The sequence below is a fragment of the Streptomyces albicerus genome, from assembly GCF_008905045.1.
In the GTDB taxonomy this organism is placed as follows: Bacteria; Actinomycetota; Actinomycetes; order Streptomycetales; family Streptomycetaceae; genus Streptomyces; species Streptomyces albicerus.
Genome location: NZ_VWMY01000052.1, coordinates 1 through 57,671 on the forward strand (window position 1 = coordinate 1; position 57,671 = coordinate 57,671).

Genomic DNA, 57,671 nt, shown 5'->3' on the forward strand with positions numbered 1-57,671 from the left:
AAGCTTCGGGCCCCGACGAGGAACTGACGCACCAGCAGCAGAAGTCACGCAACTACTAACGATCAACTACTGGCGCAGGACACTAGGCACTGTTGCGGCCTTCGACGTGGGAACGGCGCGACCGGCCCGGCAGACCCGCGAAACCGTCGAGACCGTGGCCGGCTACGCGCTGTGCCGCTGCGGAGGCTCAGGCTCGAAGGCGGTCTGCGGGGCGACTGAGCATGGCCATAGCCTGGCGCCGGCCTCGTCCGACGGCGACCTACGCGGCCTCCTGGCGGCGGGCGCCGATGTGCGCGCTCTGCTCGCGCACTATCGCGGGCAGCCGTGGCCCTCGTGGACGTCTCCACGCGCCGCGGTACGGCCGAACCGCTGCTCCGCATTCACGGCGCGCCGACGACGGCCTTGCTGCGCATCAGGAAGTCCGACAGGTAGCTGTCGTGAGGCACACCCGGCGCCATCCAGTAGGTGGGGTGATCGCCCATGTACAGATTGGCGATGGTGGGCTCCGCGAGCAGCGCGTCCAGCAGGGCGCCGTCGTGTGTCAGTGCCGACAGGACGAGGGTGTCGCGCAACGGAACGATGCCGTCCGCCCGGCTCCAGGGCGCCACCCACACACAGGGGAAGGGGAGTTCCGTCCGCAGTGACTCCGCGCCGGGACTGTCGACCTGGTGGACGGCGGGGCGCAGCACGGCACTGCCGTCGCCGAGATCGTCGACGACCCCGTCGCCGCCGAGCCAGGCCCGCGCCCCCGCTGCCACCTTTCGCAGATGGGCGCTGATGGTGACGGCCCGGTCCAGTGGACACACGGGCAGGACCGCCCGCTCATCCTGCGGTGGCAGGCTGGGCAGGACGGACAGGCATTCCGCGATCGCCTCGGCGACGGGCGCGGGATCACCCTCGACGAGGACGGCGGTGGCGTTGACGCACGCGGTGCCCGCCTCGTCACTTATGGAGCCGACGATCGTGTCCAGGTGAGCACGCCAGTCCGTGTCCGCGGTGATGAGGATCTTCGTGCGGCCCGGCCCCTGCGGCAGCACCCGGGAGTCATGCGCGTACCGAGCGACCACGTCGTCGCCGCCGTACACCACGGCTCGGTCGGCGTCGCGCACCACCGTGTCGGCGGCCCGGTGGTCGGTGGGCAGCAGCATCAACTGGTCCTCGCGCACACCGGCCTGGCGCAGTGCGCCGACCAGCCGGTAGGGGGTGAACGGTTCACGCCTCGATGGGCGGACCGCGACGCGGTAACCCAAAGCCAGCGCCTCCAACCACAGTCGGTGAACGCCGGGATGGTTGCCGGAGGCGTTGACGGCGAACACCTCGCCGCGCCGCGCCCAGACGGCATGACCTCGGCGTACGGCCTCGTCCCGCAGGCCTGAGGCCGCACCCTGCGGCCTGCCTCGCTCGGCGGAGACGCGGGCCAGGGCGACGAACCGTGCTGTGCCCTGTGTGGCGGCCCGCACGACCGTGAGGGGGGTGCCCGAGACCCGGCTCACCAGGTGCTCGTACTCCCGCACGCCCAGTCCGCCGATCGTGCCGGAGGCGAACGCCTCCCCGGCCGCCGTCAACAGCGCGTCGAGCCCGGCCGTATCGAGCGGCTCGGCCTTCCGCAAGGCGGCCATCGCCCTCGTGACGTACACCGGCGGAACAAGGCTCAGTCGCGCCACTTCGGCGCCGGCCACGTCCGTCACCGGTGTCGGGGCCAGCGTCCGGTAAGGCCCTCGCGGACCCAGCGCGTCCAGGTACACCGGGCCCTCCGTCCGGGTGGCGGTCATCAGTAGACGCCCTCGATCACGGTTTCGCCCTGGACGGTGGGCACCGGCGCGACGTCCCCGACGGCGTCGCCGGCGTGACCGGCGGCCGGTGGGACGCGCAGGGCGGTATCGCGTTCGGCGTTGTTGGGGATCAGCATGGACTTGCTGACGTGGCTGACCACCACCTGGCCTCGCTCGCCGACCTTCACGCTCTCCGCGGTACCGGGGTGCACGACGGACAGGAAGACGTGGGGGGAGACAGGGTCGAACACACACGGCTCGGACGCGGTGAGACCGACGCGCTCCAGGAGCGCGGTGAGCATCATGGTGTTGCCGTACATACCGATGAGTGGCACGTCGGGGAAGACGTCGGTGCTCAACAGGTGCCGCGTGTCGGGATCCATGTGGGTACCGCCCCAGATGATGGCCTTGACCTTGCCGTTGATCGTCTCCAGGAGGTCTTCCTCCCGTGTGAAGCGCTCCAGGAGCGGGGTGGTGGCGGCGAGGACGCCGATGTCCTGGGTGAGCAGAATGCGCCGGCACTGCTCGACGAGATGATCGGTGTAGGCCGCGACCTCGTCGGTCTTCCCCGCGGCGATCAACTTCTTCACCCACCGGGGGTCCATGTCGATGCTCAGGCCGGCGCCGCCGAGAGAGGCAGCCGCCCGTTGCAGCACGTCGCCCACGAGATGCGGACCGGTGGGAGCGACGGTCAGCCACTGGGCTCCGACGGGCACTCGATGTGCCCTGAGACTCCGGTCCACCTGTTCAGTGCTGCGCCACATCCAGTCGTCGAGCTGGACGACGTGCTTGGGCGCGCCGGTCGTGCCGCCGCTGTCGAAGACGTTCAACAGCCTGACCCGGGATCCGTATCCCCGGGGGATGAGGTCGGCCACCCGCACCTCCCTCAACTCGTCCGTCACGTCGGGGAAGAGCGCGAGGTCTGCCACCCCCTTGACCTCCTGCCGGGGGTCGAAGCCGAGCCGCGCGGCCCGGTCGAGCCAGAACCGGGAACCGGTCGTGGGGGCGAAGTGCCACTGCATGGCCGCTCTGACGAACTCGTCCGGATCCACACCGTCCGACGGGCCGGCATCCAGAACGGTCAAAGACTCGTGCGGCAAGGCATGTCCCTTCTCGAAGCTGCGCGGCCGGAACGGGCCCGAGGGGCGTCGACTGACGCTGCGCATCACCTAAGACCGGATCGGCACCTGGTCTGTGACAGCGGCGCGCATGAGCCCCCGTCGAACGAGGCCGACGAGGACAACCGAGGGTCACCGTGCGCCCGGCGTCGCAGGCAGCCCCTCCCGGTTCGGTCATCGGCTGAACAGCCCGAAAACGGCGGACGGCTCCCCACCGAACCGTTCGGAGGGGGCCGTTCAGGACCGCGGCATCGGGAGGGCGTACACCTTGTCGAAGTGCTGGGCGATCAGCGGTCCGTCGCTGTCGCAGGAGAGCTGCCAGTCGTTGATGCCCGTGTTCCGGCCATCGGTGAAGTTCCAGAGCAGCTCGCCCTTTTGGCCATCGATCGCGTAGAACCCGTCCTTGTTGTGCGCGGCCGTGACGAACACCGCGCCGCCGCCCGCGACGAGGGCGTTCTCCAGGTCCAGCCGAGGGGTCTCGCGGAACCAGCGCCGGGAGCCGTCGGCGGCGTCGAACGCCTCGACGCCGTGCGGGTTTCTGGTGGTGCAGTACACCGTGCCGGCCGCGGCGGTGACGGACGCGAATCCGCCCTTCTCCTCCTTCACCCGCCAGCGCAGCGAACCGGACTGCAGGTCCACGGCGATGAGCTCGCTGTCGACGGCGAAGACGGTTCCGTCGAGCACCACGGGGGCCGACCGGGTGTCCGAGTCGGAGTTCATGGGCTGGCGCCACAGGGCGTCGCCGCGGGCGTTGGTGCCACGGGCCGTGAGGCGGTGCAGCCCGTCCATGTAGATGAAGCGGCGGGATTCGAGGGCCGGCTTGAGATCGAGACCGATGTCCTCCGCGCTGATGGGGATGACATTGGCCACGCGGGTCTGGAGATCCGTATTGAGGACGACGTTCGTGGAGGTGGCCGACCCCTTCGACCCGTCCGGGCGGTCCTGCCGGTTGAACCGCAGACCGGCGATGGTGACCCTGTGGTCGTCGAACCTGCCGAGCAGCGTGTCGAACCGGAAGTCCGTTCCGAAGTCCAGCGAGAACCGCTCGGTGCCCGTGGCCGGGTCGACGCCGAGCACGGTCGCCCCGGTGCCGAGCGCGACGATGTCGCCCGAGACGAGGATGGGAGGGGTCGGGGACTGGCTGATGCCCTGGTAGGTCCACCGGGGACGGGTGCCGTCGGCGAGGCCGAGGCAGAGCAACGCGCCCGACTGCGTCTTCAGTAGCGCCGTTCCGTTGTAGACGGCCGCCGGTGCCTGGACGAGCGGGCCGCTCTGGTACGTCCAGAGCGGCTTCGGTGCCGGACCGGTCGGCTGTGCTGCCGACCGTGCCCCGCCCTTGGACCCGCCGAGCAGTGCGGCGACGCCGGAGCCCAGGGTGGCGGTGCCGAGCGCGGCGGCGATGAGGACCGTACGGCGGGAAGGGCGCGGCCGGGGCCGCCGCCGTGAGCGGTGAGTGACCGGCTCGGGCGGCTTCTCGCGCGTCGGCCCGGGCGCCGGGCCGGGCGTCCGCCCTTCGGGGAAGACGACGCGGTTTGGGCTCGGGCGCTCCGTGACGAGCTGCTGAACGGCCACGCGCGGGTCGGTGCGGACGCCGCCGGCGACAGCGAGGCCGGTGGCTGCGGCGCCGGCGGGCTCCCGTTCGACGGTGTCCGCCTTCGACTCGAGCCCGAGGTCCAGGTCCATGAGGGCGGCAGCCTGCCGGCTGACCGAGGAGGCCACGGCTTCCGGCAGCCAGCCGTCCCAGTCCAGCATGTCGGCACCACCGGGCGCGCACGCCGCCGACACCCGGTCCGGACTGGGCCTGGCCGTCGGGGACTTGTCGAGACAGAGCTCGATGATCGTGTCCAGTGGATCCGGGACCCCCGTCAGATCCGGCGTGCCGTGCACCACCTGGTACAGCAGGGTGGCCGCGGACGAGCCGTCGAAGGGCGCGTTCCCGGTGGCGGCGAAGGCCAGGACCGAACCGAGACAGAACACGTCTCCCTCCGGGCCCATCGGGTCACCCGTGGCGTGCTCGGGGCACATGTACCGCGGGGAGCCGAGCAGCACACCGGACAGGGTGAGTTCGTAGCCGTCGGTGGCGCGGACGATGCCGAAGTCGATGACCCGCGGGCCCTCGGGGGACAACAGCACATTGGACGGTTTGAGATCGCGGTGCACCAGTCCCGCGGAGTGCACGGCGATCAGCGCCTCGGCGAGTCCGGCCCCGAGCGCGAGCACCGACTTCGGCGGCAGCGGCCCGTACTCCTCGACGGCGTCGGCCAGCGTCGGGCCGAGGATGTGCGCGGTGGCCAGCCAGGGGACGGGGCCGTCCGGGTCGGCGTCCACGACGGTCGCCGTGTATCTGCCGCTCACCGCCCGCGCCGCGTCCACCTCGCGCCGGAAACGGATCCGGAAGTCCTTGCTCGCGGCCAGTTCCGGCCGTATGACCTTGACGGCCACGGTCCGCTGCTGGTCGTCCCTGGCGAGAAATACCTCTCCCATCCCGCCGGCGCCGAGCCGCGCGACAGGACGGTACGGCCCCAAGTGCTCCGGATCCGTGGGACGAAGTGGCTCCATTGCCCTCAGCTCGCCTGTTCCTCGTCGAATGGACTTGGAGGGAGAGTAGGTGCTGCAGGGACAGTTGGGGTACGCAAACGAGCAACCTATGGCCATTACTTGACGTTTCAGATAGATACCGGCCGGACGGTCTCGGAGGCCTTCGGGGGGCGAATCCGGCATGTCGTATTCCGTATCGCCTGTCTCGCCCGCGGCGCGGATCACAGCGAGTCGTCGGGCCTGGGGATGCCGGACAGTGCCTGCTCGGCCCAGATCGTCTTGCCCGGAGGCGTGTAGCGGGTGCCCCAGGCCTGTGCCAGCTGCGCGGTGATGAACAGGCCGCGCCCGCCTTCGTCGACCGTGGCGGCGTGGCGCAGGTGCGGTGCGGCCGAACCGGCGTCCCGCACCTCGCAGGTCAGGGAGCGGTCATGGATCAGGCGGAGTTCGAGCGGTGGGCTGCCGTACCTGACGGCGTTGGTGACGAGTTCGCTGACGATGAGCTGGGTGTTGAAGGCGGTCTCGTCGTCCACGTCCCACGCGGCGAGTTGCCCGCGGGTACGGCGCCGGGCGACGGCCACGGCCGCGGGGTCGGGGTCGAGCGGCCAAGCGGTGAACCGGTCGCGGGGGAAGGACCGGGTGCGGGCGACGATCATCGCGGCGTCCCCGGCTCCCAGACCCGCCGGGAATGCGTAGACGAGGGCGTCGCAGAGGTCCTGGAGCGGGCGGTCACGGTAGTCCGGCGCCGACAGCGACGGCAACGGCAACGACCCTGATGATTCGGCGAGATAGGAGGTGAGGAGCGGATCACTGGCGAACACAAGGACGCTGCCGTCCGGCACCTCGACGTCGACGGCCGCGAAGGGCGCGCCCTCCGTGGTGCCCAGCTGTGGCCCGGCCGGTGCGCCGGGAACGGTGACGGTGCCGTCGGGGCGCACGACGAGCGGGGTCAGGTGGCCGGCTGCCGTCATCGCGCAGGTGCCCGTCAGGGGGTCGTGCACCGCGAACACGCAGTCGGCGGTGAGCGTTTCGCGGCGCAGCGGATCGCCGAGCGGGAGATGTGCCCGTTCGGCGGCGAGCTGGCCCGCCGTGTCGTGCAGGCGGGCGAGGATCTCGTCGGGGGCGAGGTCGAACGCCGACAGCGAGCGTACGGCCGTGCGCAACTGACCCATGGTCGCGGCCGCGTTGAGACCGCGTCCCGACACCTTGCCGACGACCAGGGCGGTGCGGGCGCTGGACAGGGGGATGGTGTCGTACCAGGCGCCGGGATCGGCACCGCTGACGGAGAGATAGGCGGTCTCCAGCGACGCGTGGGTCTCCGGCCGCCGGGGCAGCAGTTGGCGCTGGACGGTGGCGGCGACGGTGTGCTCCCGGGTGTAGCGCCGGGCGTTGTCGATGCACAGCGCCGTGTGCGCGGCCAGTTCGACCGCGAGCTCCTGGTCGCCTTCGTCGAAGGGAGGCGAGTGTCCCGTGCGGTACAGACTCACGATGCCGAGGGCGGCGTCGCGCAACGCCAGGGGAACCACGAGGAGAGAATGCGCCCCCGACGCGCGGAGCGCCTCCGCGCCAAGGGGATCGACGGAGAGCCACGGGGCGGCCTGACGCAGCGAGACCACGCGTGGACGCAGGTCGGCCAGGACTTGGGTGAAGGGGGTGGGAGCAGGCAGGCGGCGGACCTCGCCCACCATGTGGGCCTGCGACTGCCGCCAAGGTTCGCCCCGGACAGCGGTGCGCATCACGGGCGTGCCCGTGGGCAGCGGGGCCGGCGGCGGGTCGTCGCCGCGTATCACCGCCTCCACCACTTCGACGATCGCGACATCGGCGAACGCGGGGACCACGGTCGCGACGAGTTCCTCGCCGGTCACGGCAGGATCCAGGGTGTGTCCCACCTGCCCGCGTACGGCGTCGAGCACCCTGGTGCGGGCGCGGGCCCGCTCCCGCTCGGTGACGTCGATCGCGGTGACAGCCACTCCGAGCACCGACCCGTGCGGGCTCTCCAGGCGCAGCGCGCTGATCTCGAATTGCCGATCCTGCGGCGGGTTCCCGCTGACCCGCGCCCGGACGATGCGCTGCAGCAGGGGGACTCCGGTATCCAGCACCTCGCGCAGGAGCGCCTCCACGTCGCTGTCTTCGACGATGTCGTAGACATCGCGTACCGGGCGCCCTTTCAGTTCGTCCAGGGGTACGCCCCGCATGGCGGGGGTGGCGGTGTTGACGCGCACCACCCGCAGACCGGTGTCCAGCAGGTGGAGCCCGATCGGTGACTGTGTGAACAGCGCCTCCAGCATCGAGGCCGTCATCTCGTCCACTCGCCCACCGGGATCGGTGTGCGCCACGGGGACCACCTCCGAGCTCCGTCCCGCGCGTGCTCCGGCGCACGGTTGCCCCGTATCCGGGCGTGCTTCCAGCGTGCTCCGCGGTCGGCACCACCGCATCCGCAGACGACCGGCCACGTTCACGAGGAGTGCGGGACGCGCTCTGCGGCGCCGCGCCGTCCGGCAACTCACCCATGGCGGAGAGGCCCGGCGCGGCGAGGGTGGCAGAGGCGGGGCGTGACACGCGCCCGGGACGCTCGGGTGCCCGGGGCCGCTCCGGCCGGAAGGAGCACCGACCATGCGACGCTATCCCGCGATCGCGGACCATGGGCTGGTCGGAGATCTGCAGACCGCCGCACTGGTCTCCTCCGACGGCACGGTCGACTGGCTGTGCGCGCCCAGGTTCGACTTGCCCAGCGTGTTCGCCTCGCTCCTCGACCACGACCGCGGTGGCCACTTCACCGTCTCCGCCGACACCCAACGCCCCCCGGTGCAGCTGTACTTGCAGGACACGGCGGTCTTGGTGACCCGTTTTCTGACGGAGGCGGGAGTGGGCGAGGTGGTCGACTTCATGCCGGTGGAACACCCCGAGAGCCCCGCGGCGCGGCACCGGCTGGTCAGGATCCTGCGGGTGACCCGCGGCCGGGTCCGCTTCTCGCTGGAGTGCCGGCCCCGCTTCGACTACGGCCGTGCCGGGCACCGCATCGACGTGGGCGAGGACTCCATCCATCTCGACGCTCCCGGCGCCCGGGCCGTGCTGCAGACGGTCGGCCCGGTGGCGTGGAGCAGGGACGGCGACGATGTCCGCGGCGAACTGACCCTGGACCAGGACGAGTTCGCAACCGTCGTACTGACGATGGGCGACACGGACGACGCGCCCGTGCCTCCGCTCACGCAGGCGGCCGTCACGACGCTGTACGAGGAGACCCGGGACTTCTGGCACGCGTGGGTGGGCCGCAGCCGGTACCGCGGACGCTGGCAGGACATGGTGAACAGGGCGGCCATCACCCTGAAACTGCTCACGTACGCGCCGACCGGAGCGCCCGTCGCGGCGCCCACCATGGGGCTGCCCGAGCAGATCGGCGGCGGACGCAACTGGGACTACCGCTACACATGGGTGCGTGACGGCTCGATGTCGGTCGGCGCCCTGTTGGGACTTGGCTATACCGAGGAGGCCGACGCGTTCCGCAGGTGGCTCGGCGACCGGCTCAGGGCGGGCCGCACCACGACCGGCGAGCCCCTGCAGATCATGTACCGCATCGACGGCGACCCCGAACTGCCGGAAGAAGTCCTCGACCACTTCGAGGGCTACTGCGGATCGACGCCGGTACTGGTGGGCAACGGCGCCGCGGGCCAACTCCAGCTCGACATCTACGGAGAGGCGGTGCTCGCCCTGTCCCAGGCGGTGGAGGACGTCGGCGAGGTGCCGCCCTACGACGGCTGGCAGGCCCTTTCCGGAGTGCTCGACTGGCTGGTGAAGGCATGGGACCGGCCCGACGAGGGGATCTGGGAGACCCGCGGCGGACAGAAGGACTTCACCTACAGCCGCCTCATGTGCTGGGCCGCTTTCGACCGAGGCATCCGGATGGCCCGTGACTTCGCCCGCCCCGCGGACATCGTGGAATGGAGCACTGCACGGGACGACATCCTGCGCCAGGTCATGGAGCGCGGCTGGAGTACGCGGCGCCGGGCGTTCGTTCAGCGGTACGAGGACACCACCCTCGACGCCTCCCTTCTGCTCATGCCCTCCGTCGGGTTCGTCTCGCCAACGGATCCGCGCTGGCTGTCCACCCTCGAGGCGATGGAGGACGAACTCGTCTCCGACAGCCTCGTCCACCGCTACGACCCGGCGGCGTCACCGGACGGACTGCGCGGCAGCGAGGGCACGTTCTCCCTGTGCAGCTTCTTCTACGTCGACGCACTCGTGCAGGCGGGACAGCTCGGTCCGGCGAGGTACGCCTTCGTCAAGATGCTCACCTATGCCAACTATGCGGGTCTGTTCGCGGAGGAAGTCGGCCCGACGGGGGAGCAGCTCGGAAACTTCCCGCAGGCCTTCACGCACCTGGCCCTGATCACGGCCGCCCTCTCGCTGGATCACCAGATGGACGCGGTCGGCTGAGCGCGGCCCTTTCGGGGCCCGCGGAAGTCGCGCGGCCGGTGCCATTCGCCCCTCCACCGGGACCGCCGGCCCCTATGTGGCGCGCGCATGCGCGGGAACACTGGGATGCTGAACGGAGAGCGCTGCCCATGACCTGACGAACAGTGGTGGTGAGCGCCATGGCTGGGTTGGAGGAGAGCGGCCCGGAAGCGAGCAGTCCGCGCGCCGATCCTCAGGGAGACCCGTTCTTGCGCACGCGGTTCGCCGTACCGACGCGCCCCGCGACGTTCCTGCGGCGGGAGCGATTGGTCAACCATCTCGACCAGGCACTTCTGACGCCGTTGACCATGGTCAACGGCGCCGCGGGTGCGGGCAAGACCCTGCTGGTCGCCGACTGGGCCGCGGGGCGGGACCGGCCGGTCGCCTGGCTCACCACCGACGCGGCGGACCAGGGATGCGGCATGTTCTGGGCGTACCTGCTCCAGGCCCTGCGCTCCTCCGGTGTGCCGCTGCCCGCCGAGATCGGCTTCCCCGCGGACGCGAGCCGCGTGGACCACACTCTGCTGGCGCGACTCGCCGCCGACCTGAGCGCTCGGGACCGGCCCGTGATCGTGGTGCTCGACGAATACGACCGTGTGACCGACCCGGAGATCGCGGAGCAGCTGGAGTTCGTCCTGCACCACGCGGGACGGGGCATGCGCCTGATCCTCGTCACCCGCACCGAACCGCTGCTGCCGCTGCACCGTTACCGCGCTGCCGGCGACATGACGGAGATCAGAGCAGCGGAGCTGGCCTTCACCTCCGAGGAAGCGGCCGCGCTGCTGGAGCTGCACGGGCTGCGCGTTCCGGTGCCGGCCGCGCGTGCACTCGTGGAGCGCACCCGGGGATGGGCCGCCGGCCTACGGCTGTGCGCCCTGGCCGCGCAGGAGAGCCCGGATCCGGAGACGTATCTCAAGGAGTTCGAGGCCGACCGCACCACCGTCGCGGACTTCCTGCTGGCGGAGGTGCTCAAGCGGCAGACTCCCGAGACGCAGGACCTCCTCCTGCGGGTCAGCGTCCTCGAGCGCTTCTGTCCCGAGCTGGCGAACGCGCTGACGGAGCGCACCGATGCCGAGCCGATCCTGGCCGGGCTGCACCGCGGGAACGCGTTCGTCGAGCACCTCGGGCACGCCTGGTACCGGCTGCACCCGCTGTTCGGGGAGATCCTCCACGCCCATCTGCGGGTGCGGTCCCCTCTCCTGGAGCCCGAGCTCCACCGGCGGGCAGCGGAATGGCTGCGGCGCTGCGGATCACTCGTGGAGACGCTGGGCCACGGTGTCGCCGCGGGCGACTGGGAGTTCACCGCCGGTGCCCTCGTCGACGACCTCGCCATCGGTCAGCTGTTCACCGGCCTTCGCTCCGACGACCTGGCCGAACTGTTCTCACGGATGGGGCCCGAGGCCAAGAGCCCCGCCACGGACCTCGTCCGCGCGGCGCGTGAGCTGTCCCGGTGCAGACTCGACCGTGGCCTGACCCACCTGCGGCGCGCCGAGCAGAGCCTGGCGGAGGAGAGGCCGACGGCGGACGGCGCACCCGGCCTGGCGGCGGCCCAGTTGAGCTGTGCCCTGTTGGAAGCCCTGGCGGCCCGGCTGGCCGGTTCGCCGGGAAGGGCGAAGACGGCCGCGCAGACGGCCGAGAAACTCCAGGAGGAGGTGCCCACCCACCTCCTGGACGAGCATCCCGAACTCACCGCCCTCCTGATGACCCATCTGGGCTCGACGTGGCTGTGGGCCGGGCGCTTCGAGGACGCACGCGCCGCCCTGACCACGGCGGCCGGCTGCTCCGGGGGAGCTTCGACAGCACTGCCGCGCGAGGAGTCCCTGGGCCACCTGGCCCTGATCGACTACCTGAACGGCTGGCTCGGCAGGGCGGAGCGCAAGGCACTGGCGGCGATGACCGAGACGGCGCGGTTCGGCCTGCCACGGGCGTCCGGCTCCGGAATCTGGCTGCTGGTCCTGGCCGCCGTGGCCGTCGACCGCAACGAACTGGGTCAGGCCCAGACCCTCCTCGACGCGGCGGCCGACTCGCACGGCGCGATGCGGGACCCGGTGGCGGCAGCGGGGCGGGCCATTGCCACCGGACGTCTGCTGCTCGCCCGTGGCAAGACGCGTGCTGCGCTCGAAGCGGCGGAACCGGCCGTCGCCGCCGACGTGGTCTCACCGTGGGCGGAGGGACACACCGCCTTGGTCGCCTCCGCCGCACACCTGGCCGAAGGGCGGCCGGAGACGGCCGCCAAGCTGCTGCAAGCGGTACCCGACGACCAGGTGGCGTGTGCCGTGGAGGCCGCGCGGGCCCAGCTCGCCGCGGGCAGGCCCGTCGCGGCGATCGACCTGCTCGACAGCGCGCGCCCCGTGGGCCGCACCGGCCCCGCCGTGACCGTCCGGGCCTCGCTGGTCAGGGCAGAGGCCGCGGACCGCTCGGGAGACTCCGCCACCTCGCGCAGGCTCGTGGCCCAGGCTCTTCACGAGGCACGGCGCGAGCGGCTGCGGCGCCCCTTCCTCGAAGCCGGACCGTGGATCCGGCCTCTGCTGAGTACGGGGCCACTGCGCGGGCTGGCCGCGGGCTGGCTCACCCCCGTTCCGTCGCCGCACGGGGGGCCGCCACGGCTCGAGGACCAGCTTCCGGCGCCGGTCGTGGAGGAGCTGAGCGGACGCGAGCGCGATGTGCTGCAACGGCTGGCCCAGATGATGTCGACGGAAGAGATCGCCGCCGATCTGTATGTCTCGGTGAACACCGTCAAGACCCACCTCAAGAGCGTGTACCGGAAGCTTGCGGTGAACCGGCGCCACGACGCGGTGCGCCGGGCGCGCGAGCTGCGGCTGCTGTGACCACGTGGTCGTGAGGGGGGCCGCGCGGCTCGCCCGTGGTGGGTGAGGCGCGGGGGAAACGCTTCGGATGCCATAGGGGTGGCGGCAGGGCACGCGCCGGCCGCTGCCCGGTGGACTCCGCCGGGCCCCGGCCGACTCGGCGAGGTGGGCACCGTGACGCACTGGCGGGCTCTGATGGTGCTGGGCACGGCCCAGTTCCTGATGGTCCTGGACACCTCCGTCATGAATGTGTCCATCAGCCAACTGGTCGAGGACTTCGACACCGAGGTCACCGCGATTCAGGCCGTCATCACGCTGTACGCGCTGGTCATGGCCGCGTTCATGATCATCGGCGGCAGGTTGGGGGATCTCTTCGGACGCCGTCGCCTGTTCCTGTCCGGCCTCGTCGTCTACGCGACGGGCTCGGCCCTGACCGCCGCGGCTCCCACCCTCTGGGTCCTCGCGCTGGGCTGGTCGGTCATCGAAGGACTCGGTGCCGCGATGGTGCTGCCGGCCATGGCGGCCCTCGTTGCCGAGTCCTACCGCGGGCGGGACCGGGCCGTCGCCTACGGCGTCATCGGCGGACTCGCCGGGGCCGGCATCGCGGTCGGCCCGCTGCTGGGCGGCTGGGTGACGACCTACCTCACCTGGCGGCTGGTGTTCGCCGGTGAGGTCGTGGTCGTTCTGGCCGTCCTGTGCTTCCGCCGGGTGATCACGGAATCCCCCAGGACCGGCCCGCGCCCCCGGCTGGACGGGGTGGGCGCCGCACTCTCGGCAGCCGGTCTGGGTATTGGCGTGCTCGGGGTGCTGCAGAGCGGCTCCTGGGGATGGGTGCAGCCGCGCAACCCGCCCTTCACCGTCCTGGGCTTCGCGCCGACGCTGTTCGTGATCGGCGCCGGGGTGGCCGTGCTGGCCGTCTTCCTGCACTGGGAGAGGCGGCGGGACAGCCGCGGTGCCGAGCCCTTGGTGCATCTGGCCCTGCTGCACAAGCCCGCGCTGCGCTCCGGCCTGATGTCACTGCTGAGCCAGAACCTCATCCTGCTGGGACTGTTCTTCACCATCCCGCTGTACCTGCAGGTGGTTCAGGGGTTCGACGCCTTCGAGACGGGTCTGCGGCTGCTCCCGGTGTCCGTCACCATGCTCGCGGCCTCCATGGTCGCCGCCCGGCTGGGGCGGGTGGCCGGACCGCGCCGGGTGGTCCGGCTCGCCCTGGCGACCCTGGCCGCCGCCATCGTGTGGCTGCTGGCCACCATCGACCCGGTCATCGACGACGCGCAGTTCGCCGGAGCCATGGCCCTGCTCGGCGTGGGCATGGGCCTGCTCGCCTCGCAGCTGGGCAACGTCGTCCAGTCCAGTGTCGGCGAGGAGGAACGCAGCGAGGTCGGCGGGCTGCAGTTCACCGCCCAGAACCTGGGCTCCGCGCTGGGCACCGCGCTCATCGGATCGCTGCTCATCGGCGCCCTGGCCCACGCCATGACCACGCAGGTGGACGACAACCCGAGCCTGTCGGAGGAGGCCCGCCGGCAGACCGGTGTCGCCCTCCAGGCCGGGATCAGCTTCGTACCCACCGAGCAGGTGCGCTCGGCGGCCGAACGCGCCGGCCTGCCGCCGTCCGAGGTCGACGCCCTCGTGGACTCGTACGCCTCGGCGCAGCTCGACGGCCTGAAGGCGGCGATCCTCGCCACTGGGGGAATCACGCTCGTCAGTTTCCTGGTCACGCAGCATCTGCCGACCCGGCGGGCCGCCGCCCGACCGCAGCAACCCGACACGGGCGCTCCGGCCGGCACGACCGGCTCGGCTCGCTGACCTCGAGGGAGGCCGCGATGTCCAAGGCCGAGCACGTCACGGCCCGAGGTCGCACAGACGAGCGCCGGGCTCACGCCGACTACACCGGTGGCGTCTACGGATCCATGCTTGCCGCCTCTGTGGTCGTCGGCGCCGGCACCCTGGGCTCGTTCCCTCGCCTGGAACTGGTGCTGCTGTTGTTGCTCACCGGCGTGGCGTTCTGGATCGCGCATGTGCACGCCCAGCTGTTCGGGGCGCGTCTGGTGGAGCGGAGCCTGGACCGCCGGACCGTGCTGCACGTGTGCCGCGACGAGTGGCCGATAGTCAAGGCCGCCCTCCCACCGTCCCTCGCCGTGGCCGTCAGTCCCCTCCTGGGCCTCGACGTGGACGGGGCCCTGTGGCTGGCGCTCGCGGTGGCCGTGGCGGGGCAGATGGGCTGGTCGGCGGCCGCGGCACGACGTGCCGGCGCCTCGTGGCGGATGGTGACCGCCACCGCCTCGGTGAATCTGCTGCTCGGTCTGCTGATCATCTCGTTCAAGCTCTTCCTGCATCATTGACGCAGGTGGAGCGTGCCGGGCGACGTGTCACCTCTACGGGGTGAGGCCGAGCGGTGTGCCGAGGCGGACGATCGCAGGGAAGGGGCGCAGCCCGCCTGTCCCAGGCCACCCGGGGGAGAGCAGTTCATGCGCTACGAGATCCGCGTCGAAGGACACATGTCGGAGACGCTGACCAGAGCCTTCCCGGAACTGGACCACGTGGTGATGTCCGGTCAGACGGTCCTGTACGGCTCCGTCGTCGACGAGGCGCACCTGTACGGGCTGCTGGCCCGCTGCCAGTCGCTGGGACTACGGGTCATGGAGATGCGCCAGCTGCCGGAGTGAGGCGTCCGCACGACGATCCGTACGGCGAAGGGTCAAACGACGATCCGTAGTCCATAGGGCGAATGGTCGGACGAGCGGTCGGACGAGTGGTCACAGGCTCTCGGCGTGGATCCTGCCGGAGCGGGCGGCGGCGCCCAGCGCCTCGAAGTCCCGCTCGTTCTGATCGGCGTAGGCCTGGGCGAATCCGGTGAGCGCCCGGTCGAAGCGATCGCTCCCGCCCAGGTAGGCGGCGATGGCGATGGGGTCGCCGGAGCGGGCGTGGGCCCGGGCCAGACTGGCCCCGCACAGCTGGGCGAACAGGCGGAGCAGGCCAGGGCCCATGGTGTCCGGCCGCGCGATGCCCTTCCAGTCCCGTAGTTGTCGTACGTAGAAGTCCCGTTCCTGCCCGTCGAGGCCCACGACGTGGGTCCAGCCCAGGAAGATGTCACTGGTCGTCTGGATCAGCCGCTGTCCCGCCACCACACGGCGGCCCTGGTTGTCGTAGCCGTGGCCGCCCGTGTGGGCGGCGAGGACCGACTCCTGCGCCTCCTTGGCCTGCAGCAACAGGGGGTCGGTGTCGTCCCTGCCGAGCAGGAGCAGGATCCAGCAGCGCGTTCCGACGCTGCCGACGCCCACCACCTTCCGGGCCATGTCGACCAGTCGGTAGTGGCGCAGCAGATGCCGGCGCTCGGACGACAGGGTCCGCGCGTACCCGTCCAGGAGGGTCTGGAGCTCCTTCTCCTGCCCGTCCTCGGAGGGGTCCGTCAGCAGATCCCGGAGTGGAGTGATCAGCGGCGGGTCCGGTGCGATCCGCCGGCCCTCGGCCGTGACCCGGGTGAGTTTCGCGAAGGCCTGCAGATGGGTGCGCGTTCGGGCCCGCGCCGTCGCCTCGGCGGTACGGCGCCTGGCCTCCTTGTCCATCGAGGAGGCCAGCAGTTCCCGCATCCGGTCGGCGTCGTCCTGCGCGTACCAGATGTCCAGGGTCGGCATGCCGGCGAACTCCCGCATCCGCTCGCGGTAGGCCTGCACGCAGGCCCGCACCGCGCCGCTCTGCTCCTTGAGCGAGAAGCCGTTGGCCCGGCCCGCTATCGCAAAGCTGGCCGCCAGCCGCTTGACGTCCCATTCGAACGGCCCGGCCAGGGTCTCGTCGAAGTCGTTGATGTCGAAGACCAGATGACGCTCGGGCGAGGCCAGCAGCCGGAAGTTGAGCAGGTGGGCGTCCCCGCAGAGCTGCACCGTCAGGCCGGTGTTCGGGAGAGGCCCGAGGTCCGTCGCCATGATCGCCGCCGCGCCTCGGTAGAAGCGGAACGGGGACTCCAGCATGCGGCCGTAGCGGATCGGCACCAACTCGGGTAGTCGCGTGGCTGATTGACGCTCTATCACCTCAATGGGGCCGGGCCGTTCCGGCGCCGCCTCGAACCAGCCGTGGCACGAACGTGAGGCGCGGGTGCGCGCGTTCCGTCCGTACGCCGCTCTCTCGGCCGGTGACAGGAACGCCGTGAATTCGCTCGATACGGCCATGACTCAAAACCTCCTGGACCACTGTCCTTGTGCCGAGGAGCCCTATTCGGGCGGCGGCTCCCGGCCCTGCCGCCGCAGCCCCGCCCGGACCGCGCCCGCGAGCACCCGTGCGGCGACCCCCACGAGCAGCAGCCCGCCGGTCATCTGAAGCATCGTCACCACCCGCCCCGTCTGGGAACGGGCGGTGATGTCGCCGAACCCGACGGTGGTGAACGTGGTCAGCGTGAAGTACAGGGCGTCCGTCCTGGTCAGCGGCTCGCTGAAGGAACCGGGGGTGGAACGGTCCAGCAGGTAGTAGGCCCCGGCGAAGAGCACCAGATACAACACCAGCGTGGCGGCCAGGGCTTCGACCGCCTTCAGACGGGGATGGGGCGAGCGCACGATGGCCCGCACCTCCCACACGAAGACCACGACGACCGCCAGCAGACCGCATGCGAGCAGGGCCGAAGTGCCGGCCGTGCCGCGCCCGTCCAAGGGCAGCAGGTAGTACGCGATGACGAGACCCGCCGCGACCGACGCCGCTCGCGCGACGGCCACGGCCGCCGCCCGCCGCCGCGGACCCGGGCGGATCCGATACGGAGCCCGCCCGGACCGGGCGGGCTCCGTCCGGGCAGCCCCTGGATCGTTCATCTCGTGTCTCTTCAGTCCGTTCCGCCGCACATCGGCGCATGTCTCTCGGCTCCACCCTCATCGCTCCTGCGGTGCGCACGGATCACCCGCCGGGGGTGACCCGGCCGCCGACGACGGGCGGGAAGCTGGCCCGGTGAGGTCCCCGCACGCCGCCCGCCGGCGGTCCGGGAGCGAACCGCTCGATCACGCGAGGAGGAGCCATGACCGTTTCGCGTGGTCCGGCACCGCGCACCGGACCAGGACACATGGCCGACGGTGCGGCCACCGGGCCGGCGGGCGCCCCCGCCGAGGTGATGGCGGGACTCGGTCGTTCTTGGACATGGATCCTGGGTTCCGCGGTCGCCACGCTCGTGCCGGGCGTCCTGGTGCTGGTCTGGCCGGACGAGACCCTGCATGTCCTGGCCGTCCTCGTCGGCCTGTACCTGCTCATGAGCGCGGCGTTCCGGTTCGTTGAAGTCTTCGCCCGGGACGAGCTCGGCGAACGGCTGCCCGGGCTCCTCCTCGCGGTGCTGTACGTCCTGGGCGGCGTGCTGTGCCTGAGGAATCCGCTGCAGACCGTCGCCGCACTCTCGCTGATCGTCGGGGTCGTCTGGCTGGTGTCCGGCATCCTCACTCTTTACACGGCCATCGCCGCCGAGGACCTGCCCCACCGCGGCTTCGTCCTCGGTGCCGCGGTGATCGGCATCGTCGCCGGAATCGTGGTGCTGGCCCTGCCGGCCGAGTCGGCCCGGGCGCTGACCCGGCTGCTCGGCCTGTGGCTCGTCCTGCTCGGCCTGGCCGAGGCGGCGGTCGCCCTCGCATGGAGAGCCGCACTCCACAGGTCCTCCACGACAGGCCCGCCCGGCCCCGACGGGACAGCCTGATCCGCTCCGAGGCCACGGCCGACCCTTCAGGGCGAGCCGGACAGCGGTGCCGCAGCCTTCGTCACCCGAAGGCGGTGTGCCGACCGTTTCCGACGGCGGCACACCCGACCGAGGAGGAGCCATGGTCTCGGGCAAGGCCTCCGTACCGCCCCATTCCGACGGAACCGCGAGATCCGGTCACGACCTGACCGCGGCGGAACACGCGGAGTACGAGCGGCTGCGCCGGGCCGCGCGCGTACGCCACCGGCGAGCGCGTCGGGCGGGTGCCTCGGTCCTGCTCGTGCTGACCGTCCTGCTCGCACCCCTGGCCGTCGTCGCGGCCTGGGTTGACGACCAAGTCTCGGACACCGACCGATACGTGCAGACGGTCGCGCCGCTGGCGTCGGATCCGGCCGTCCAGAAGGTCGTGACCGACCGGTTGACCGACCGCGTGGTGGACAACGTGGACGTCGAGGCGGTGACGGCCTCGCTCACCAAGGCGCTCGCGGACACCGGGGCACCACCGCGCGTGGTGGAAAGGGCCGAGGCCCTCGCCGGTCCCCTGCGCTCCGCGGTGCGGACCGTCGTGCACCGCAACGTCAGCCGCGTGGTCACAAGCGACGCTTTCCAGCAGGCTTGGGAGGGCTCCAACCGACGGGCTCACGCCGCGGTGCTGAACATGGTCACCGGAGAGCGGGAGGGCGCGCTTCGTGCCACGGGCGACACCGTCGAACTGGACATCGGAGCCGTGGTCGACCAGGTACGGCAGCGCCTCGTCGACGAGGGCTTCGGCAAGGCCGCCGCCATCCCGGACACCGACCGCTCGGTCACGTTGTTCCGGACCGACCAACTGGGCAGGGCGCAGGACGCGATGCGGCTGCTGGACATCGTCGGCGTCTGGCTGCCCGTGCTGACCGTCGCCCTCGCCGCCCTCGCCGTGTGGACCGCTCCCGGACACCGCGTCATGCTGCTGGTCACCGCCCTTGGCATCGGCGTGATGATGGTGCTGCTGCTCGTCGCGCTGGCCCTCGTACGACGGGCCTACCTGGACTCGGTCCCACCGGCGGCACTGCCGTCCGACGCCGCCGCGGCGGTCTTCGACACCTTTCTCCGCTTCCTGCGCGACAGCACGCGCACGCTCCTCGTCGTTTCCCTGATCACGGCGCTGACGGCCTGTCTGTACGGTCCCGGGCGGGCTGCCCGCGCCGTCCGGACCGTGGCGCAGCGGGGCGCCACGGCCGCCGGGCAGGCGCTGACCCGCGCCGGAGTGCGCACCGGGCCCGTAGGGCGCCGGCTGGCCGCCCACCACTCGTGGTTCACCGGCATCGCCATCGGAGCGGGCGTGCTGGCACTAGTTCTCTGGAACCACCCCACGGTCGGTGCGGTGGTGCTCGTCCTCGCCCTGGTCCTGGCCGTGCTGACCGTCGCGGCGGTGCTTGCCGCCGCCGCGGGTCCCGCCCCGGCCCCGGCCCCGGCCGCCGACGAACCGGGGCACGCGGTCCTGTGAACCATGGTCAGGAAGCCCGCCGCGGCTCCACCCTCGCACCGGCCGGGAAGATCGCCGGCCCGTCCGCTCACCCGTCCCGGGTGAGGCCGCCGGGTCCTTGCCGTGGGCACGCTGAAGACGGCAGAGAACGGCTGCCGGGCGAACGCCCGGGACGGAGGAGAGACATGAGTGGGCAGATGTTCCTCGCGTACGACTATCCGCTGTTGAGCGTCTTCTGGTCCATGCTGTGGTTCTTCCTGTGGATCATGTGGTTCATCCTGCTCTTCCGGATCGTCGTCGACATCTTCCGCGACGACACCCTGAGCGGCTGGGCCAAGGCCGGCTGGCTGGTGTTCGTGATCGTCCTGCCCTTCCTGGGCATCTTCGTCTACGTGATCGCCCGCGGCAGGAACATGGGCCGCCGTGAGGTGGCTCAGGCGCGCGCACAGCAGGAGGCCTTCGACACATACGTCCGGGAGACCGCGAGGGGCGGCGACGGCGGACCGAGCAGCGTCGACGAACTCACACGGCTGTCCGAGATCCGCGCCCGCGGCCACATCACGGACGAGGAGTTCAGCCGGGCGAAGGAGCTGGTCCTGAGCGGCCACGGCCCGTCGGAACGGACGGGCGCCGGAACCTCCACCTCCAGTCGCTGAGCGGACCGCGCGAGACTGAAACGAGGCAACAGGATGACCGCGACACACACCACGCACGCGCACCCGGCCAAGCAGCACTGGGCCGAAGGCCTGACGGTTTTCGCAGCCGTCATGCTCATGATCGCAGGCATGCTCGACATCTTCCGGGGCGTCATGGCGATCGCCGAGGACGACATCTTCGTCACGACACGCAACTACGTCTTCGAGTTCGACCTCGCCGGCTGGGGCTGGATCCACCTCATCCTGGGCGCCGTCGCCGTGCTCGTCAGTTTCGGTCTCTTCCAGGCGTCGATGTGGGCCCGCGTCGCCGGAGTGGCCATCGCCGGACTCATCGTCATCGCCAACTTCCTGTCCCTGCCGTACTACCCGGTCTGGTCGATCGTGATGATCGCCTTCTCGGGGTTCATCATCTGGGCCCTGTGCGTGGTCCGGCAGGACGAGTCCGACCGGATCGAGCGCTGACCGCACACCCTGTGAGCGAGACCCGGCACAGACCTTGAACCGGCGGCGAGAAACCCGGCGCAGGCCTTGAAGAACCGGCGGAGTGATCCGACCGGCGCGGTGCATGGTCGGGCACCGTGACGGAAACCGCGCCCGCCGCGAGCCGGTCCCGTGCTGATGGAGAGCGCCGGCGTCGCCGCCGCCTTCGGTCGCCGCCGCTGTCAGGCCGGCGGCGGATCGGCCGGCGTGGCTGCGCAGAACGCGTCCCGGTCCCGCGTCGAACGCCGCGACGTCCTGCTGTCTCCGTCACGTTCCCCACCCCCGGACAAACCGTATGTCGACATCCGCGCCGTCACTTCACAGAACGCACACAGAAGTTAAGTAATCTTTTAGGTTTCAAGCGTTACCCTCGCCGACAGTCGAGTGGTCGACGCCGACCCCAATCACGGCGACACTCGCTCCCCCCACCAGGCACAGGAGACCCGGCGTGCGTGACAGCGACGTAGTAGTGATCGGCGGCGGCTATGCAGGTGTCCGGCTGGCGAAACGGCTGGACGGAACGGCGCGGGTCACGATGGTGGATCGCAAGGAGGTCTTCTTCCACCGCATCGCCTCCCTGCGTGCCGGCGTGCGCCCCGACTGGACGGTGATGCCGTTCATTCCGTACGACCGGCTGCTGCGCAACGGCCGTGTGGCGGTGGGCAAGGCGGTCCGCATCGACACCGCCGAGCGGCAGGTGCTGCTGGCCACGGGCGAACGGCTCCCGTACGACGTGGTGGTGATCGCCACCGGTGCCGACTATCCCGAACCGGCCCGCTTCACCGGCACCACCGTCGACGAGGCGGCCAAGTCGTTCGTCGGACACCAGCAGAACATCGCCACCGCGGAACATGTCCTCGTCGTCGGCGGCGGGCCCTCCGGCGTCGAGCTCAGCGCCGAGATCCGGCTGACCCGGCCGGACGCCCGGGTCACGCTCGCCCACTCCGGGTCGGCGCTGCTCCATGCCACGCACAGCGAGCGGGCCGGGCGCAAGGCCCGCGCCTGGCTGGAGTCGCACGACGTGGAGGTGCGGCTCGACTCCTTCATGTCCCCGGGCCACGACTTCGGCGCCTACCGCGATGCCCACGGGAACGTCATCGAGGCCGACCTCTCCTTCTGGGCGACGGGCACCACCCCCAACACGCTCTGGCTGCGCCTGGCCGGACACGGTGACTGGCTGAACGCGACCGGGCATGTGAAGGTCGACCGGATGCTCCGGGCCGAGGGGTGGCTGGACGTGTTCGCCGTCGGCGACGTGAACGACGTCAGCGAGTTCAAGATCACTCCTGCCGCGCTCGCCCAGGCGGACCTCGCCGCCCACAACATCCGCGCCTACCTGCACAGTTCCGGCAGGCATCGCAAGCAGCCCCGCTCCTACCGGCCGATCCACCGCACCCCGCTCATCGTGCCGTTCGGTCCGGGCGACGGAGTGACCATGCTGCCCGTGCCGGGCGGCGAGACCGCGGTACTCGGCAGCCGCACCAGCACCCTTGCCAAGGCCAAGACCCTCATGACCCCCTACATGAGGCGCCAACTCGGGTACACCGCGGCCTGAGACACAGCACGCGGACATCACGTGCCCGACCGTGGACTCGGGGCCTCGGGCCCCCCGTTGCTCGCCCGCAGCTGCGGCCTGGGGTAGGGTCCCCACCGTTTCCAGCTACCGACTGGTACGTCGGTACGGGGAGTGTCGGAGGGGCGGCAAGACGATGGAATCCCAGTTGGGCGACGGCGGATCCGTGGACCTGGACGACACCCGGTTGGAGGCGATGACTCCGGAACCGCTGCTGACTCGGGACTACGAGACGCGCCCCTCACTCGTGTACGAGCGGCTCAGGCAGCGGCACGGCCCGGTCGCGCCGGTCGACCTGCTGGGGGTACCTGCCTGGCTGGTCCTGGGCTACCGGGAGGCACTTCAGGTCCTCCAGGACGACGACGGGTGGCCGAAGGGGCTGGAAAACTGGCGGGCCCGCTCGGAGGGCAGAGTGCCGGCCGACTGGCCGCTCGGGCCGTCCCTCGAGGTCAACCATGTGCTGATCCAAGGCGGCCCCGGATACCGGCCGTTGCGGACGGCGTGGGACGCGGCTCTCAAACCGTTCCAGGACCCGCGCCACCCCCAGGCGAAACGGCTGAAGACGGCCGTCACCGCCTACGCCGACGAACTGATCACCTTGGTGGGGCAGGGCGGCAGCACGGGCGTGGCGGACCTGTCCGCCCAGTTCTCCCGGCCACTGCCCCTGATGGTGGCCAGTCATCTGCTCGGCTTCCCCGGTTCACAGGGCGACGACGCGCTGATGGACATGTGGCGGGTGCTGGACGCGGGTCCGGACGCGGAGCCCGCACTGGAGCGGCTGCTGGCGACGCTGGCGGAACTGGCGGCGATGAAGCTCAAGACGCCGGGGGACGACTTCCCCTCGTACCTGCTGGCCGCACACCCCGATCTCTCGCTCGACGAGCTGGCCCGTGAGCTGTTCATGCTGCTGGGCATGACGTCCGACCACGTCGGCATCCTGATATCCAACACCGTGGTCGAGGTCATCTCGGGTGAGGGCAGCGTGCGCGCCAGCCTGTCCGCCGGGATGGTCAGGGAGGCCATGAACCGAGTGGTCATGCGCAAGCCGCCGCTGGTGAACTTCGTACCGCGATTCGCGGCCGAGGACACCCCGCTCGGGAACTACACGATCCGGGCGGGCGACCCGGTGTGGGTCTCCTCCGCCGCAGCGCACGCCGACCCGCTCTTCGCCGACAGCGTGGCTCCGGGCACCACGATCAGCACCCGGGCGCACCTGTCCTGGGGCGCGGGCCGCCGCCAGTGCCCGGCGCGCGAGCTCGCGTCGACGGTCGCAGCGGTCGGTGTGGGCCGCCTGTTCGAACGGTTCTCCCACCTCGACCTCGCACTCCCCGCCGACCAACTGCCGTGGCGCTCCTCGCCCTTCATGCGGGGCCTGCGCTCGCTGCCCGTACGGTACGAACTTGCCTCGGCGCCCGAGCAACCGTCGGCGCCCGACCCGGCACCGTCGGCGTACGACCCGGCATCAGAGCCGGCCGAGACCGTGCTGCCGGACCAGTCCGCCCGGCAGCGCTCCTCGCTGTGGCGCTACCTGACAGGCCTGATCCGCGCTGGCCGCTGACCCGGGGACACGCTTCGGGCGCGCCGAGGCGTTTCGGAGGTCGCCCTGCCCTGTCAGGAACTCAGGAGCTGGAAGCGGAGGTTGGGGGCCTCCTGGTGCCGGTTACCGGGGCCGGTGGCTGCTGGTGATCTTCGGCTTCACGCAGTGCACTGCGGTATGCCCGCGGGCGCTGTACATCACGGTGGACCCGGACCGGGACACTCCGGCCGCGCTCCGGGAGTTCCCACGAACCACGATCTCGACACCAGGAGCCCGTACACGCCTCCGAACAGCGCAGTGGGCTGCGCCAGGCAGTTCCACACCGCATGGCTGGTCATCGCGTGGGGGCCAGGAGCTGGGTGGCCGTCAGCTGTGCGTACAGCCGGTCGTGGGCCACCAGTTCCTCGTGGGTGCCCACGGCCCGTACTCGTCCGGCGTCCATGACGATGATCCGGTCGGCGTCTGTCACCGTCGACAGGCGGTGGGCCACCACCAGCACGGTGGTCTCGCGGGCCAGCTCCGCGATGACGTCCCGCAGCGCCAGTTCGTTGACGGCGTCGAGTTGCGAGGTCGCCTCGTCCAACAGCAGCAGCCGGGGCCGCCGCAGCAGGGCGCGGGCGATGGCGATGCGCTGCCGCTCGCCGCCGACAGCTTCGAGCCGCGGTGTCCGAGCGAGGTGTCCAGGCCGTGGGGCAGGCGCTCGACGACGGTGTCGAGCCTCGTCCGGGCCAGGACGTCGCGGATGTCGTCGTCCGTCGCGCGGGGCGCCGCGAAGACCAGGTTCTCGCGCAGCGTGCCGGCCAACACAGGAGCGTCCTGCTCCACGTACCCGATGGCAGACCGCAGCTCGGACAGGGACCAGTCCTGTACGTCCTTGCCGTCGACCAGGACCCGGCCGCCGGTGGCCTCGTAGAACCGCTCGATGAGCGCGAAGACCGTCGACTTGCCCGCGCCGGAGGGGCCCACGAAGGCCGTCATCCCGGTGCCCGGTACCTCGAAACTCACCTGCTGGTGGATGTACGGCAGGCCCGGACGGTAGCGGAAGGACACGTCCTCGAAGCGGACCGACGCCGGACCCGACACCGCTGCCCGCTGTCTGGGCACGGTGCCCGTCTGCCGGGCGGGCGGCTCCGTCGAGAGGCGTTCCACGTGCGCGATCCTGGAGATCGCGGCCGCCCCCTCCTGATAGTGGGTCACGGCGTCGACCAGCTTGGACACCGGTTCGATCAGGTAGAAGAGGTACAGCAGGAAGGCAATGAGGGTGGATACGGGGATCTCCCCGGACGCCACCCGCGCCCCGCCGACCGCGAGCACCGCGAGGAAGGCCAGCTGTACGGCGAGTTCGTCCGCCGAGCCTGCCACGGACTCCCACTTCGCGCTCTTCACGCCGTGCCGCCACGCCCGCCGTGCCGCCGCCTCCACCCGGGCGGTCTCCCGCTCCTCGGCACCGGACGCCTTCACCGTGCGGAACGCCCCGAAGACCCGCTCCAGCGCGATGGAGATCTCCCCGACCGCCTCCTGCGAACGTTCGGTGGCGCGGGCGATTCTCGGCATCACCAGCGCGGCGGCCCCGCCGACCAGCACGACCACGCCGAGCGTCACACCCAGCAGCACGACGTCCAGGAACGCCATCATCGCGATCGCCGCCACGAACGCCACCGCGCCGGTGGCCGCGGAGACGACCGCCTGGGTGCTGACCGCCCGCAGCAGCGTGGTGTCCGAGGTGACCCGGGACATCAGGTCGCCCGGCGGGATCCGCTCCCACTCCGCGATCCGCAGCCGCAGCAACCGCCCCACAAGGGTGCGCCGCGCGGCCAGGACCACCGACTCCGCCGTCCGCTCCAGCACATACGCGCCGAACGCCTCGACGGCCGTGCCCAGCACCACCAGCGCGGTGAGCGCGATCAAGATCCCGGCGATGGTCTCACCTGTCGCCAGCCGGTCCACCAGTGTCTTCGTGGCCAGCGGCTGCAGCAGTCCCCCGGCGGCCCCGACCAGGGAGCACAGCAGGCCGAGTGCGACGGCCCACCGGTGCGGGCGGACATACGCGTACAGCGCCTTGACCGTCTCTCGGGCGGACAGGGACGTTTCATCCGTCGTCGGGGCGGATGCGGTGTTCACGGAATTCCTTTCTTCTGCGGTCTGACGGGCACCGCATCAGCGGTCCGGTGCATCAGTGCGTGAGCATGCGCCGGCTCAGGGGACGAATGCGGCCGCCCTCGTGGCGTGGGCGTGCACCAGCACTTCGGAGACCGAAGGACACACGACGAACAGGACGAAGGCGCCCGCCGCCAGCGTCACGCCGAGGAATTCCAGAAACGCGCCCCCGCCAGGCATGACCTCCCGGCCCGGTACGTCGGCCGATGACCCGAGGGAAGTGTCGGGCTCCTTGTATCGCGCACGGTGTGTCATGCCTCCAGCCTGGAAGCCCGGCCGACCCGCGCCCATCCGGCAACTGTCGGGTCCACCCCCGCCGAGTGGCTGGAAAAGACCGCCGTCCGGTCGCGCCGGACCGGTCGGGACGTGACTCCGCCGGTCGGCGGGGCGGTATCCGCCGACCGGCGGGGCCGTTACCGAAGCCTGCCGGATGGTCCGCCCTCGGACGTCCAACGCGACATTCTGTGCATGACACAGACACAGTCACCGCAGGACACATCAGCCCCGCGGGAGACCTCGCCTCCGCAGTCCCGAACCCCGCCCGAGTCCGCCGCGTCGGCCCCGCCAGGCCCTTCGATGGGGCGCCTCGTCGGGGTGGACCTGGCCCGTGCGCTGGCGGTGTTCGGCATGTATGTCGTGCACATCGGTCCTGCGCTGTCGGCCACGGACGGCGTCGGCAGCTGGGTCCGGTACATGTCGGACGGTCACTCGTCGGTCCTGTTCGCCACCCTCGCCGGGTTCTCACTGATGCTGCTCGCCGGCCGCCGGGAGCCGAAGACCGGCCTGGCCGGCCGGCAGGCGAAGGCCCGGATCGCGATCCGCGCCGTGGTCCTGCCGGCGCTGGGTACCGCGATGGCGATGGAATACGGGGGAGTGGTCATCCTCGGCTTCTACGGGGTCTACTTCCTGCTGGCCCTGCCCCTGCTGCGCCTGCGCGCCAAGACACTCGCGATCATCGCGGCCGCCCTCGCCCTTGTCACACCACAGCTGTCGTTCGCCCTGTACTCGGTGCTGACCGAGTCGGTCCGGCAGAGCATCAACGCCTACGACCCGCTCCACCGGCTCAGTGACGTGGGAGTGCTCGATCTGCTGTTCACCGGCTTCTACCCGACGATCACATGGATTCCGTTCGTGATCGCCGGTATGGCGCTGGCCCGCTTCGACCTGTCCGCGACCGCCGTCCAGCGGCGCCTAGCCGCGCTCGGCGCCGCCCTCACCGTGGCCGCGTACGGCATGTCCTTGCTGCTGGCCGGCAAGGACGCGTTGAGGAGCACGGCGGAAGACGGGCCGTCGTCCGGCGGCTCCGGGTCGATGCCCCTCGACAGCGGGTCGCTCGAGTCCCAGGCATCGTCGCTCTTGACGGCCGGGCCGCACAGCGGCACCACGTTCGACATCATCGGCAGCGTGGGAGTCGCGATCCTCGTGATCGTGGGCGCGACGGTGGCGATGGACCGCCTCCCGCGACTGCGCCGCCTGGCCAAACCGGTCATCGCCGTGGGCACCATGTCCCTGACCGCCTACGTCGGCCACTTCGTCATACAGGGCTGGCTGCCTTCGTTCGGCGCGACCAACGATGAGGAGTCCTGGGCGACGCTGCTCATGTTCGTCCTCGGGGCGATCGTGTTCGCCGCGATCTGGTCCCGCTTCTTCCGCCGCGGACCCCTGGAGTACCTGCTCAACGCCGCCACCAAACCGGCCAAGCACATCCGATGAGGCCAGGCCGGGGTGGCTCGGCCTCCACTTCGTCCTGGATCGTGCTCGGGCGTACGGCCGCTGGCCCTCGTGGGTGCACCCGGGGTCGGCTCCTGGTCGGTCAGGGTCGTACAAAGCGCCGGAACGTGGTTCCTGAGGCGAGGGAACGGTGCTCGACCAGGCGCAGCCGCAGTCCTTCTCTCACGGGAAGGTACGGCTTGCCGCCCCCGACGATCACGGGGAACGCGTACACCCAGAACTCGTCGATCAGGTCCAGCAGGGAGGCGGCGAGCTCGGGGCCGCCGAGCTGGAGCGTGCCGTCGATCTCCTGCTTGAGGCGCGTCACCTCGGACACGGCGTCCTTGCGACGGACGATCGTAAGTCCTTCGGGGACGGTCTGGAGAGTGTCGGAGAAGACGTACCGCGGTGTCTCCTTATAGAGCTGGGCGAACTCCCGCTCGACGGCCGGGGCGCCTTCCTTGCCGAGGTCCTGCGTCCAGGGCTTTTCCATCGCCTCGTACAGCCGCCGCCCGAACAGGAACGCCGCGGTCCGGCGGACATGGTCGTTCGCCGCCTGCTGAAAGTCCTCGGCCGGGTCCATAAAGTCCAGGCGACCGTCGGGATCCTCGATGTAGCCGTCGATCGAGGTGTTCATCCAGTAGATGACCTTGCCCATGAAACTCCTCCTTGGTCGTAGAGGTCGTCCAGCGTGGAGACCCGATGGAGCGCCGGAACTCATCGCAGGCAGGGCGGCCAAACGCAGCGACCGGTAGGCCTGTCCGGAGCCCCACGGGCGGAGGAGCCGGCACAACCTGGTGGCCGCTCAGCAACAGACGTGCTCATGGCCAATGGCTGCTCATTGGTCTTCACCGCCTCACGCGTCCGCGTACCTCGCCGCCATCCTGTGGAAGACCTCCCTCGGCTCCCAGCGTGCATCGTCGAGCATGCGGACCACGCCGTACGAGCTGATGTCGTGCTCAGCCGTCTTGCCGTAGCCGGCGAAGGTGAACCACAACGCGGTGTCGACACCCTCCTCCTCGAAGATGTCCAGCAACTCGGTGAGGTAGCGCACCTGTTCGCTCTCGTCGGGCACCGCACCCGGTGGTACCTGCCAGGCCATACCGCCGCGTTCGCCCGCTCCCCGGTAGGCGCAGGTGCCGTACTCGATCACCGCGACCGGCTTGCCGTGGGTGATGTGCGCGCGCACTTCGGACCGGAACGTGTCGGCGTTGTAGGCGGCTCGATAGGCGTCGACGCCGACGAGGTCGAACGGCCGCCAGTCGACGGCCTCCCAGGGGCCGGAGGCGTACGTGATCCGGCCGCCGAAACGATCTCGGACGACCTCTGCGGCCTCGGCGAGAAAACCGCTGAGCCGCTCCTGCACGGGACCGAGCGACGTCCACCACTCCATGTCGGCGGTGGCCATGGTCTGCAGACGGTCGCCGTAGGTCTCACCGGGGATGAAGCCATGACAGAAGACACTCATCTCGCATCCGACCACGAACACGACCTCCGCCCCGCCCTGTCGTGCGGCTTCGGCGCGTTCCGCGCAATCGGCGAAGAAAGGGAGCAGCTCCTTGGGGGAGAGGTCGACGGGGAAGGGCGCGAACCAGATCTCGAGGCCGGCGGCGGCCGCGTATCGGGCGGCGGTGCTCAGCCGTTCGGGGATCCGGCCGGACAGCCGTACGGCATCGCAGTGCAGCTCCTCGGCGATCACCGTGATGTCGTGCCGGACGGTCTCGGGGGCGAAGGCCTTGCGGGAGATGCTCTTTCCGGGGAGGAAGCCGGTGTCGTAGTTGATCCCTCGTGCGCGCATGTCACTGCCCTTCGATTGGTTGAGACCGTTCCAGCAGGTCGATGTGCGCGGCCGGCGTGCGGGCCACGTCCTGCGGTGACGCACCGTCCGCGAGCCGGTGGCAGTAGGACTCTTGAAGGGTGGGGAGCGACGCGGCGATCTGGGCCGCCATCCGTGCGGCTGCCGTTTCGCCGTGCTCCTCGGCCGGCACGCGTGCCGGCGACCGGCGCTGCCGGTGGAGCTGGCCGCTGGCGGCGCTGCTGAGTGCGGGCGTCTCGAAGATCACGCCGATTCGCTGGATCAGTGCATCTCTGTCCAATGAGGGCAGGCGCTCGTCGGTCGCCGCATGGCAGTGCGCTCGGAGGGCGTCCAGCGGGGACTCGCCCCGCTGCCTGGTCCGTTCCTTCTTGCGCTCACGGAGCCCTGCCACGGCGTCAGAGTATCCATACCTGGTTCACATTCGTACCGAGTTCAGAAGCCGTCGGGCGCTTGTCGGCCGGCCTTGGCCTTGGCGGTCCGCTGCTCCGGATGGGCGCACACCTCCTCCCTTGCGGTGAAGTCGTCCGGGTGTCTGAGCGTCGCGGCGCATGCCGGAAGCGAGCCCGCGCAGTGCGGTGGCCGGTGAACGCCGCTTCCGGAACTGCCCGTTGCGCGGCCGGAACTCCGCGATCTCCGCTCTGCACCTCTGAAGCGTGCGCGGTAATTTATCCGTGTTTTTACTGACCTCCACCTTCCGCTCCCGCGCCCCCGCGTAGCGGAAGAGCCCCGCAGCTCATGGGGATGAAGGGTGGACGATGGCCAAGACCTTGAACGTCCCGCTCGCCGGAGCCGAGCGACGCGGCCCGATGCGAGCGCTCCGCGGTGTACGACGCGGCGGAGGCCAGGTCTGGCCGGCTGCGGTGGCGGCCGGCTTCACGCTGGCCCAACTGGTGCTCGTACGGCCGTGGATGGGTCTCGGCTGGGACGAGACGGTGTACGTCAGTCAGGTCAGCGGCCACGCCCCGGCGGCGTTCTTCAGCGCTCCGCGCGCCCGCGGCGTCTCGCTGCTGGTCGCGCCGATCGCCTCGTGGTCGTCGTCCACGTCGCTGCTGAGGGTCTATCTGGCCCTGCTGGCCGGGCTCGGCCTCTTCTTGGCGTTGCGCGCCTGGCGAGGCCTCTTCCCGGCACGCGTGGTGGGCGCCGGGGGTGCCTTGTTCGCGACGCTGTGGGTGACCGTGTTCTACGGCCCGCAGGCCATGCCCAACTACTGGGTGGCGATCGGCGCCCTGGCGGGCGTGGGCTACTTCCTGCGCGCCCAGGCCGACCGCCGTGACCGGGCGGCACTGTGGGGCCTGGGCGCGAGCGCGGCGCTGCTGGCGTTGATGCGGCCCACCGACGCCGTCTGGGTCACCCTCCCGCTGCTCGTTGTGCTGGTGTGCGTCCGACGCCGGCGGCGACTTGACCTGCTGGCGGTGCTCGTCGTCGGGCTGGCGGCCGGAGCGGGAGAGTGGATCGTCGAGGCGTACGTCAGCCACGGCGGCCTGGGCGCCCGGCTCGCCGATGCCTCCCGGATCCAGGGCGGACTGGGCTGGAACATCGCCATCGGTGATCAGCTGCGCAGCCTGAGCGGGCGCACCCTGTGCCGTCCGTGCACCGGTTCGCTACCGGCCGCGCCGGTGATCGTGTGGTGGTTGGCGCTGCCGCTGCTCGCCGCCCTCGGGCTGGCCGTCGCGATCAGGGCCCGGCGCACCGCGCGCACACTTCTGCCCCTGGCCTGCGCCACGACAGCGGGCATCCCGTACCTGTTCATGATCGGATATGCCGCGCCGCGCTTCCTGCTGCCCGTCTACGCCCTGCTGGCCATCCCGGTCGCCGACGCGCTCATCCATCTGGTCACCGTCTCGAGCCGGAAACGACGGCCGGTGGCGGCGGCACTGGTGACCCTGGGTCTCGCCTGCCACCTGGCCGTCCAGTACGTGGTCCTGGACCGCACCGCGGACCGCACCACCGCCGGCCACCGCGAGTGGACCCGCACCGCGGCCGAACTGCACCGCCTCGGTGTACGGCCGCCCTGTCTGCTGACCGGACACCTGGCCATCCCGATCGCCTTCTACGCCGAGTGCCGCTCCGTCCACACGCACGGGCACAACGCCAACACCACCCAGGCGGAGATCCTGCGGGCCGCCCAGCGGTTGCCGGTCGCCGTCCTCACCATGCCGGACGGGCAACCGCCCGCGTACGCCCGCGACTGGGAACAGCACCTCGCCGGTGGCCTGCGCCTCTATGTCGCGCCGAGCCCGGACGAGGCCCGCAACCGATGACCTTCGGCCGGGCTGTGGCGTACTTGTGCGGCCTCCTGTCCGGTCAGGTCCGATCACGAGATATCTTGATGTCGAGCAATGTTGCAGACGTGGAGCGGAGCACCCGGTGACTGACTCGACCATCATCTATACGCACACTGACGAGGCCCCGGCCCTGGCGACATATTCGTTCTTGCCGGTGGTCCAGGCGTACGCGTCGCAGGCCGGTGTCACTGTGGAAACCCGTGACATCTCGCTGGCCGGGCGGATCATCGCCCTCTTCCCCGAGTTCCTGGAGGAGGGCCGGCGCGTCCCCGACGCCCTCGCCGAGCTCGGTGACCTGGCCAAGACGCCCGAGGCCAACATCATCAAGCTGCCGAACGTCTCGGCCTCGATCCCGCAGCTGAAGGCCGCGATCGTCGAGCTGCAGGCGCAGGGCTACGCACTCCCGGCCTACCCGGACGACCCGAAGACCGACGAGGAGCGCGACATCCGCGCCCGTTACGACAAGGTCAAGGGCAGCGCCGTGAACCCGGTGCTGCGCGAGGGGAACTCCGACCGCCGCGCCCCCGCCTCGGTCAAGAACTACGCGAAGAACCACCCGCACCGCATGGGTGCCTGGACCCCCGAGTCGAAGACGAACGTCGCGACCATGGGCGTCGACGACTTCCGTTCCACGGAGAAGTCCGCGGTGATCTCCGAGGCCGGCGCCCTGCGCATCGAGCTGGCGGGCGACGACGGCTCCACCACGGTCCTGCGTGAGTCCGTACCCGTCCTCGCGGGCGAGGTCGTGGACGCGTCCGTCATGCACGTCGCCGCGCTGCGCGAGTTCCTCACGGCGCAGATCGCCCGCGCCAAGGCCGAGGGCGTGCTGTTCTCCGTGCACCTCAAGGCCACGATGATGAAGGTCTCCGACCCGATCATCTTCGGTCACGTCGTGCGCGCCTTCTTCCCGAAGACGTTCGCGAAGTACGGAGAGAAGCTCGCCGCCGCCGGTCTGACCCCGAACGACGGCCTGGGCGGCCTCTACAAGGGCCTGGAGTCCCTGCCCGAGGGCGCCGAGATCAAGGCGTCCTTCGACGCCGAGCTCGCCGAGGGCCCGGAGCTCGCCATGGTCGACTCCGACAAGGGCATCGGCAACCTGCACGTCCCGTCCGACGTCATCGTCGACGCCTCCATGCCGGCGATGATCCGCACCTCCGGCCACATGTGGGGCCCGGACGGTCAGGAGGCCGACACCCTCGCGGTCCTCCCGGACAGCAGCTACTCCGGCGTCTACCAGGTCGTCATCGACGACTGCCGCGCGAACGGCGCCTTCGACCCGTCGACGATGGGCTCGGTGCCGAACGTCGGTCTGATGGCGCAGAAGGCCGAGGAGTACGGCAGCCACGACAAGACCTTCGAGATCCCGACCACCGGTACGGTCCGTCTCGTGGACCAGGCCGGGAACGTCGTCCTGCAGCAGACCGTCTCCGCCGGCGACATCTTCCGCGCCTGCCAGACCAAGGACGACCCGATCAGGGACTGGGTCAAGCTGGCCGTCACCCGTGCCCGCGCGACCGGCGACCCGGCCGTGTTCTGGCTGGACGAGGACCGCGCCCACGACGCCGTGCTCATCGAGAAGGTCAAGCAGTACCTTCCGGAGCACGACACCGAGGGCCTGGACATCCGCATCCTGTCCCCGGTCGAGGCGACCAAGCTGTCCGTGGAGCGCATCCGCCGCGGCGAGAACACGATCTCGGTCACCGGCAACGTCCTGCGTGACTACCTGACCGACCTGTTCCCGATCCTGGAGCTGGGCACCAGCGCCAAGATGCTCTCGGTCGTCCCGCTGATGAACGGCGGCGGCCTCTTCGAGACGGGCGCCGGCGGCTCCGCGCCGAAGCACGTGCAGCAGCTGGTCAAGGAGAACTACCTGCGCTGGGACAGCCTGGGCGAGTTCCTCGCGCTGGCCTCCAGCTTCGAGCACCTCGCGCAGACCACGGACAACGCACGCGCCCAGGTCCTCGCGGACACCCTCGACCGCGCGACCGCTCTGTTCCTGGAGAACGACAAGTCGCCGAGCCGTCGCCTCGGTGGCATCGACAACCGCGGCAGCCACTTCTACCTCGCGCTCTACTGGGCGCGGGAGCTGGCGAAGCAGACCGACGACGCGGCGCTCGCCAAGGTGTTCGCCCCGCTCGCCGAGACGCTGACCGCGCAGGAGCAGACGATCGTCGACGAACTGCTCGCGGTGCAGGGCTCGCCGGCCGACATCGGCGGCTACTACCAGCCCGACCCGGCCAAGGCCTCGACCGTGATGCGCCCGTCGGCCACCTTCAACCAGGCGATCGCGACGCTCGCCTGACGCCAACGGCGCCTGTTTCCGCCCCGGCTGACAACCCGTCAGCCGGGGCGGTCCCATTCCCGGGACCCGGACCCCGGGCTGCGACGCGCGACGGCTCCGCTCATGAGCGTCCTTGACGCCCTCCACCTGCGCACGGCCTCGACGTGATCGGCGACGCCGAGCGCAAGGGCACGCCACGCACGCTGTTCCGGCCCTGATCCGGCGTCACCGTCTCGCGCTGCTGGAGGACTTGGTTGCGGTATCGCTGATGCCATCGCACAGGGCGGGGGATCCTCGCGGCGCCGCTCCTGGAGAGGGAACTCAGCGCCGTCCTGGTGCACGGCCCGCGGTCCGGTCGCTTCGGGAACGGCCGGTTTGCGGAGCAGAAGCAGCGCCGCATCGTCGTGCAGTCGGCCGCCCACATGCGCCAGCAGTTCGTCATGGAGCGCCGTGAGGGTGCGCGCCGGCTCGTCGGACACGTGGCGCGCCAGCCCTTCGGCGAGCGGATAGAACTCACGGCCGTGATCGCGGGCCTCGGTGACCCCGTCGGTGTAGAGCAGCAGTTGATCCCCGTCGGCGAACGGCAGTACCTGGAGGCTGGGGGTCTCGCCCGTGAGGGCGCGCAGCCCGAGGGGCGGGGCCGGACGGGCGGGCTCCACCGCCACGACGCCTCCGGACGGGCGTACCAGCAGCGGAGGCGCGTGTCCGCAGTTGACCACTTCCAGCTGCCCTGCCCGCGGGTATCCGGCGACCACGGCGGTGACGAAGTCGTCGCTCCCGAGGTTGCGCGCCAGGCTCCGCTCGATCCTGCCGACGACGGCGAGGAGATCGGGCTCGTCGTAAGCGGCCTCACGGAAGACACCGAGCACCAGGGCGGCGGTCCCCACGGCGGGCAGCCCCTTGCCGCGCACATCGCCGACGATCAGCCTGACCCCGTACGGGGTGGGCACCAGCGCGTAGAGATCCCCGCCGATCCGGGCCTCCGCCGCCGCGGCGCTGTAGCGGACGGCCACCTGGAACGGGCCGACCGTCGCCGGTACGGGCTTGAGCAGCGCGTGCTGGGCGGCCTCCGCGACCGAGCGGACGGCCGCGAGCACCCGCTCACGACGCCCGCGCAACGCGCTGGCCAGGCCACTCGCCAGAGTGACGGCCGCCAGGGCGGACAGTACGACCGCCAGCTCGTGGCCCGGAACATCGTCCCTGATTCCGAGCGTCACGCCCAGCACTCCGGCGAGAAGACCGACACAGAGGACTCCGCGCGGCCCGCTGGTGGTGGCGGCCAGCGCGGGCCCGGCCGCGAGCAGGGGCAGCGAGATCATCCCCGCGCCGCCGACGAGGTCGACGAGCACGACGGCCGAGACGATCAGCACGGGCAGGAGGGGTGTACCGGCGGCCAACCGCGCGGCGGCGCGCTTCCTGGCCGACGCCCCTGGACCGGCCACTAGGTTCCTGAACGGCCGTATCGGCCAGTGATCGCCACCATGGTCTCGGGCCTGACTCATGTCTTGTCCGCAGTCCTCACGTATGCGCGGAATGCGCTCCTGGAATGTCTGTTTCATCCAGGAAAGAGGCTCGGCTCGGGCGCCACAAGGAGAGGGTTTTCAGATAGTGAGCGACAGGCCCCTGGTCACGCGACTCGCGGTCGGGAGCAGCCTCGCCCGGATCTCCTCGAGCCGGGACAGCCGGTCGACCGGCAGCGAGACGCCGAGCGAGCCGAGTGTGTCCCCGCTGTAGACGGGCACCGCGACGCAGACCGTGCCCAGGGCGTACTCCTCCAGGTCCGTGACGGCCGGGGCCACGGGTGAGGAATCGAGCCGCCGCAGCAGCTCCGGAAGGCTGGTGATGGTCCGAGGCGTGAGGTCGGCGAGGCGGTGCCGGGAGAGGTAGTCCTTGCGGGAGTCGTCGTCCAGTTCGCGCAGCACGGACTTGCCGAGCGCGGTGGCGTGCCCCGCGTCCTCGAATCCCACCCAGAGGTCGACCCGGGGCGCCCGGGGGCTGTCGACGATCTCGGCGACCCGGATCTCGCCCTCTTCGTAGAAGGTGAGGTAGGCGGCGGTGGCAAGCTCGTCCCGCAGGGCGGCGAGCGTGGGACGGACTCGGCTGAGCAGCGCCTGCCCGCGGCCCGCGGTGTGCAGCGTCTGCAGCTTGTCGCCCAGGATGAACCCGCCGTCGTCCAGCTTCCGTACGTATCCGTCGTGGACCAGCGTCCGCAGCAGGTGATACGCGGTGGCCAGGGGCAGCTCCGTCTCACGAGCCAGCTGCTTCGCCGGGGCGCCGTTCTCGTGCGTGCTGACCGCCTCCAGCAGACGGAAGGCCCGCTGAACGGAGCTGATGAGCGTAGGGCCGTCGCCTCTAGCCATACGACCAGCGTGCGCCCAGCGCACGAGACAGGCAAGATTCGCGCCCCGTAAGGGGCGCGGGGAACTGCACGACCAGCCACGACGGACCAGCAGCCGAGACACATACCTCTCGAGGGGGGCCTGGGGGCGCAGCACCCAGCCTCGGGAAGGGGTGGGCTTGGGGAAAAGAACCCCCACGCCCACCCACCTGCGGCAGCTACCGTGACGCAACCGCCTCCTCGGTGTCCTTGCGGCGGGCCCGCTCCCGCACCAACGAGATCGCGATCACCACCGCGGCAACGAGCACCGAGAGCAGCACCTGGCTCCGCCCGCCGCCCTCCTTGTCGTCGGTGAGCATGTAGACCAGCACGAACGAGATCATCGCGATCGTCGCCCACGTCAGATACGGGAACAGCCACATCCGGACGACGAGCTTCTCCGGGCTCTCGCGCAGGATGATCCCCCGCATCCGCAGTTGCGAGAAGCAGATGACCAGCCATACGAAGAGCGCGACCGCGCCCGATGAGTTCAGCAGGAACTGGAACACCGTGTCCGGCCACAGGTAGTTGAAGCCGACGGCCACGAAGCCGAAGGCCACGGAGGCCAGGATCGCCGCCTGCGGGACACCTCGCGCGTTCGTCCGTGCGAAGGACCGCGGGGCGTCGTCGCGCTGCCCGAGGGAGAAGGCCATCCGGGAGGCGGTGTAGAGGCCGGAGTTGAGACAGGACAGTACGGCGGTCAGCACGATGAAGTTCATGATCTCGCCGGCATGCGGGATGCCGATCGAGTCCAGGGCCGCGACGTACGAGCCCTTCTTCTCGATCGAGGGGTCGTTCCACGGCAGCAGGGAGACCACGACGAGGATCGAACCGACGTAGAAGACGCCGACCCGCCAGATCACGCTCCTGGTGGCCTTGGCGACCGCTTGTCGTGCGTTCGGGGCCTCACCGGCGGCAAGGGTGACGATCTCGCTGCCCATGAAGGAGAAGACGACCAGCAGGATGCCGGTGAGGATCGTGCCGGGCCCGTTCGGCAGGAAGCCGCCGTGCTCGGTGAGGTTGCTGAAGCCCGTCGCTGCGTGGTCGGAGCCGGGCAGCACACCGAAGATCGCCAGGCCGCCGAGGAGGATGAAGCCCGAGATGGCGACGACCTTGATGCCGGCGAACCAGAATTCGAACTCGCCGAAGGAGCCGACCGAGATCAGGTTCGTGGCGGTGAGGACGACCATCACGATCAGTGCCCATGCCCACTGCGGTACGGCCGGCACCCACCCTTCCAGGATCACGGCACCCGCGGTCGCCTCCACGGCGAGTACGACGACCCAGAAGAACCAGTACAGCCAGCCGATCGAGAACCCGGCCCAGCGGCCCAGCGCCCGGTCCGCGTAGGCGGAGAAGGAGCCGGAGGTCGGGTTGGCCGCGGCCATCTCGCCGAGCATCCGCATCACGAAGACGACGAGGGCGCCGACCAGTGCGTACGACAGCAGGATGGCGGGCCCGGCGGCGGCGATTCCGGAGGCGGAGCCCACGAAGAGGCCGGCGCCGATCACGCCGCCGATGGCGATCATGGACAGATGGCGGTTCTTGAGACCGGCCCGCAGACCTTCCTGCTCCGGCGGCAGACCAGCGGTGGGTGGAGCGGCGGCAGGGGCCGGAGAATCAGGGGGACGTGTAGTCATGTCGACATCCATTGAGTGGTTGGGAGGGCGGGCCGTGCGGGGGGTGGCTGCCCGGATCGCCGGGCACCGCATCGCGGGTCACCGGTTCACTGATCGCCGGATCCCCGGATCGCCTCGGTGGACGGGGACAAGCAGGCCGGGTACGCAGGGGAGCGGCCATGGCCCTGAAGATTTCCGAAAGTGTTCACAGCGTGGGGCGCGGTATCCGGATGCCGTGCAGGTGATGGGGTCGTCACCGCACGTCCGCGCTGGGTCCGCCTCCTTGTGAGAGGCGGTCTGCGTCACTGGCGGAAATAGATTTGCGCAAGCGTATGGGGCGTCATGGGGCGAGGTGTTTGTGCGCGACGACAAACTCGTCGTTGACGGTTGTACGACCGGCCAATGCGGGAGCGGGTTCAGGTGGTGGGCGGCAGCCGCAGCTGGAGCATGGCAAGCAGACGCTGGTCGGGTCGGCTCAGCTCGAGACCGGTCAGCTCCTCGGCCCGGCGGAGGCGGTAGCGCAGCGTGTTGGGGTGCACATGCAGCTGGGCGGCGGCAGCCCGTACGTCACCGAAACAGTTCAGGTAGGTCAGAAGGGACTCGGCCAGGCGGCCCTGGTGCCGGCTGTCGTGCGAGACGAGGGCGGTCAGCCGTGGGTCCCGTATCTCGGGATGCGCGGACAGCAGCGTCAGCACTTCGCTGACCAGTACTTCCGCCTGGATGTCCGGCAGCGCGGCGACCGCGGTGGTCACGTCGGCCCCCACCATCGCGTCGAGAATGCGGTCGGCCTCCCGGCGTGACTCGGGGACGTCCCCGAGCCGGGACACCAGGCAACCGACCGAGCCACGCAGGGGCAGGCCCAGGTGGCGGCGGGCGGCGTCGGTGATCTCCTGGCCCCAGCCGCGCAGTGTGTCCACGTCGAAACTGCGGGGCAGCTGGGGCAGGAGCACGTAGATACGGGGATCGACCTGGGTGACCAGTGCGCTGCGGTGCCGGGCGGCGATGTGTACGGAGACGAGATTGGTGACCTCGGTGTGGGTCAGCTCCGGTGCGGCGGTGAGCTGGGTCGGCTCCGGGGCGCCGACGACCTCCGCGGTCCCGTACGAGAAGCCCAGGACAGCGGCCGGGCGGGTCGCGTCGAATCCCAGGTGGGTGGCCAGCGGCTGCGACCCGGTGCTCCCCTCCAGAAGGCCGACCAGTAGGGTCCGGGTGAGCGTCAGGTCCTCCGAGAGCTCCCGGCGGCGGCGCACCAGGTGGAGCGCGGCGACCCGGGCGGCACCCAGCAGTGCCTGGCCCGAGCGTTCGGACAGCGGCGTAGAGCCCTCCTGCACCCAGATGGTGCCCAGCTGCCGGTCCCCGGACCGGATGGCCACCGCGAGCCGCCGGCGGATGCCCAGCTCGGGGTGGCTGTCGATACTGATCACCTCGTCGCTGGAGTGCAGGTGCTGGAACACTCCCCACTCGCGCAGCTTGGCCAGATACGCCTCCGGTCCCTGCCAGCCGAGGATGGAGCGCCGCCGCAGGTCGTCGATCTCGTCGGAGTCGGTGGAGCGGGAGTACGCCAGCACCCGGTTGGCAGCGTCCTCGATGCTGACGATGCCGCTGGTGAGGATGGCGGTGGTCTGGGCGAGCGAGAACAGGTCGCCCTCCTCGGTCCCTTCGCCGGGGTGGCCCGGTGGCGCGTCGTCGAGGGCGGCGCGCGCCAGCGCGTTCACCTGTTCCCAACGTGCTTCGCTGCGCAGCGAGAGCAGGGCGACCCCGGCCTCGGCGGCGGTCTCGCTGAGGGCCGCGGCCTGGCCAGGACCGTCGAGTTTGACCACGACCGCCGCGGCCCCGTCGCGCCCGGCGGCCCGCAGTGCTGGATGAGCGGCTCTGCCACGGGCACCGATGGCGAGGACCAGCTCGCCCGGCTGGGCGGTCGGCGGGTCCTCGGGGTCGAGCAGGGCGACGCCGCGGATGTCGACGTCCAGTCCCGCGGGAGCGGCCTGCACCTCTACCAGCGAATCACCCAGGGCCATCAGCAACTGACGCAGGCTGATGCCCGCTGCGGGCGGAGGCACCGCGGCCGGATCCATGATCGTCGCCTCTGCTGGGAGCCATGCCGGAGCCCTGATGCTATCCGTCCGCGCGACGCGGACCGCACCGGCACCGACGAGACCACGGTCGGCGCAGCAGACAGGAGCGGGCCCGCCGGCTCGGGCCCGCCGGCTCGGGCCGGCCTGCGACGACAGCTGCAGAGGCTCCGTCCCCGACTACCGGGAACGGAGCCTCTGCGCGCCGAAAGGGCAATCGGCGCTGCGGGTGGATTCAAACCGTCAGGGTTGGACGGGCTTGCCGCGTCCCCAGCCCCAGGCGAGGCGGTCGGCGCCGGACTGGTTGGTGGTGGCCAGCCAGGGCCTGGCGGGGTCGCCGATCAGGGTCTGCATGGAGTAGGTGTCGCCGGTGCGCAGGCCGGGCCAGTAGACGGACCCCATCTTGAGCTCGCGGAAGGTGTCGGTGACGGCCTGCATGAAGTTGATGAAGTTGTTGTCGGGAGTCGCCTTGTTGTAGTCGAAACCGGTGGTCATATGGGCGCCGAACTCGTCGGCGACGGTCCGGTTGGCGCAGTCACCGATGCGCTCCTTGAGGTCGGCCACCCACTGGTCGTAGGTGGCGTACTCCTTCCAGAACCCGTAGTGGTGCAGCGACAGGTAGGTGCCCTTCAGACGGGGGTCGGCGCAGACGGAGGTGACGTGGTCGTTGTAGCCGGCGCCGCTGACGAACACCTGGTTGCGCGGGACCGAGGGGTAGGTGGCCAGCCACTTCGCGGCGATGTCGGCCCACTCGGTGTCGGTGTAGCCGTGGGGCTCGTTCATCGGCTCGAAGTAGACCCGCTTGTCGGCCTTGTACGCCTTGACCACGGTGTTCCACATGGGCCAGTAGGTGGCGGGGTCGTCGATGAAGCCGTCCTTGCGCGGGCCCGTCCCCTCCCAGTAGGAGAGGATGACTTTGAAGCCCTTGTCCGATGCCGCGTCGATGACCCCGCGGTACGACTTCCAGTAGCGGCCGTTGACGGTGTACGGGTTGATGGGCAGCCGGACGGTGTTGGCACCGAGGTTCGCGCGGAACGCCGAGATCACCCGGCTCGCCTTGGCGTACGTCTGGGCGTAGCTGTCGGAGGTCGACAGACCGGACAGCACGACGGGGTCGTCGGCGAAGTTGTCGCGGGGGTCGGCCCAGTTCACGCCCTTGAACTGGGTGGTGTCTCTGCTGAGTTGGGCCGTGTCTCCGCTCGGCGCGGCTTCGGCGGGGCCGCCGGCGATGGTTGTGCCGCTGATCGCGGCTACCGCGATCGCCACGAAGGCGCCGCGCAGCCGGGAGGTGAAGCGGGTGCTGGTGGTGGTTTTGCGCATCAGCTTGCCCTTTCAGAAGATTGCGACTTGGAAGATGGCGACTCAGTGCATGGCGGAGCCTGCGCGTGGCTGAGCGGGCGGCGGATCGGCTGCGTGGTAGTGACTGCGAAGGTGCCGCCTTCGCCACGTGTCCGCGCGCCGACGTCGAGGTTGGCGTACTCAAGGAAGGTGCAAAGCGAGGTACTTGTCGGTGCCGGCCCCTGGGGCGGCCGGCGAGCTTCCCCCGCGAAACGCCCGGTCGATCCACGATTGGCGTCTCTGGAGCGAGGGCTTCCAGGTGCCGCGAACCCTCGCCTGCGGTGCAGACACCATCGTTCCGCTCCTCCTCGCTCCACCAACGGCAACTTGGTGTTTACGCAAACATGGCGTCGCGCGAAGGGTGACCTGATCTCGCGACAGAGGCTGGTCCGTGGGGATGTTTACGTAAACATGCTCGGCGCCGGAATCGTGGCACCCGGCACAGCGATCGTCAAGGTTTCCCACGCGTAACATCCGTTGCCTGCGTGGCAGATGCCCGGAGCCCGGATCGAGGGAGGCGGGCCAGGTAGTCACTGTGACCGAGGTGCTCGCCGGGCAACGCGTGAGCTCCACGGGCCTCACCGGACAGGACGTACAATACCGGGTGGGGTATATACCAAGGGAGCGCTCCGTATGGAACTGCAGATGGCGGCTGATGAGCTGAAGTCCGTGATCAATCGGCTCAAGAGGGCCCAGGGGCAGATCGCGGGCGTGATCAACATGATCGAGCAGGGGCGTTCCTGTGACGAGGTGGTGACCCAACTGGCAGCGGCGTCACGGGCGTTGGACCGGGCCGGGTTCGCCATCATCGCGACCGGGCTCGAGCGCTGCATGACCGACGAGGGCGGCGAGCAGGAACTGGACCGCGACCAGATGCGGGCCCGCCTGGAGAAGCTCTTCCTCTCCCTCGCCTGACCGCCGTCACCTTCCTCCGAAACGACTTCGGAGCGACTCCACAACGCCTTCAGAGCGCCTTCAGAACCGCTGCAGACCGGCGGGCCATCGGCCCGTCGGTCTTCTTCGTCTTGGAAAAATACCCCCGGGGGTATTATCGTCACTCGCGAGCATTACCCCCAGGGGTATCCAGAGCGAGGAGCAGACCGTGACCACCACGACTTCCGCCCAGGCGCCGAAGCGCGCGCCGGACGTGCCGCCGCCGGGCAGGACCGGACCGCTGGGCCGGCTCGGCGCCTGGACCGCCGGGCACTTCAAGCACGTACTGATCGGCTGGCTGCTCGTGGTGGCCGTGCTCGGCGCCTTCGCCCCGCAGGTCACCTCGGCGCTCTCGGGGGCCGGCTGGCAGAGCAACGGCTCGGAGTCGGTGCGGGTGCGGGAACTGGCTCAGGAGCACTTCGGCGGGAACGCCTCGTCGGCGATCCAGGTAGTCGTGAGCTCCAAGGGCCAGGAGGTCACGGACCCGGCCGTGCGGGCGGTGATCGCCGAGGTCACCCGCGAGCTGACGGCCGACGACCGGATCGCCGAGGTCGTACTCCCGCAGCTGGGCGTCAGCATCAGCCGGGACGGACGGACCGCCGTCGTCCTCGGCGGAGCCGACGCCGACCCGGACGACATGGTGCGTGCCGCCGAGGACCTCAAGGAACCCCTGCGGGAGCTGTCCACCGATGACGTCACCGTGCGCGCCACCGGCGCCTCGGTCATGTGGAGCGACTTCAACACCGCCAACCTCGAGGCGATGATCCAGGCCGAGATCCTGTCCTGGCCGGTCACCCTGATCGTGCTGGTGCTCGCCTTCGGGTCCCTTGTGGCGGCGGGTCTGCCGCTCCTCCTCACGATGGCGGGCCTGGCCGCCTCCATCGGCTCGCTCGTGCTGCTCAGCCACCTCACGCCCATCTCCATCTGGGCGATGGACTTCGCCCTGATGTTCGCCCTCGCGCTGGGCATCGACTACGCGCTCTTCCTGGTCATCCGCTTCCGGGCCGCCCTCGCGGCGACAGGTGACCGGCGCCGCGCGGTGGTCGAGACGATGGACACGGCCGGCAAGGCGGTCCTCCTGTCGGGGCTGACCGTGCTCGTCAGCCTCTCCGCCGTGATGCTGGTGCCCGCACCCGCCGTCCGCACCATGGCGATCGGCATCATGCTCTCGGTCGTCTTCGTCCTGGCCGCGACGCTCACCCTGCTGCCGGCCGTTCTCGGCAAACTCGGCCCGAACGTCAACAAGTTCGCCCTGCCGCGGACACGTACCGACCGAACCGTCTCACCCCGCTTCGGCGCCTGGGGCGAACGGTTGTGGCGGCAGCCCCTGCGTTTCGGCGCGCTCGCCCTCGTCGCGCTGATAGCGCTGGCCGTGCCCGTCCTCGGCCTGAAGACAGCGATGCCGTCCATCAAGGTCGTACCGGAGAACGACAGTTCACGGCAGGGGTACGAGCTCGTGCAGGCATCCCTCGGACAGGGCGCTCCCGGCATGCTCCAGGTCGTGGTGCCGTCCGCTCAAGTGGACGACACCACAAGGTCGTTGAAGGCCGCCGACGGCATCGCCGCCGTCACCCCGGCCCAACCGGCCGCCGACGGTTCGGACTTGACCATGATCCAGGCCATGCCGTCCGTCGACCCCTCCGACGCGCAACTCGCCCGAACCGTAGACGAGTTGCGGAGCGAACTCCCGTCCGACGCCCTGGTCGGCGGCGCGGCCGTGGAGAACCTCGACCTCAAGCAGGCCCTCGACGACAAGGCGCCACTGGTCGTCGGAGTCATCCTGGCCCTCGGCTTCGTACTCCTCCTCGTCGCCCTCCAAGCGCCCTTGATCTCCGCCCTCGCGGTCCTGACGAACCTCCTCGCCACCGCTGCCGCCTTCGGAATCGCCAAGCTGATCTTCCAGGACGGACACCTCTCCGGCCTGCTCGGCTTCGAATCGCAGGGCTTCCTCGACGGCTGGGGTCCCGTCTTCTTCTTCGCCATGATCTTCGCGATCGCGATGGACTACACCGTCTTCCTGCTCTCCTCCGCCAAGGAGTACTACGAGCGCACTGGCGACCCCAAGCAGGCGGTGATCGGCGCGCTCTCCCACTCCGGGCGCGTCATCTTCGCGGCCGCCGCGGTGATGGTCGCCGTGTTCTTCACCTTCGCGCTGGCCGACCCGCTGCCGCCCAAGGAGATGGGCATCGTGCTCGGCGTGGCCGTCCTGCTCGACGCGTTCCTGATCCGGCTGGTGTTGCTGCCGGTCCTGCTCCGACTCGCCGGGCATGCCGCGTGGTGGGCGCCGGGGTGGCTGCGCAAGGTGCTGCCCGAGGTGCGTTTCTCCCACGACTGAGCACGCCTGAGCACCGCTGAGGGCGGGGCGTGTACGGCGAAGGGGCCCGGAGATTCCGGGCCCCTTCTTCGCGTTCGTACACGGATCGTGCGTCAGGCCAGCGACGCGAGCGCCGCCTCCAGCCGGGCGGTCGCCTCGTCCGCGACGTCCTTGATCTGCTCCAGACCGGTCAGCTCGACCATCGCCTGCGGATCCATCGCCTGGACGACCGTCCGCCCTCCCTCGGTCCGCACGACGACATTGCACGGCAGCAGCAGCCCGATCGACCGGTCCGCCTCCAGCGCGCGGTGCGCGAGCGGCGGATTGCAGGCGCCGAGGATCAGGTAGTCCTCCATCTCCTCGCCCAGCTTGGCCCGCAGAGTCGCCTGCACATCGATCTCGGTGAGCACTCCGAAGCCCTGCTCGGCCAGGGACGCGCGCACCCGCTCCACGGTTTCGCCGAACGGCGCGTCCACTTCGGTCCGCAGTCGGTCGTACGCCATGTCTGTCATCTCCTAGCCGTCAAAAATACCCATGGGGGTATCCACTCTCGATACTGAGTCTATACCCCCATGGGTATACGCGGCTCATCGGCGGTCAGAGACGTCCCGCGCCCGTATAGAGGTCGAGCTCCCCTTCGAGCTCGACGGCGAGCACCGTCGCCTGATCGTCCAGGTCGGCCGCGGCGGGCGCGTCGATCCAGGTGACGCCGGGGACCGCGTCGAGGCCGCCGGTGACGTGGTGGCCCAGTTCGGTGCCCGTGCCCAGGACGGTGGCGCGCCGGACGGGGTTGCGCAGGCCGCGGATCGAGACGGAGTCGCGCGGGGTGTCGAAGCACACCAGGTAGAGCGTGCGCCGGTCGGCGGACAGGGTGCTGGGGCCGTAGTGGTGCCCGGCGGGCAGGCCGGCGACCGTGCCGTACACGGCGTCGGAGTGCCGTGCGATCCATGCGCCGAGGCCCTCCAGGCGTTCGATCTGCTCCTCGGGGATGGTCCCGTCCTCGCGGGGGCCGGCGCCGAGCAGCAGATTGCCGCCCATGCCGATGGTCTCGGTGAAGTACCGCACCAGCTGGCGCACCGACTTGAAGTCGCGGTCCTGCGGCCGGTAACTCCACGAGTCGTTGATCGTGAGACACAGTTCCCACGGACCGTCCGGGGCCTGGAGCGGCGCTCCCTGCTCCGGCGTGGCGTAGTCGCCGTAGCTCAGCATGCGGCCGTTGAGGATGGTGTCCGGGTTGCCCGCGAGGATCAGTTCGGCGAGCTCGCGCATCCGCCACTGCTCCTCGGCGCGCTCCCACTCCCCGTCGAACCAGAGGATGTCGGGGTGGAAGCGCTCGACGAGCTCGCTGACCTGGCCGTCGCGGTACGCGAGATAGCGTGCCCAGGCCTCAGGGTCCTCCTTGCCCGGCTCGGCGTGCGAGTAGCCGTTGGGAGGCACGATGTGCGGCCCGGGGTGCCGTTCGCTCGCGTAGTCCGGGTGGTTCCAGTCGGAGTGCGAGTAGTAGAGGCCGACCTTGAGGTCCCGTGCGCGCAGGGCGTCGACGAATCCGGTGACGAGGTCGCGGCCGGCGGGCGTGTCCCGGACGACGTCGAGATTGCGGTGATCGGTGTCCCAGAGAGCGACGCCGTCGTGGTGCCGGGCGGTGAGCACCGCGTACCGCGCGCCGACCCGGGCGAACAACTCGGCCCAGGCGTCCGGGTCGTAGCGCGACGCGGTGAAGCCGTCGAGCTGTTTCATGTACTGCTCGTGCGTCATCTCGCCCGTGTAGAAGGACCAGGACTCGGCGGCGCCGCCCACGGCGTAGATGCCGTAGTGGATGAAGACGCCCAGCTTGGCGTCGGGAAACCAGGGTTGCATCGGCATACGCCCACGCTAGGCGCGCGCCCCCGTCCGACGCGTGGGCGCCGGTCACCACTACTGGTCGGTTTTCACCCTGCCAACGTCAGGGCGGCCCCGTATCGGTCTGCCGAAGGCGATCGGCACGCATTGGTCCCCCACCCTCGAAAGGGTCGGGGACCACCTACGTGTTCAGGTGTTCAGATGCGGTCCGCGGCGATCAGCAGGTAGTGGAAGCTGCCCTCTTTGTACGCGGTCAGGAACGGCTCCTCGATCCCGGTCGCGACCGAGGACTTGGCCCGCAGCTCCCAGTACGGGATGGTCTGCGCGGTCAGGTCCACCACGTTGATGGGTACGAGACCACTGGCGGCCATCGCCTTGAAGTACTCGCTCCTTGGGTGGATGTTGCACGTGTAGTGCTCGTCGATACGGCTGACGGCCTTGGAACGCAGGCCCGTGACGTCGTTGGAGCAGCCGGTGATGCACACGTACCGGCCGCCGTACCCGAGCAGCCGGGCGAACTCCCCGTACAGCTCGAAGAGATCGACGTACATCGTCGTCTCGTTGGTCCAGATGCCGCGCCGCGAGCCGGTCTCGAAGCCCGTGTCCAGCATGTTCCTGAAGTGGAAGCGGACCCGGTCGGTCACGCCCCGCTCCTCCGCCTGCCGGTTGGCGAAGGCCACCTGCTCCTCGGAGATCGAGACACCGTCGACTGAGCAGCCGAAGCGCTGGTTGGCCATGAAGCTGGTGCCGCCGCGGCCGGAACCTGCGTCCATCAGGCGGTCGCCGCGGCCGATCGCGCCCAAGTGGTCGAGAAGCACCTCGGCCTGGGCGGTCTCCAGACGGTGCAGTTCCTCGATGATCCGCTGGTCGCGGTTCTCGGCTGGGCCCTCAAGGACCGACGGGTCGTAGTCGCCGAGGCCGTAGTGGTGGTGGTAGAGGCCGTCGACCTCGCCGAGCCGGATGTTGACCGGGTCCTTCTCGGCGTTCCAGTAGTCGGCCACGGACTTCTGGTAACTGGTGCGGAGGACTGCGGTGGCGGGATCGGTTGCGGAGGTGGTCATGGTCGTACTCCTTGATCAGTTCTGGTGGTAGCGGGCACTGCTCGCGTGCCATTCGCGGCTGCCGCCCACCCAGTTCCACACCCCGGCCAGGAAGCGGCCCAGCTGCGGTGATCCGGTGGCTGCGAGGGCGGCGGCCTCGGTTTCGTAGGTGTGCATCAGCTCGTCATGGACGAGGACGGAACGCTCGACGGCTTCCTCCAGCGAGCAGTTCTCCTCGGCTGCGATCACCCGGGGCAGGCTGAGGTCCGTGGGGTCCTCCTTGCCCATCGAGTACAGGTCGTTGACGATGACGCTGGCCGTGCCCGCCATGGTGAGCGCGCGGCGCACCCGTACGTCGGCGAACTCGTCGGCCGGCAGCTCGTAGCCCCCGACCACGTCCGTCAGCACGATGCAGGGCACGAAGCTGTTCTCGTGCCGGTGCATCAGGAACTCCCAGACAGGCGGGGTCTGCCCGGTCGTGTGCCAGACCGCCTCCTGGCCGTACGCGACGAACATGATCGCCAACTCGTGCCGGAGGCGGCGGACCTGGGTGGTCGTGGCGTACTTGCCCAGGTTGTCCAGACCGGAGCGGAGGGCGACCGCGACGGGGTCCTTCCGCACGACCTCCTCCAACTCCGGTGCGTAGCGCAGCGGGAGATGGGCCTGGTCGATCACCGAGTGGGCGATCGCCAGGCGCTGGCCCAGCAGGTCGTGCCGGGCCTCCTCCACCTCTCCGTCGACGTAGTGGTCGTCGACCGACCACTCGGACAGCGCGCACTTCGCCGCCGCGAGCAGCACGTCGGGGTCGTCCGAGTCCGGATGCGCGAGCATGATCAGCCGCCCGAAGTCGCAGGACCGGACCCGGTCGAGCTGTCCTGGATAGATCCCGCACTCCTCCGCCCACTCCACGAGCCGTTCGTTGACCTCCGCGCCGAGCGCGGGGTCGTCGCGGACGGCGGGCGGGCAGTAGATCACCGGTCCGTCCTGTGCCGCGCTGGGCTTCGACGGTTCGGACGGTGTCCGGAGCGGACGGTTCGCGGAGGTGCCGAGGCCGGTCGGGCCCGAGGGGAGCCGGGGGAGTGGAGGGAGTGGGGCCGAGGCTGCCGGGATCGTCGGCACGGTGGGTGGCGTCGGCCGGGCGGGCACGGGGATCCGTACGGCCGAAGTGCCAAGTCCCGTCGGCCCGTTGGGGAGCCGCGGTGGTGTGCCTCCGGCGTCGGGCCTGACCCGTGCGAGGATGTCCCGCTTTCCGGGGCGCCTCGGATCCTGGAGCAGCCCGACCGCCATCCCCGCCACGTCATGGGCGGCCGCGGGCGCGAAGGCCCGCGAGATCAACGACACCGCGGTCAGCCCCCGTTCGTGCGGGCGACCTCGACGTTCTCCAGGATGCCCAGCGCGTCCGGCACCAGCACGGCCGCCGAGTAGTAGGTGCTGACCAGGTAGGAGATGATCGCCTTCTCGTCGATGCCCATGAACCGCACGTTCAGACCCGGCTCGACCTCGTCCGGGATCCCCGTCTGGTACAGGCCGATCACGCCCTGGTCGCTCTCGCCCGTACGCATCGCGATGATCGACGAGGAGCCCGCCTTGCTGACGGGGATCTTGCCGCACGGCAGCAGCGGAACACCCCGCCAGGCCGGCAGCTGATGGCCGTTCAGCTCCACGCCGCTGAAGTAGATGCCGCGCTTGTTGCACTCCCGGCCGAAGGCGGCGATGGCCCGCGGGTGGGCGAACATACAGCGGGTGCCGCGCCGCATGCTCAGCAGCTCGTCCAGGTCGTCGGGGGTGGGCGGGCCGGAGAAGGTGGAGATCCGCTGGTCGTAGTCGGCGTTGTGCAGCATGCCGAAGTCGCGGTTGTTGACCAGCTCGTACTCCTGCCGCTCCCGCAGGGCCTCGATGGTCAGGCGCAGCTGCTGCTGCGTCTGGTTCATCGGCTCGTTGTAGAGGTCGGCGACCCGGCTGTGCACCCGCAGCACGGTCTGCGCCACGCTCAACTCGTACTCGCGCGGCGACAGTTCGTAGTCCGCGAAGGCGCCAGGCAGCGCGGCCTCACCTTCGTGGCCCGAGCTCATCGCGATGTCGGCCTCGCCGGACTTGTTGCGCGGCATGTGCCCGTTCGAGCTGAGCGCGTGCACGTGCATGCGCAGCTTGTCGTGCCGGTCGGCCACCGTCTTGTACGCCGAGTGCGGCAGCGCGAGCACCGTGGTGGCCGTCGCCGCACGGGCCGTGAACTCCCACTTGCCACTGGCTCCCGCCAGCACCTGCCCGCCGAAGGTGTCCCCGTCGGCCATCAGGCCCGTGACCACCTCGTCGCCGTACTTGCCCTCGCCGAGCTTCTCGACCTTGCCGTGCGCGATCAGAAAGACGTGGTCGGCCTTGCGGCCCTCCTGGACGATGACCTGGCCCGGCTCGAACTCCTTCTGCACGAACTTCTCGGCCAGCGCACCCAGCGCGTCACCGTCCGCGAAGCCCTGCAGCAGCGGCAGTTCGCCGAGCTCGGCCGGGACGACCTTGACCTTAGCGCCGGTCTTCACGAACGACACACGGCCGTCGCCGACCGCGTACGAGAGCCGCCGGTTGACCCGGTAGGTGGCACCCGGCACGTTCACCCACGGCAGCATGCGGGTCAGCCAGCGTGAACTGATGCCCTGCATCTGGGGTTCGGACTTGGTGGTCGTCGCGAGGTTCCGCGCGGCGGCGGTGCCGAGGCTCTGCTGCTCCCGCTCCTGCTCATCGGCGCTCGTGGCCGGGGCCGTACTCGTCTGGACCGACATCGTCTCCTCTTTCTTTCGCATGACTCGTCACACGACGTGTCGCTCGACCCGTCGCATGGCTGACGGCGTGACGCATCCGGATGTCGTCACGCTCCGTAGATAGATCTAGTGCATATCGCTCACCGTTGGTTACTCATAGTGAGGGCGCGCGGCAGCATGTTCCGAGACGGAGCGCCTCTTCCGCGCTTCCGGATCACCCTCGGGTCGACCTAGTTGGCGGTATCCGGTGGGTACAGGAGGCACCGGTCGCGTGTTCAATCACGGGTATCGCGTCACGTATGGACGGCCCCACACGTCAGGAGGCACCGTGATCGCCGCTCCCGAACCCGGACTGACCGAACGCGCACTGATCGACCGGGCCGTCGCTCTGCGGCCCGCGCTGCTCGAACGTCAACCGGAGACCGAGCGGTTGACGCGCTATCCGAAAGACACGCATGACGATCTTCTGCGCGCCGGCTTCTACCGGATCCTGCAGCCACGCCGCTACGGCGGATACGAGTTCGGCCTGCCGACCTTCTACCGCGTGGTCACCGAGATCGCCCGCGGCTGCCCCTCCACCGGCTGGGCGTTGTCCCTGACGGCCGCCCATGTCCTCCAAGTCGCCGCGCAGTTCGAGGAGCGGGCGCAGGACGAGATCTTCGGCGACGACGGCGACTTCCGCGCCGCGTCCACGGTCGCGCCCGTCGGCGTGGCCCAGCCGGACGGCGACGGGCATGTCGTCCTCGACGGCATCTGGCCGTACTCCTCCGGCTCGCCGTACTCCACGCACTATGTCGGCCAGACCCTGCGCGCGCCCGAGAAGCCGGGCGACCCGCCCGGGCCGCCGGTGCTGTTCGTCGCGCCGCGTGCCGTGTGGACGCTGCTCGACGACTGGCACGGCGTCCTCGGCCTGCGCGGCAGCGGGTCCAACAGCATCCGTATGGAACAGGCCCGTATCCCCGAGTACCTCACCCGCGAGGTGAGCCTGCTCGACCTGCCGGTGGAGGGCGGCACGCCCGGTTCGAAGCTGCACGGCAACCCCCTGTACGCGGGGCGCGCGCCCAGCTTCTTCCACGGAGAGCTGGCCGCCATCATGGTCGGCACCGCGTACGCGGCCGCCGATGAGTACGCCCGGATCGTCGTCGAGCGGCCGCTGACCCTGGAACCCGACCGCACCCGAGCCGAACTCCACGACTACCAGCGTCACTTGGGCGAGGCGCTGGGCGCGATCCACACCGCGGAGGCGGCCCTTCGGCACAACGCCGAGGACTACATGGAGACCTGCCGCCGCAATGTCTCGGGCGAGGCGCACTTCACCATCGCCGACGACAACCGCCTCGCGATCGTCTTCCTCAACGCCGGCCGCATGGCCTGGGACGCCATGCAGGGCATCCTCTTCCGCACGGCGGGCTCCCGCTACGCCCGCGACGGGGAACGGATGCAGCGCTACTTCCGGGACGCCGCCACCTACTGGTCGCACATCGGGCCGAGCATGGCCGAGCCGCTCGCCCGGCGTGTCGGCTGTGACCGGCTCGGACTGCCCTCGCACGACATCCCCCTCATTCCGTGAGCGTTCCGTGATGCGTGGGGCAGGCATGGCACACCTCTCGGCGGGTACGCGAGCAACCGCGCCCGGGTCGGAACCCGTCCCGGGCGGCCTGTTTTCGCCACTACGTCGGGATGTGCCATGGAGATTCCCTCGAACGACAACGCCATGCCGGAGGCCGAGCTGGCCCTGACCGCGCTGGCCGAGAACACCGAGGACGTCGACGCGCTCGACACCCTGGCCGGCACCGACGTGCTGGTCCCGGTGCCGGACGACGCCGACGACGAGACGGCCGGCGATCCCACCGTCGTGGCGCTGCCCGTCCTCGAACGGCCGGGTGAGGAGCCGCTGGTGCCGGTGTTCACGTCGGAGCTGCGGATGGCCGAACTGCTGCCGTATGTGTCGCGCTACCGCCTGGTGCCCCTGGGGACGCTCGCCGCCCAGTGGCCCAGCAGCGATATCTCCCTGAGCATCGACGCCAGCTCGCCGCACGGACTGACGCTCGACTCCCAGGGGGTACGCACCCTGCTGGCGCGGCCCTCGGGCTGAGACCGGCGCGTTGTGCCGGCGAGTCCGGGCCCGGCCGCGATGCCGGAGGGGAGCGGCCGGGCCTTGGGGCGTGGGCGGCCTCGCGCTCCCGCGCCCTGCTCCACATCGTGAAGGGATGAACGGCGCCGACACCGCTCATCCCCGGCGCACGGGCGCCGTGATCAACGGTAGGACGACGGCGCGCCGTATGCGCTCCGCAATGCGCGGCCACTGTCCGGAATACGCGGTGGCCAGCGTCAACCGGAATACGCGGTGGCCAGCGTCAACCGGACCGCAGCGTCTGCGAGGGCGACTCGCCGAACCGGGCCCGGTAGCGCTGCGCGAAGCGCCCGAGGTGGGCGAACCCCCACCGGTACGCCACGTCCGTGACCGTGGTCGAGGCGGGATCCGCGGCGAGCAACTGCCCCCGCACCCGCTGCAGCCGCACCTCGGTGACGTACGCCGTGGGCGACATCCCGACGTGCTTGCGGAACGCGTCCTGGAGGGCCCGCACACCGACCTGGGCGATGGCGGCCAGCCGCGCCGCGTCATAGGGCTCGGCGGGCCGCTCCTGGATGACGTCCATGACCCGCTTGACCGTCGCCAGCCGCAGCGCGGGCGCGGGCGACTCCAGCGCCTCGCGGTAGGAGTGGCCGGCGGCGAGCAACACGCCTTCCAACAGGGTCTGTTCGAGCCGCGCACGGATGAGGGGCTGATGCAGGAGACCGCGCGAGACGTCCTTCTCGAGCAGGCTCCACAACGCGAGATTCGCCCAACTGCGCCCGGGCCCCTGGGAGATGTCGATACAGGGATCGAACCGCGGCAGACGCCGCAGCGGCCTCCCGAGCAGCGTCTCCAGTCGCTCGTGCACGGCCGCCATGTCGATCTTCACGGTGAGGGCGTGGCAGTCGTCCGACCAGTCGTCCACGTGGATCCCGTGCTCCGGCTGAAGGAACAGGGCGCGCTCGGGGGTGGCGTACGTCGTCGCCTCGCGCCCCTGCCGGATGCTGAAGCGGCCGGTGAGCGGCACGGTGACGTGATACGCGCCCGGCTGGGCGAAGTCCATCGCCACCTCCGTGCCGAAGCTGACGTCGCCGACGGTCAGATGGCCGGGTTCGACCACACTGAGGCTTGTGACGAAGTCCTGGGCGCTGCCCGTGATGTCGAGGCGAACGTCGTAGTAGTGCTCCGCGATGGCTTCGAGAGTCTCGTCGACGGAACATGTGACGTACCTGCTGAACTCGGCTGCCCCAGCCTCTTCCCCAGCCACCGTGATGCCCCCTGAAACGGATTGCGCCGCCCCGCGCGCTGCGCTCCCCGATCATGATGGCACCGGCGCCGCCGCGACGGCCCCGCCCGGTCAGCCCCTGTTCACAGGCACTTTCCGGGATTGAGAATTCCCCGCGGATCGAACGTCTCCTTCAGCCTCCGCTGCAACGCGTGTGCCGCGGGCCCCAGTTCGTCCGCGACCCACTGCCGCTTCAGCAGTCCGACCCCGTGCTCACCTGTGAGCGTGCCGCCCAGGCGCAGCGCCAGTGCGAAGATCTCGCCCGCCGCCTCCCAGGCGGCGTCCGGAAGCCGGTCCAGGGCCGGGTCCACGACGATGATGGGATGGAGATTCCCGTCGGCCGCGTGCGCGATGGTGAAGACCGGTACGTCATGGCGGACGGAGATGGCGCGGATCTCGCGGGCCGCCTCCGCCAGCCGCGAGCGGGGCACCGCGATGTCCTCGATCAGTGGACGGCCCAGCCGTTCGAGGGCGGGCAGGGCCAGGCGGCGGGCGGCCAGCAACGATTCGGCCTCGGCGGGATCGTCGGTCGTCTCGACCGTCGTCGCCGACGGGGCGAGCAGCCGTGCGATCGCCTCCGCCTCGGCGGCCGCGCCCGCGCCGTCGCACTGTACGACGAGCAACGCCGCGCCACGCCGGCGCAGTTGGGGGTCGATGGCGTGCAGCACCGGCCCGTCCACCAGCTCCGCGAGTGCCGGTTCGACCCCCGCCCGGCCGATCGCGTACGACGCCTCGGCGGCCGCCTCGAAGGACGGGAAGTACGCGGCGAGCGTGGCTGTCGCCACGGGGACGGGCCGGAGCCGCAGCGTCGCCGAGGTGATCACCGCGAGGGTGCCCTCGGAGCCGGTGAGCAGGGCGGTCAGGTCGTAGCCGGTGACACCCTTCACCGTCCGGCGGCCGGTCCTGATCACCGTGCCGTCGGCCAGGACCGCCTCCAGGCCGAGCACGCTGTCGCGCGTCACGCCGTACTTGGCACAGCGCAGGCCGCCCGCGTTGGTCGCGATGTTCCCGCCGATCGTGGACAGGGCGGCGCTCGCCGGGTCGGGCGCGTACCGCAGACCGTGCGCACCGGCCGCCCGGTCCAGATCTGCGGTGATCACGCCCGGTTCGACGACCGCGAGCTGGTCGTCCGGTGACAGTTCTAGTACGCGGTTCATCCCGGACAGGTCGAGGACGAGAACGCCCTCGCCCGCCGTCGCGCCGCCCGACAGACCGGTGCCCGCGCCACGCGGCACGACCGGCACCCGCAGGGCATGCGCGTGCCGGAGGGTGACGGTCACGTCCTCGGTGCGCCGGGCGTGGACGACCGCGAGGGGACTGCCGTCGGAGCGGGCTCCGGAGCGGTCGGTGGCGTGCGCGGCCAGCGAGCGCGGATCGGTGGCCAGCCGGTCGGGGGAGAGGTCGCGGGCCAGCAGCCCGAGCAGCTCGGCGGCCTTCGCGGGCTCAGGAGCGGACGGGGGGACGGTCACAGGTGCGGTCACAGGCCGAGTGCTTTCGTTCCGATGGCGAGCAGGGAGACGTCCTCCTGGGGCGCGTGCACGGGCGCGCACTGGATGTCGCGGAAGTGCCGCTCCAGAGGGTTGCCGCGGGCCAGCCCCGGATTGCCGAGCAGCCGCACGGCCAGCTCCACGGCCTGTACGGCGTGCCGGTCGGCCAGCACCCGCGCGCCGAGAGCCTGCTCCGGCGTGTACGAGGAGTCGTCGGCGTCGACCCGCTCCGCCCCGTCGAAGATCAGCTGCTCAGCGGCGGCAAGGAGCAACTCGATCTCCCCGGCCGTCCGCCGGAACCGTTCCGTACGGGCCACCGGGTGTCCGAGATTGGCGGGCACACGCTGGTGCGCGAAGGTGTGGAAGAAGCCCTGCGCCGCGCGTGCGACCCCCAAGTAGAGCGCGGCGAGCGGGAGATGGAGGGCCGCGCCCGCCCGGTTGTCCTGCTCGCTCGCGGGACCGTGCGGACCGAGTCCGCTGACATGCTCGTAGGGGATCTCCACGTCACGGAACGCCACGTCGTGGCTGCCGCTGGCCCGCAGCCCCAGCTGGTCCCACCGGTCGGTGATCTCGACGCCGGACGTGCCGCCGGGGACCAGAAACGTGCCCACGCGCGCGTGTGGCTCGTCGGTGGTCGACCACACCAGGAACCAGTCCAGGCCCTCCGCCCCCGTCACGAACCGTTTGTCCCCGCTGATCGACCAGCCGCCCGGGGCGCGCCGCGCGACCGTGGCGGGCAGTCCGCCCCGCGCGGGGGAGCCCAGATCGGGCTCCACGCGCGCGTGGTTGATGAGTACGGGCCGCTCGCGGGACTCCTTGAGCACTCGGGCGTACAGCTCCTCGGGCCACAGCGGTTGTACCGCCTCGCGGGCGTGGGTGTTGAGTGTCATGGCCGCGATCAGGGCCACGGACGGATCGCCCCGGCCGAGCGTGTGCAGGATCCGCGCGGTCTGCTCGACACGGGCGCCCCGGCCGCCGTACCGCTCTGCGACGGTCGCGGTGAGCAGCCCCGCCTCGTGCACCACCTGGATCGACTCGGCGGGAAAGGCGCCCGACTGGTCGTAGGGCACGGCCAGTTCGGCGAGGCGCGCGGTCACGTCCGAGTTCATGCCCGAGGTCACGTCTGCGTTCTCGTCCGAGGTCACAGGGCTTTCTCCAGGTCGGTGTCGAGTGCGCGGCTCCAGAAGGACTTCACGTCCAGCTTCCCCTTCAGGGCGCCCAGTTCCGTGAAGACGTCGGCGACGTTCTGCTGCGAGGCGATGGTGTCGGCGCCGACGGTCCTGGCCTGCGTCGGGCGCTGCGCCTGCGCGTCGCGGAAGTCCTTCTCGGCCTGCGCCACGGGCTGGTGGGTGGCCTTGGCGACGACCTCGGCGAACTCGTGCTCGCGGCCGTCCCGGATGTACGCGTACGCCTTGGTGATCCGGGCGATCAGATCGGCCGCGGCGGCCCGCTGGGCGGGGCTCTTGAGCACGCTGTCGCGGGCCGACCAGAGGAAGTTGCCGGACAGGATGTCCTTGCCCGAGCCGACCGCGACGGCGCCCTGCTGGTGGGCGGTGACGACCGACGTGCCGTAGGAGGCGAAGGCGTCGATGCCGCCACCGTTCAGGGCCGCGAGCCCGTCGCCCGGCAGAAGTGGCTTGGCGTCGATGTCCGTCCACTTCAGCCCTGCCTGCTTCAGCAGCTCGTACAGGAAGTAGTGGGCGGTGGTGTTCTGGACGTAGCCGACCTTCTTGCCCTTCAGGCCCGCGATGTCCGTCACCTTCGAGCCCTTGCGGACGACGACCTCCTGGTTGAGGGTCGTGCCGCGCTGCACGGCGACGACCTTGAAGTTGGGGCTGCCGTCGGCCGCGGCGAAGAGCGGGGGGATCTCGCTGGAGGAGGCCAGGTCGAGCGCTCCGGCTCTGATGGCCTGGAGCTGCTGGTCACCGCTCTGGAACAGGCTCCACTTGACCTTGTACGGGGTGTCGTCGAGGTGGGCGAACTGGAGCACGGCCTCCTCGTTCTTCCATCCGGTGGCGCCGACGGCCAGCGTCACCGAGGAGAGGTCGGACGAGGACGAGGATCCGGCCTCCGCGTCGCCCCCGCAGGCCGTGGCGAAGGGCAGCAGCAGGGTGAGCGCGGCGGTGGACGTGAGCAGGGTGCGACGGAACGTGCGACGGAACACGGAGTCTCCATGAGAGGAATCAATCAGCCAGGGGACGGAACGGAGGGGTCAGGCGGCCCGGTCGGCGGCG

Annotated in this window: 42 protein-coding genes and 3 pseudogenes (1 of these 45 running past the window's edge); 19 read left to right on the top strand and 26 right to left on the bottom strand. The window is 70.5% G+C overall.

Translation table 11 applies throughout. From position 1 onward, the window contains the following. Nucleotides 1-380: 380 nt before the first annotated feature. The 4 genes from GAS53_RS37730 to GAS53_RS37745 form a co-directional block, all read right to left on the bottom strand. Nucleotides 381-1,772, bottom strand: a complete 1,392-nt coding sequence (locus GAS53_RS37730; RefSeq protein WP_151482282.1) for an aldehyde dehydrogenase family protein — start codon at nucleotides 1,770-1,772, stop codon at nucleotides 381-383. Continuing rightward, on the bottom strand, nucleotides 1,772-2,872 hold the full coding sequence (locus GAS53_RS37735) for an SRPBCC family protein (protein ID WP_151482283.1): 1,101 nt from the start codon (nucleotides 2,870-2,872) through the stop codon (nucleotides 1,772-1,774). Before GAS53_RS37735 ends, GAS53_RS37730 begins: the two co-directional genes overlap by 1 nt. A 255-nt stretch (nucleotides 2,873-3,127) precedes the next feature. Further along, the gene (locus GAS53_RS37740) at nucleotides 3,128-5,374 is read right to left on the bottom strand and encodes a serine/threonine-protein kinase (protein WP_263974204.1); all 2,247 of its coding nucleotides are present in this window, start codon (nucleotides 5,372-5,374) and stop codon (nucleotides 3,128-3,130) included. 275 nt (nucleotides 5,375-5,649) lie between these two features. After that, nucleotides 5,650-7,761: a SpoIIE family protein phosphatase gene (locus tag GAS53_RS37745; protein WP_192583459.1), complete on the bottom strand. Its 2,112-nt coding sequence runs from the start codon at nucleotides 7,759-7,761 to the stop codon at nucleotides 5,650-5,652. Nucleotides 7,762-8,038: 277 nt separating this feature from the next. Here GAS53_RS37745 and GAS53_RS37750 point away from each other — a divergent pair, with 277 nt between their 5' ends. From GAS53_RS37750 to GAS53_RS37770, 5 genes are all read left to right on the top strand, one after another. Next, entirely contained in the window at nucleotides 8,039-9,859 is a 1,821-nt protein-coding gene (locus tag GAS53_RS37750) for a glycoside hydrolase family 15 protein (RefSeq protein WP_151482286.1), read from the top strand. A 158-nt stretch (nucleotides 9,860-10,017) separates the two neighbouring features. Further along, entirely contained in the window at nucleotides 10,018-12,705 is a 2,688-nt protein-coding gene (locus GAS53_RS37755; RefSeq protein ID WP_151482287.1) for a LuxR C-terminal-related transcriptional regulator, read from the top strand. Nucleotides 12,706-12,858: 153 nt separating this feature from the next. Beyond that, a complete protein-coding gene (locus GAS53_RS37760) occupies nucleotides 12,859-14,490 on the top strand; it encodes an MFS transporter (protein ID WP_151482288.1) in 1,632 nt (543 codons plus the stop codon). Between the two features lie 17 nt (nucleotides 14,491-14,507). Continuing rightward, entirely contained in the window at nucleotides 14,508-15,026 is a 519-nt protein-coding gene (locus GAS53_RS37765) for a hypothetical protein (RefSeq protein ID WP_151482289.1), read from the top strand. Nucleotides 15,027-15,152: 126 nt separating this feature from the next. Further along, complete coding sequence (locus GAS53_RS37770) at nucleotides 15,153-15,350, top strand: hypothetical protein (protein WP_151482290.1); 198 nt, start codon at nucleotides 15,153-15,155, stop codon at nucleotides 15,348-15,350. A gap of 90 nt (nucleotides 15,351-15,440) precedes the next feature. On the opposite strand, the gene GAS53_RS37775 is transcribed toward GAS53_RS37770, so the two are convergent. Both GAS53_RS37775 and GAS53_RS37780 read right to left on the bottom strand, forming a co-directional pair. Next, the gene (locus GAS53_RS37775) at nucleotides 15,441-16,850 is read right to left on the bottom strand and encodes a DUF2252 domain-containing protein (RefSeq protein WP_151482291.1); all 1,410 of its coding nucleotides are present in this window, start codon (nucleotides 16,848-16,850) and stop codon (nucleotides 15,441-15,443) included. A gap of 42 nt (nucleotides 16,851-16,892) precedes the next feature. Further along, entirely contained in the window at nucleotides 16,893-17,480 is a 588-nt protein-coding gene (locus GAS53_RS37780; protein ID WP_151482292.1) for a potassium channel family protein, read from the bottom strand. Nucleotides 17,481-17,680: 200 nt separating this feature from the next. On the opposite strand from GAS53_RS37780, the gene GAS53_RS37785 reads away from it, so the two are divergent. From GAS53_RS37785 to GAS53_RS58555, 7 genes and pseudogenes are all read left to right on the top strand, one after another. Further along, entirely contained in the window at nucleotides 17,681-18,343 is a 663-nt protein-coding gene (locus tag GAS53_RS37785) for an HdeD family acid-resistance protein (protein WP_151482293.1), read from the top strand. Between the two features lie 121 nt (nucleotides 18,344-18,464). Further along, complete coding sequence (locus GAS53_RS37790) at nucleotides 18,465-19,829, top strand: hypothetical protein (RefSeq protein WP_151482294.1); 1,365 nt, start codon at nucleotides 18,465-18,467, stop codon at nucleotides 19,827-19,829. A gap of 164 nt (nucleotides 19,830-19,993) precedes the next feature. Continuing rightward, nucleotides 19,994-20,464 carry an SHOCT domain-containing protein gene (locus GAS53_RS37795; RefSeq protein ID WP_151482295.1) on the top strand — a complete coding sequence of 157 codons (471 nt, stop codon included), beginning with the start codon at nucleotides 19,994-19,996 and terminating at the stop codon, nucleotides 20,462-20,464. Between the two features lie 33 nt (nucleotides 20,465-20,497). Then, nucleotides 20,498-20,926 carry a DUF7144 family membrane protein gene (locus tag GAS53_RS37800; RefSeq protein ID WP_151482296.1) on the top strand — a complete coding sequence of 143 codons (429 nt, stop codon included), beginning with the start codon at nucleotides 20,498-20,500 and terminating at the stop codon, nucleotides 20,924-20,926. A 466-nt stretch (nucleotides 20,927-21,392) separates the two neighbouring features. After that, complete coding sequence (locus GAS53_RS37805) at nucleotides 21,393-22,499, top strand: NAD(P)/FAD-dependent oxidoreductase (protein WP_151482297.1); 1,107 nt, start codon at nucleotides 21,393-21,395, stop codon at nucleotides 22,497-22,499. Nucleotides 22,500-22,653: 154 nt separating this feature from the next. Beyond that, a complete protein-coding gene (locus GAS53_RS37810) occupies nucleotides 22,654-24,075 on the top strand; it encodes a cytochrome P450 (RefSeq protein WP_151482298.1) in 1,422 nt (473 codons plus the stop codon). Next, nucleotides 24,065-24,241: pseudogene (locus GAS53_RS58555) on the top strand (SCO family protein); the annotation flags it as partial. The gene GAS53_RS37810 and the pseudogene GAS53_RS58555, both read left to right, overlap by 11 nt. Before the next feature lie 147 nt (nucleotides 24,242-24,388). On the opposite strand, the pseudogene GAS53_RS37820 reads toward GAS53_RS58555, so the two are convergent. After that, a pseudogene (locus tag GAS53_RS37820) lies at nucleotides 24,389-26,175 on the bottom strand (ABC transporter ATP-binding protein). 75 nt (nucleotides 26,176-26,250) lie between these two features. Next, nucleotides 26,251-26,466, bottom strand: a complete 216-nt coding sequence (locus GAS53_RS37825) for a hypothetical protein (RefSeq protein ID WP_151482299.1) — start codon at nucleotides 26,464-26,466, stop codon at nucleotides 26,251-26,253. A 213-nt stretch (nucleotides 26,467-26,679) separates the two neighbouring features. Here GAS53_RS37825 and GAS53_RS37830 point away from each other — a divergent pair, with 213 nt between their 5' ends. Then, nucleotides 26,680-27,924: a DUF418 domain-containing protein gene (locus GAS53_RS37830; RefSeq protein ID WP_192583460.1), complete on the top strand. Its 1,245-nt coding sequence runs from the start codon at nucleotides 26,680-26,682 to the stop codon at nucleotides 27,922-27,924. Nucleotides 27,925-28,024: 100 nt separating this feature from the next. On the opposite strand, the gene GAS53_RS37835 is transcribed toward GAS53_RS37830, so the two are convergent. The 3 genes from GAS53_RS37835 to GAS53_RS37845 all read right to left on the bottom strand — a co-directional run bounded on the left by GAS53_RS37835 (nucleotide 28,025) and on the right by GAS53_RS37845 (nucleotide 30,128). Then, the gene (locus tag GAS53_RS37835) at nucleotides 28,025-28,579 is read right to left on the bottom strand and encodes a dihydrofolate reductase family protein (protein WP_151482300.1); all 555 of its coding nucleotides are present in this window, start codon (nucleotides 28,577-28,579) and stop codon (nucleotides 28,025-28,027) included. A gap of 198 nt (nucleotides 28,580-28,777) precedes the next feature. Beyond that, nucleotides 28,778-29,719 (bottom strand): hypothetical protein, encoded by a 942-nt coding sequence (locus tag GAS53_RS37840; RefSeq protein ID WP_151482301.1) that lies wholly within the window; start codon nucleotides 29,717-29,719, stop codon nucleotides 28,778-28,780. Nucleotide 29,720: 1 nt separating this feature from the next. Beyond that, nucleotides 29,721-30,128, bottom strand: a complete 408-nt coding sequence (locus GAS53_RS37845; protein WP_151482302.1) for a hypothetical protein — start codon at nucleotides 30,126-30,128, stop codon at nucleotides 29,721-29,723. A gap of 364 nt (nucleotides 30,129-30,492) precedes the next feature. Here GAS53_RS37845 and GAS53_RS37850 point away from each other — a divergent pair, with 364 nt between their 5' ends. Both GAS53_RS37850 and GAS53_RS37855 read left to right on the top strand, forming a co-directional pair. Further along, nucleotides 30,493-31,998, top strand: coding sequence for a hypothetical protein (locus tag GAS53_RS37850; protein WP_404829383.1), 1,506 nt, complete (start codon nucleotides 30,493-30,495; stop codon nucleotides 31,996-31,998). Between the two features lie 106 nt (nucleotides 31,999-32,104). After that, nucleotides 32,105-34,324 carry an NADP-dependent isocitrate dehydrogenase gene (locus GAS53_RS37855; protein ID WP_151482303.1) on the top strand — a complete coding sequence of 740 codons (2,220 nt, stop codon included), beginning with the start codon at nucleotides 32,105-32,107 and terminating at the stop codon, nucleotides 34,322-34,324. A gap of 329 nt (nucleotides 34,325-34,653) precedes the next feature. Here the strand turns inward: GAS53_RS37855 and GAS53_RS37860 are convergent. The 5 genes and pseudogenes from GAS53_RS37860 to GAS53_RS37880 form a co-directional block, all read right to left on the bottom strand. After that, nucleotides 34,654-35,805 (bottom strand): annotated as a pseudogene (locus GAS53_RS37860) (PP2C family protein-serine/threonine phosphatase); the annotation flags it as partial. Between the two features lie 99 nt (nucleotides 35,806-35,904). After that, nucleotides 35,905-36,663, bottom strand: a complete 759-nt coding sequence (locus tag GAS53_RS37865; protein WP_151482304.1) for an IclR family transcriptional regulator — start codon at nucleotides 36,661-36,663, stop codon at nucleotides 35,905-35,907. Nucleotides 36,664-36,859: 196 nt separating this feature from the next. Further along, complete coding sequence (locus GAS53_RS37870) at nucleotides 36,860-38,320, bottom strand: amino acid permease (protein WP_151482305.1); 1,461 nt, start codon at nucleotides 38,318-38,320, stop codon at nucleotides 36,860-36,862. A 395-nt stretch (nucleotides 38,321-38,715) separates the two neighbouring features. Next, a complete protein-coding gene (locus GAS53_RS37875; protein ID WP_225859347.1) occupies nucleotides 38,716-40,374 on the bottom strand; it encodes a PucR family transcriptional regulator in 1,659 nt (552 codons plus the stop codon). A gap of 240 nt (nucleotides 40,375-40,614) precedes the next feature. Next, nucleotides 40,615-41,691 (bottom strand): glycoside hydrolase family 5 protein, encoded by a 1,077-nt coding sequence (locus tag GAS53_RS37880; protein WP_151482306.1) that lies wholly within the window; start codon nucleotides 41,689-41,691, stop codon nucleotides 40,615-40,617. A gap of 651 nt (nucleotides 41,692-42,342) precedes the next feature. Here GAS53_RS37880 and GAS53_RS37885 point away from each other — a divergent pair. Further along, nucleotides 42,343-42,624 (top strand): metal-sensitive transcriptional regulator, encoded by a 282-nt coding sequence (locus GAS53_RS37885; RefSeq protein WP_151482307.1) that lies wholly within the window; start codon nucleotides 42,343-42,345, stop codon nucleotides 42,622-42,624. A 187-nt stretch (nucleotides 42,625-42,811) separates the two neighbouring features. Next, entirely contained in the window at nucleotides 42,812-44,977 is a 2,166-nt protein-coding gene (locus tag GAS53_RS37890; RefSeq protein ID WP_151482308.1) for an MMPL family transporter, read from the top strand. Nucleotides 44,978-45,069: 92 nt separating this feature from the next. On the opposite strand, the gene GAS53_RS37895 is transcribed toward GAS53_RS37890, so the two are convergent. From GAS53_RS37895 to GAS53_RS37915, 5 genes are all read right to left on the bottom strand, one after another. Then, on the bottom strand, nucleotides 45,070-45,459 hold the full coding sequence (locus tag GAS53_RS37895) for a DUF302 domain-containing protein (protein WP_151482309.1): 390 nt from the start codon (nucleotides 45,457-45,459) through the stop codon (nucleotides 45,070-45,072). A gap of 94 nt (nucleotides 45,460-45,553) precedes the next feature. Then, entirely contained in the window at nucleotides 45,554-46,819 is a 1,266-nt protein-coding gene (locus GAS53_RS37900) for an alpha-L-fucosidase (RefSeq protein ID WP_151482310.1), read from the bottom strand. A 173-nt stretch (nucleotides 46,820-46,992) separates the two neighbouring features. Then, the gene (locus GAS53_RS37905; RefSeq protein ID WP_151482311.1) at nucleotides 46,993-47,856 is read right to left on the bottom strand and encodes a geranyl diphosphate 2-C-methyltransferase; all 864 of its coding nucleotides are present in this window, start codon (nucleotides 47,854-47,856) and stop codon (nucleotides 46,993-46,995) included. Nucleotides 47,857-47,871: 15 nt separating this feature from the next. Beyond that, complete coding sequence (locus tag GAS53_RS37910) at nucleotides 47,872-49,176, bottom strand: family 2 encapsulin nanocompartment cargo protein terpene cyclase (protein WP_151482312.1); 1,305 nt, start codon at nucleotides 49,174-49,176, stop codon at nucleotides 47,872-47,874. A 5-nt stretch (nucleotides 49,177-49,181) separates the two neighbouring features. Further along, nucleotides 49,182-50,609: a family 2B encapsulin nanocompartment shell protein gene (locus tag GAS53_RS37915; protein WP_151482313.1), complete on the bottom strand. Its 1,428-nt coding sequence runs from the start codon at nucleotides 50,607-50,609 to the stop codon at nucleotides 49,182-49,184. A 307-nt stretch (nucleotides 50,610-50,916) separates the two neighbouring features. On the opposite strand from GAS53_RS37915, the gene GAS53_RS37920 reads away from it, so the two are divergent. Together GAS53_RS37920 and GAS53_RS37925 are read left to right on the top strand one after the other, a co-directional pair. After that, nucleotides 50,917-52,158 (top strand): acyl-CoA dehydrogenase family protein, encoded by a 1,242-nt coding sequence (locus GAS53_RS37920; protein WP_151482314.1) that lies wholly within the window; start codon nucleotides 50,917-50,919, stop codon nucleotides 52,156-52,158. 117 nt (nucleotides 52,159-52,275) lie between these two features. After that, entirely contained in the window at nucleotides 52,276-52,683 is a 408-nt protein-coding gene (locus GAS53_RS37925) for an SseB family protein (protein ID WP_151482315.1), read from the top strand. Between the two features lie 262 nt (nucleotides 52,684-52,945). On the opposite strand, the gene GAS53_RS37930 is transcribed toward GAS53_RS37925, so the two are convergent. The 5 genes from GAS53_RS37930 to GAS53_RS37950 all read right to left on the bottom strand — a co-directional run. After that, a complete protein-coding gene (locus GAS53_RS37930; protein ID WP_151482316.1) occupies nucleotides 52,946-53,932 on the bottom strand; it encodes an AraC family transcriptional regulator in 987 nt (328 codons plus the stop codon). Between the two features lie 101 nt (nucleotides 53,933-54,033). Then, nucleotides 54,034-55,431, bottom strand: coding sequence for an FAD-binding oxidoreductase (locus tag GAS53_RS37935; RefSeq protein WP_404829384.1), 1,398 nt, complete (start codon nucleotides 55,429-55,431; stop codon nucleotides 54,034-54,036). Beyond that, nucleotides 55,428-56,582, bottom strand: a complete 1,155-nt coding sequence (locus GAS53_RS37940; protein ID WP_225859348.1) for an acyl-CoA dehydrogenase family protein — start codon at nucleotides 56,580-56,582, stop codon at nucleotides 55,428-55,430. The genes GAS53_RS37935 and GAS53_RS37940 overlap by 4 nt, the downstream gene beginning before the upstream one ends. Further along, nucleotides 56,579-57,601, bottom strand: a complete 1,023-nt coding sequence (locus tag GAS53_RS37945) for an ABC transporter substrate-binding protein (RefSeq protein ID WP_151482317.1) — start codon at nucleotides 57,599-57,601, stop codon at nucleotides 56,579-56,581. Before GAS53_RS37945 ends, GAS53_RS37940 begins: the two co-directional genes overlap by 4 nt. Nucleotides 57,602-57,649: 48 nt before the next feature. Next, a protein-coding gene (locus GAS53_RS37950; RefSeq protein ID WP_151482318.1) for an LLM class flavin-dependent oxidoreductase crosses the window boundary here: on the bottom strand, nucleotides 57,650-57,671 show its 3' portion. It continues 1,079 nt past the right edge of the window; 22 of the gene's 1,101 nt are visible here — the last part of the coding sequence; the start codon falls outside the window, past its right edge — the gene reads right to left on this strand; its stop codon occupies nucleotides 57,650-57,652.

Bases quoted from the DNA above. Each gene is read 5' to 3' on its own strand.
- GAS53_RS37785 (WP_151482293.1), top strand. From the start codon at position 17,681: ATGACCGTTTCGCGTGGTCCGGCACCGCGCACCGGACCAGGACACATG.
- GAS53_RS37795 (WP_151482295.1), top strand. From the start codon at position 19,994: ATGAGTGGGCAGATGTTCCTCGCGTACGACTATCCGCTGTTGAGCGTC.
- GAS53_RS37885 (WP_151482307.1), top strand. From the start codon at position 42,343: ATGGAACTGCAGATGGCGGCTGATGAGCTGAAGTCCGTGATCAATCGG.
- GAS53_RS37765 (WP_151482289.1), top strand. From the start codon at position 14,508: ATGTCCAAGGCCGAGCACGTCACGGCCCGAGGTCGCACAGACGAGCGC.
- GAS53_RS37755 (WP_151482287.1), top strand. From the start codon at position 10,018: ATGGCTGGGTTGGAGGAGAGCGGCCCGGAAGCGAGCAGTCCGCGCGCC.
- GAS53_RS37775 (WP_151482291.1), bottom strand. From the start codon at position 16,850: ATGGCCGTATCGAGCGAATTCACGGCGTTCCTGTCACCGGCCGAGAGA.
- GAS53_RS37865 (WP_151482304.1), bottom strand. From the start codon at position 36,663: ATGGCTAGAGGCGACGGCCCTACGCTCATCAGCTCCGTTCAGCGGGCC.
- GAS53_RS37905 (WP_151482311.1), bottom strand. From the start codon at position 47,856: ATGACCACCTCCGCAACCGATCCCGCCACCGCAGTCCTCCGCACCAGT.
- GAS53_RS37915 (WP_151482313.1), bottom strand. From the start codon at position 50,609: ATGTCGGTCCAGACGAGTACGGCCCCGGCCACGAGCGCCGATGAGCAG.
- GAS53_RS37810 (WP_151482298.1), top strand. From the start codon at position 22,654: ATGGAATCCCAGTTGGGCGACGGCGGATCCGTGGACCTGGACGACACC.
- GAS53_RS37875 (WP_225859347.1), bottom strand. From the start codon at position 40,374: ATGGATCCGGCCGCGGTGCCTCCGCCCGCAGCGGGCATCAGCCTGCGT.
- GAS53_RS37900 (WP_151482310.1), bottom strand. From the start codon at position 46,819: ATGCCGATGCAACCCTGGTTTCCCGACGCCAAGCTGGGCGTCTTCATC.
- GAS53_RS37790 (WP_151482294.1), top strand. From the start codon at position 18,465: ATGGTCTCGGGCAAGGCCTCCGTACCGCCCCATTCCGACGGAACCGCG.
- GAS53_RS37895 (WP_151482309.1), bottom strand. From the start codon at position 45,459: ATGGCGTACGACCGACTGCGGACCGAAGTGGACGCGCCGTTCGGCGAA.
- GAS53_RS37880 (WP_151482306.1), bottom strand. From the start codon at position 41,691: ATGCGCAAAACCACCACCAGCACCCGCTTCACCTCCCGGCTGCGCGGC.
- GAS53_RS37770 (WP_151482290.1), top strand. From the start codon at position 15,153: ATGCGCTACGAGATCCGCGTCGAAGGACACATGTCGGAGACGCTGACC.
- GAS53_RS37780 (WP_151482292.1), bottom strand. From the start codon at position 17,480: ATGAACGATCCAGGGGCTGCCCGGACGGAGCCCGCCCGGTCCGGGCGG.
- GAS53_RS37870 (WP_151482305.1), bottom strand. From the start codon at position 38,320: ATGACTACACGTCCCCCTGATTCTCCGGCCCCTGCCGCCGCTCCACCC.
- GAS53_RS37850 (WP_404829383.1), top strand. From the start codon at position 30,493: ATGGCCAAGACCTTGAACGTCCCGCTCGCCGGAGCCGAGCGACGCGGC.
- GAS53_RS37800 (WP_151482296.1), top strand. From the start codon at position 20,498: ATGACCGCGACACACACCACGCACGCGCACCCGGCCAAGCAGCACTGG.
- GAS53_RS37750 (WP_151482286.1), top strand. From the start codon at position 8,039: ATGCGACGCTATCCCGCGATCGCGGACCATGGGCTGGTCGGAGATCTG.
- GAS53_RS37840 (WP_151482301.1), bottom strand. From the start codon at position 29,719: ATGCGCGCACGAGGGATCAACTACGACACCGGCTTCCTCCCCGGAAAG.
- GAS53_RS37740 (WP_263974204.1), bottom strand. From the start codon at position 5,374: ATGGGAGAGGTATTTCTCGCCAGGGACGACCAGCAGCGGACCGTGGCC.
- GAS53_RS37825 (WP_151482299.1), bottom strand. From the start codon at position 26,466: ATGACACACCGTGCGCGATACAAGGAGCCCGACACTTCCCTCGGGTCA.
- GAS53_RS37925 (WP_151482315.1), top strand. From the start codon at position 52,276: ATGGAGATTCCCTCGAACGACAACGCCATGCCGGAGGCCGAGCTGGCC.
- GAS53_RS37830 (WP_192583460.1), top strand. From the start codon at position 26,680: ATGACACAGACACAGTCACCGCAGGACACATCAGCCCCGCGGGAGACC.
- GAS53_RS37730 (WP_151482282.1), bottom strand. From the start codon at position 1,772: ATGACCGCCACCCGGACGGAGGGCCCGGTGTACCTGGACGCGCTGGGT.
- GAS53_RS37835 (WP_151482300.1), bottom strand. From the start codon at position 28,579: ATGGGCAAGGTCATCTACTGGATGAACACCTCGATCGACGGCTACATC.